The sequence below is a fragment of the Roseibium sp. FZY0029 genome (assembly GCF_036350355.1).
Lineage (GTDB): Bacteria > Pseudomonadota > Alphaproteobacteria > Rhizobiales > Stappiaceae > Roseibium.
In genome coordinates, this window is sequence record NZ_JAZDVZ010000007.1 from 173014 (window position 1) to 229450 (window position 56437).

The following is a 56437-nucleotide window of genomic DNA, read 5'->3' on the forward strand; positions in this document are numbered from 1 at the left end:
CGGTACCCGTCCGGGACGTTCAGCACCTTGCGAGTCAGCTCAATAGCCTCGGCAAGCTTGGCCTTGCCGGGCTTGGCGCGATGGGAACGGCCGAGCGGCGCATCGCCCAAAGCTTCAAGCGACCAGCCGGGACGCTTGGCACAGGGACCAGAAGAAAAGTTGGGATTGGCCGGACGCACGTCCGGCTTGGCGGTGAGGTCTGTCATATCTGTCTACCCTCGCAGATAGTTGCCTCTCGTTGGGGAGAGGTGGCCCACCTATGGGGATAGGACCATCCCGGCCTCCGGTCAATTCAAATTGCGGGTGACCGAATAATTTCTCTCAGGCGCCTCCTTTTCAAATCGGCGCTCTCAGCACCGCCTTACGGGCCTTGAGCGGTGATCAAACTCAGCTTGCTCAAGTAAGCGCGCAAGAAATTACAGAAGCAAAACAGGAAAAGGCCGGTCAACTGACCGGCCTTTCAAAATCGCTGATCGGATGATCAGAAGTTGCTGGTGATCGGACCCTGCGGCTCGTAGTAGACCGGGCCGGCTGGGGCTGCCATCGTGTTGAAAGTGTAGCGAGCACCAAGGCGGAATTCGTGCGCCTGGAGATCTTCGTATTCGATGCGGGTGTTCTGACCAGCCGTCGAGAACTTGGCGGAATGAGCATCACCAATGTTCAGGTAGCGGTAGCCTGCATCCAGAGCCAGGTTCGGCGTGATGTCATAGGCAGCACCTGCCATCAGCGCCCAGGCGAAGTTCCACTTGCTGTCACCTTCGTAGGTCCCTGCCACGCCGTTCGGGTTAACAAAGTTGATGTTGCTGGTGGTCACATAGGACGCACCGACACCTGCACCGACATAGGGTGTGATCCGGTTCCAGGTCCCAATGTCGACGTAACCGTTCAGCATGAACGTCCAGACATCGATATCCGCTTTTTCAACGGAATATCCAGGAGATCCGCAGAGGTTACAGGGACCTTTGGACTTCGCTTCAGCCGGGAACTCATAGTCAATCGTGAAGTCAGTACGGAAATGATCACTGAACTTGTAACCAACACCGGCACCCATCATGAAGGTGCCTTCCATCTCTTCGTCATAGAAATCCAAGGTGCCGTATTTGATATCCGGCGCCTGATAGATTTTGTAGCCGATATCACCACGCAGGTACCAACCGCCAACGGCAGGAACTTCCGGAATGTGTTCGATAACCGGGGTTGGCAAATCCGCGGCATAGGCTGCAGTGGAAAGCGCAACAGCAAATCCGGTCAAAGACAAACGCTTAAAGAAATTGTCCATGTCCTCGTCCTTTTCCAGTGAGCGTCCGCTTTAACCAATGCCGGACACATCAAACTTGGAAGCATACTGACGGGAATTCATTAATTGTGACTTAACTCTGTTCTTTAACCGTGTTTTTTTACCTTAAGGAAACCTTAACAACCCAAAAGACATCGACAGAACGGACATTCACTCCGGAAAGAACGGGAATGACAGGAGACATTACTGACAGCTCTAAAAAGGGGGCTGCCAAATGAAACACAGCGGCGAAGCGGATGCAAAGTGCTGCTGACCGCCGTAGCTTCCTCAGAACAGAGACTGCCGGGCAATGCACTCCTGAACTCGGCGCGGGCTTCGTAGCGCCATATTGGCAGCAGCGAAACAGAGATGTGTCGCCCAACAAAAAGCCGCCTCGAATGGGCGGCTTTTCTCGTCGTCTGTTGTCTTGCCGATCAAGCAGCGGTCGTTGCCACCACACCGGCGATATCGTTGACGACCTGCTTGACCAGGTCCGCATCGTCGCCTTCCGCCATCACCCGGATCAAAGGTTCGGTGCCGGATGCTCGAATCACGAGACGGCCGGAATTGCCGAGGCGGGCTTCGCCATCCTCGATGGCGGACTTGACCAGATCCTGCTCGAGCGGCTTGCCGCCCTTGTAGCGCACGTTCTTGAGGATTTGCGGTACCGGCTCGAACCGGCGGCAGACTTCCGAAACGGGCTTGTCCTGATCCTTGACGCAGGCAAGAACCTGCAGGCCTGCAATGAGGCCGTCACCGGTCGTGGCAAAGTCGGACAGAACGATGTGGCCGGACTGCTCGCCGCCGACATTGTAGCCGTTGGCACGCATGTGCTCGACCACATAGCGGTCACCGACCTTGGTGCGAGCAAGGCCGAGCCCGAGGCTCTGAAGATACCGTTCCAGCCCGAGATTGGACATTACCGTCGCGACGATGCCGGGAGCGGACAGGCGGTTGCTGGCTTGCCAGGACTGCGCCACCACGGCCATCAACTGATCGCCGTCAACAACGGAGCCGTTTTCATCGACGATAATGACCCGGTCGGCATCGCCGTCGAGGGCAATACCGATATCGGCGCGCACTTCATGCACCTTACGCGACAGGGCGTCGGTCGACGTGGAGCCGCATTCCTTGTTGATGTTGAAGCCATCGGGCGTGACGCCCATGGTGATGACATCTGCACCAAGCTCCCACAGTGCCTCGGGGGCAACCTTGTAGGCGGCACCATTGGCGCAATCGATGACAACGCGCAGGCCTTCCAGGCTCATTTCCCGTGGCAGGGTACGCTTGGCCGTTTCGATGTAGCGCTGCTGCGCACCGTCAATCCGCTTGGCCCGGCCAAGCTCACTTGCGCTCGGCAGGCGGGAGGTCAGGTCGCTTTCCATCAGCTCTTCGATGGTCTTTTCGATCTGGTCGCTGAGCTTGAACCCGTCAGGCCCGAAGAACTTGATACCGTTGTCCTGAAAAGGATTGTGGGACGCAGAGATCATCACGCCGAGATCGCTTCGCAGCGAGCGCGTCAGCATGGCGACCGCGGGTGTCGGCATCGGCCCCAGCAGGAACACATCCATGCCGACAGAGGTAAAGCCCGCGACGAGGGCGTTTTCCAGCATATATCCGGAAAGCCTTGTATCCTTGCCGATCACCACCCGGTGGCGGTGTCCGCCGTTCTTGAAAGCCAACCCCGCGGCCATGCCGACCTTCAGTGCCATTTCGGCAGTCATGGGATAGCTGTTCGCCTGACCGCGGATGCCGTCGGTGCCGAAAAACTTGCGCATCTAATATGCCTTGTCGATCTAACTGTCTTGGTTGCGCCCTTTGTAACGCAATCAGGCGCACGCACGATTCAAAATATGTGAGCAATTGTTACCATTAACCGGCGTCTGTGGAACCCGGTAAATGCTCGAAACGAAGATGCCCGGCACGTAGCCGGGCATCTGAACATGTCATTGGATCGGGATCGATCAGGACTGTGGCTGCGGCTCCATGCCGCCGCTGGCCTCGTCGCCGCCACGCTTGGCACCGGCAGTCGGGACCGCGGACGACCGGCCCACCGGCTGATCGTCATCCGTGTCGCGCACCGGCGGCTTGCCGTCGAGCAGACCCTTGATCTCGTCACCGGACAGGGTTTCGTATTCCAGAAGGCCCTTGGCGATCGTGTGAAGCTGGTCTTCGTGGTCGCCCAGGATCTTCTTCGCGGTTTCATAGCCCTGATTGACGAAGGACTTGATTTCCGCATCGACGATCTTCTGGGTTTCGTCGGAGACATGCTGGTTCTTTGCGACGGAATGCCCCAGGAACACTTCTTCCTGGTTTTCGCCGTAAAGCAGCGGACCGAGCTTGTCGGACATGCCGAACTGAGTCGCCATCGCACGGGCCAGCTTGGTGGCCATCTGAATGTCGCCAGACGCACCGGACGTCACCTTCTCGTAGCCGAAGATCATTTCCTCGGCGACGCGGCCACCCATGGCCACGGCAAGGTCTGCCTTGCACTTGGCACGGGTGAGAGACACCTGATCCTTTTCCGGCAGACGCATGACCATGCCGAGCGCACGTCCGCGCGGAATGATGGTCGCCTTGTGGATCGGATCGGAAGCTTCCTGATGCAGAGCCACCAGCGCGTGACCGGCCTCGTGATAGGCGGTCAGCTTCTTTTCTTCCTCGGTCATCACCAGCGTGCGGCGTTCCGCACCCATCATGACCTTGTCCTTGGCGTCCTCGAACTCGGCCATGGTCACCAGTCGCTTGGAACGGCGGGCAGCCAGAAGCGCGGCTTCGTTGACGAGGTTCATCAGATCCGCACCGGAGAAGCCCGGTGTGCCGCGTGCCAGCGTCTTGACGTCGACATCCGGAGCCAGAGGAACCTTGCGCATGTGCACTTTCAGGATCTTCTCGCGGCCGGTGATATCCGGGTTCGGAACCACGATCTGCCGGTCGAAGCGGCCCGGACGCAGCAGCGCCGGGTCGAGAACGTCCGGCCGGTTGGTCGCGGCGATGATGATGATGCCTTCGTTCGGTTCGAAACCGTCCATCTCGACCAGCAACTGGTTGAGCGTCTGTTCGCGCTCGTCGTTACCGCCGCCGAGACCGGCGCCACGATGACGGCCGACCGCGTCGATTTCATCGATGAAGATGATGCACGGTGCATTCTTCTTGGCCTGCTCGAACATGTCGCGGACACGGGATGCACCCACACCGACGAACATTTCCACGAAATCCGAACCGGAAATGGTGAAGAACGGCACGTTCGCTTCACCGGCAACCGCACGCGCGGTCAGCGTCTTACCGGTACCTGGAGGGCCGACCAGCAGGACACCACGCGGGATACGGCCGCCAAGACGCTGGAACTTCTGCGGGTCGCGCAGGAATTCAACGATTTCCTGAAGGTCTTCCTTGGCTTCATCAATGCCGGCAACGTCTTCAAAGGTTACCCGGCCATGTGCCTCGGTCAGCAGCTTTGCCTTGGACTTGCCGAAGCCCATGGCCTTGCCGCCGGACCCCTGCATCTGGCGCATGACGAATATCCAGATGCCGAGAATGATCAGCATCGGCAGCCAGGAGAACAATGCGCTGAGCAGCGGAGAGCTTTCCGCCGGCGGACGGGCATTGATCAGCACGCCCTTGCGGCGCAGCTCATCGACATATTGCGCACCGTCGGGAGCGTAGGTCTGGAAGGCGCTACCGCTGCTATAGGTACCGGTAATCTTCTGTTCCTGAATGACGACCGATCGGATCTCGCCATTGTCGACCTGCTTCATGAAGTCCGAATAAGCAATGTCATTCGTTGCGCCATGCTGCGCGGGACTTTGAAAAAGCTGGAACAATGCGATCAATAGCAGGGCAATGATCACCCACAGAGCGAAGTTGCGAAAATGTGCGTTCATTTCGTTTCCTTAACCGCCCAACGCGACTAACTGCACGCGGTTACGTTTCTTTAGAGCGAAGATAGGTCGCCCAAAGCCCGCTGCCAAGGCGGTGCGCCATAGTTGCGCAGATGCGCTGACTATTTTCTTAAGCACGGACCTCTAACAGAAGTTCCAGATGGGGAAAACCTCAGATTTCCTCGTCCGCGTCCCCATTGTCCATAAAGTTATCCGGCAATTTACCTTGGATCGGCATTCGCTCCAATTCCAAATCTTCATGCCTGCAGGAATTGCCAATGGTCAAAGTGGCCGTTGCGGAAGCCGGCATCAGGATCTCCCCTGCCCGCCACAGAACTGGTGCGCAGTCGAAGGCGGCCTTCGGCCAGTCCTCCGGCCAGTCGATTTCCTGGCGGGATACAGGCGCGCTCATCAGAGGCCCCAGGCAAAGTGGCGCATCGTCCTGCCCGGTCACACGCTCGGGTGCCCGGTAAAGATAGCGGCCGTCCCATGTTCCGGTCCCTGCCAGGCCTGTAAGGACATTCGGAGGCCTCCGCCCGGCCTCTTTCCACACCCTGATTGTGTCTGCATCCGCATCATAGACCGTTCCTTGAAGCGTCTGACGGTTTTGACCGCCGGAGATCAGCACCCGGTCCAGGGCCTCAAGCTTGGCAAGTCTCGGACGGGAGACCTTTCCCGACACGCGCGCCATCAGATAGACGAGCAACCGCAGCCGAAATTCTTCGGCAAGCGTCCTGTAGGCCTGCCTGTCCAGACGCACCGGCCCGGCCGCGTGTTCGGTGATCAGGCGCGCTGCCAGATCCTCCACGGTCAGTTCCAGGGCTTCCCGCGCCCGCCGGATGTTGGCAGCGGTCTGCGCCAGCCGCTCGGCACTCAAGCCTTCCTCGGCCAACAGCGACAAGATGGCGCGGAGCCGGCTGCGCTTGTATTTCGGGTTCCGGTTCGAGGGATCAGTGCACCAGGTGTGACCTCGTCGTTCAAGCGCGGCTTCGAGATCGGATTTCGAAACGCTGAGAAGCGGCCGCAGCAGGCGCAGGCCCTCCGGCCCATTGCCTTCGTCGGCCGCCATGCCGCTGAGACCTGAAACGCCGCTGCCCCGGGTCAACCGGTCGAGAAAGGTTTCCGCCTGATCGTCAAGATGATGGCCGAGGACAAGCGCCTCAGCCCCGGTATCCCGCATGCGGCCAGCCATCAGCCGGTAGCGGGCAAGGCGTGCTTCTTCCTGAAGATTGGCGGGCGGCTTGTCGCCCGACCAGCGCAGCACCGTGCAGTCAAGGCCGCATGCGCGCGCATTTATCGCAACGAATTCCGCTTCCTGGCCGCTTTCGGGCCGAAGCTGATGATCGACACACAGCACTTCGGCGGCACCCTGCCAGCCGGTGCGTTTGCGCCACTCATCGAAAAGAACGAGAAGACAAAGGGAATCCGAGCCCCCGGACACGGCCAGGGCCAGATTGGAAAAAGAGCTTAGCGGTGAAAAAAGAGTATCGACGCGATTGGCCGGGAGCCTGTCTGGCTCAACCGGCCGGTCAGGAACACTGGGCACGGCGGCGTTCATCCCGCGCCTGGGACAAGACAGCAGGAGCTGCGTTCGGATATTTGCTCAAGAGTTCGGAAAAGGTTGCACAAGCCGCATCGGCTTCACCGAGCCCCCGCAGCGAAACACCCAGCTTGAGCAGGCTGTCCGGACTTTTGGCGTTGCCGGGATGGTCCGTGTAGGTTTTCAGGAAGGCATCGGCAGCCTCCCGGTAGTTCTGCTGCGCCAGCAAGCTTTCACCCAGCCAGTATTGGGCATTCGCGGCATGCGCATCATCCGGGTAGGTTTCCAGAAAGTTGCGAAACCCGCGTTCGGCGGCGGCATAATCGCCATTGACCGCAAAGGAATAGGCCTGATTATAGTCGGAGCTCGGATCTCCGCTGCCGATGACATTCGCAATCTGATCGTCGTCGGTGGCAAGGCCGGGATCGGGTGCGATCTCCTGACCGGTGCCCGGCAGGTTTTCAAGACCATTGGCAAGCCGCGACAGATCGATCGGGCCGTCGCTCGGCAGGCCGCTGTCATAGCCGCCTGACTGGTCCCAGTTGCCGTCTCCAGAGCCGTCAGCAGGCAGCGTCGCAAAACCGCCGCCCGGTGCAATCAGGCTGCCGGACTGCGGAGTACCGTCCGGGCCTAGGCCCGGAGCGGTCGATCCTGGAGCGGCGTCCGAGCGTTTGCCCGGCGTGCCGCCTTCCAGCTGCTGGAAGCGGTATTCATTGTCTTCCTGCATGCGGCGCATCTGATCCTGCAGTTCCCGCATCTGGTAGGACAACTGTTCGATCTGGCCGGTCAAAACCCGGATCCGTTCTTCAAGCTGACCGATCCGCACGCTGGAATCATCGTTCTTGCGTCCGAACAGCTGCGCTTGCGACGGTGTGGCAGCGGCGAAGGTGATGACCAACGCCATGACGAGACCTGCCAGTCCCTTTAGTTTCAGCATTCGCTCCTCCGGTTGGATGTGCTGTACCAGTGTCTGGCCGTGGTCCGACAAACGCCAATACTCAAGCAGATCCACGCGCATGATGTCTTACCATGCCCGGCTTCTTACTCAAGTGCACAGAGCGCTCCGACTTCGGCCAAATTTTGACGTTTCGGGCTGACAATGAAGTGATTTCGCCATTTCACCCGCACCAACAAAAAAAGGCCGGGCAAGCTGCCCGGCCTTTTTGTTCGGCTTTAGCCCGATCAGTTGGTCGCGTTGTTCAGCACCGTCACGGCACGGCGGTTCTGCGACCAGCAGCTGTTGTCGTTACACACAGCCACCGGCCGTTCCTTGCCGTAGGAAATCGTGCGGACGCGCGAGGCGTTCACGCCCTGCGCCACCAGATAGTCCCGCGCGGCCTGGGCGCGGCGGGCCCCCAGCGCGATGTTGTACTGGCGCGTGCCGCGTTCATCCGCATGACCTTCCACGGTGATCGTGTACTTGGAATAGCGGTTCAGCCACTTGGCCTGATTGGCAAGGGTTGCCTGGCCCTGCGCGTTCAGGACAGACTGATCTTCTTCGAAGAACACGCGGTCACCCACGTTGACGACGAAGTCCTGGCCGGTGCCTGGCTTCACGTTGCTGGACAGCCCGTCCGGCTTGTTCTGGGCACATGCTGCTACGAACAGAACCGCGAAGCAGACCGCAATCCAGCGCGCGCTCCGTCCTGCGTTAAAACTCTTGAACATTCCTGTCTCCTACACCCCAGCCCGCCAACCTGACATTCCATGCGTCCGGTTCTTGGTAAACGCTTTCTAGCCAAAACCGGTAAAAAACGTCTTTTCAAACATGGTTAGCGAAAGTTTAACACGGCCTGCCCTCACAGGCCGCTCATCTTCATCAGTCGATCAGCGGCGACCAGGAGGGGTCCGACGCGAAGGCCGGGGTCTCCACCCGCTGCTCGTTGTAACCGGTCAGGTCCACGGTCCAGACCTGAGGTCCGCCGTTGGCACCCGGCGTGTCGCGGAAGAACACCAGCACACGGCCGTTCGGCGACCAGGCCGGACCTTCGTTGTGATAGCCTTCGGTCAGGATACGCTCGCCCTTGCCGTCCGGCCGCATGACGCCGATCATGAAGCGGCCCTGATGCTGCTTGGTAAAGGCGATCAGATCTCCGCGCGGCGACCACACCGGCGTGGAATACCTGCCCAGCCCGAAGGAGATACGCTGCGCCCCACCGCCACCGGCACTCATCACATAAAGTTGCTGCGTGCCGCCGCGGTCGGATTCGAACACAATCTGGCGACCGTCCGGCGAGAACGACGGGCTGGTGTCGATTGCCGCGTCATTGGTCAGCCGGGTCGTCTGACGCGAACGCAGGTCCATCTTGAAGATGTTGGCGTTGCCGCCCTGCTGCAGGCTCATCACCACGCTCTGGCCGTCGGGCGAGAAGCGCGGAGCAAAGGTCATGCCCGGGAAGTTGCCGACGATTTCGCGCTGTCCCGTCTCGATGTTCAAGAGGTAGACGCTCGGGTCCGCTCCGCCATAGGACATGTAGGTGATTTCCTGGCTTGTCGGCGAGAACCGTGGTGTCAGCACCAGATCGTCACCCCGTGTCAGGTAGCGCACGTTCGCGCCGTCCTGGTCCATGATCGCCAGACGTTTGACGCGCTTGTCCTTCGGGCCCGTCTCGTCGACAAAGACGATGCGGGTATCGAAATAGCCCTTTTCGCCGGTCAGGCGCTCATAGATCGCATCGGCGATGATATGCGCCAGCCGGCGCCAGTTGTCCGGCGTGGTGTAGAACTGCTGGCCAAGCATCTGCTCGGAGGCGAACACGTCCCACAGGCGGAACTCCGCTCTCAGGCGCCCGTCTGGCTGCTTGGTCACGGTTCCGGTGACAAGCGCCTGGGCGCTGATCTGGCGCCAGTCGCCAAAACGCGGCGTGGAATTCACGCTCATGTTCTTCTGAATGAAGCTCGCAGGATCGAGTGGCCGAAACAGGCCGGACCGCTTCAGGTCGGCCGCAATGACGTTGGTCATGTCGGCTGCCAGCTTTCCGTCTCCCCCCTCGGCGGAAAACGATGGCAGCGCAATCGGCAACGGTTCGATGTTGCCCTGCGTAATATCGATTTCGACAAGCGCTGCGGCCGGCAGCGGTGCAATCACGACAAAAGAAGCGAGAACAAATGCGAGCCCTCTGGCTTTCCGGCTTGTGAAAACAGAAAGTTTTTTCAGTATTCCGCGCATGAGCACAACAGCTCCCTTATGGACGTTTGAACTGGCCGGGCCAGCCTACCCCCCGAGCATCTCTCTGGGGTCGAAATTGATGATGACTTCCTGCCAAGCTTCATACTTGGAAATTGGCAGATTGTATGGCTGGCAGCGCATGATCGCACGAACGGCACTGCTGGAAGCTGCGCCGAAGGCCGGGTTGCCGCTGGAATTCATGACTTCCGGCTGGCCCGAAACCTGACCATTCTGGGAAAGGTTGAAACGGACACGAACCTTCAGGTCTTCCGCGCCGACGGCTCCCACCGGCGGGTTCCAGCATTGCGCCACCATTCCGCGCAGCGCATCCAGTTCGGACTGGCTCATGCGCACGTCCTGCTGACCTCTCCTGGAGCCCAGGGACGCTTCGTTCTGGCTGGTTTCACCCGTCTGTTTGGCGGGTTCGACCTTGTTCAGAAGCGCGGCGATATCCGTGCTGTTGAAATTTTCCTTCGGCGGTTCGGGCGCGTTCCTCGGCGGCGTCGGCTTGGAACGCGGCGAGACCTTGGTCACGATTGGCTGGGGCGCTGGCGCGGCTTCCTGTTGCTGCGGCACAGGTTCCTGCGCAGGAGCGGGGTCCGGCGCAGGCGCAGGCGCAGGTTCGGCCACCTGGGCTGGTTCGGGCGCAGGGGCCGGTGCCGGTTCCGGATCCGCGACAGGCTGCGGCTCAGGCGCAGGTGACGGCGCCGGCGGTGCGGGTGTCGGTGGTGTCGGGGTCGGCGGCGTCGGTTGTTCCACCCTGCTTTCGCCCGGCTTTTCCGCCGGTTTCGGTGGCTCCTCCGCCGGGGTCTCGCTCGGGTTCACCGCGGCCACATCGCGAACCTCGGCCGTTTTCTCGCCGATCCGAAGCCTGGTGATATCCTCGATGGGTACCAGTTCGACAGGCAGCGAATCCACCTGAGGAACCGCAAAGCTCTCAGCGTCCGGAAAGGCAATCAAGCCCCAGAGCAGTAAAGCCGAGTGACCGGCCAGAGACGCGATGAGACCTGCGCGCATGACGCGTTACGAGTCCCGTTCTTCCAGAGTGACCAGACCGAGGCGTTTAAACCCGGCCGCGCTGATGCGGCCCATCAGCTTCATCATGGTGCCGTAGTCGGCATCCTGATCTCCGCGCACGTAGATACGTTCCTCGTAGCCGTTGGCGGCAATGGCCTCGAGTTTCGGTACGATCTCGTCGATGGTGATCGGGGTGTCCTGAATGAAGATTTCACCAGCCGCGTTCACAGAGATGGTTATCGGCTCCGTGTCGCCTTCCAGGGCCTTGGCGCTGGTCTCCGGCAGGTCGATCGGCACACCGACCGTCAGAAGCGGAGCCGCCACCATGAAAATGATCAGGAGCACCAGCATCACGTCGACCATCGGGGTGACGTTGATTTCGCTCATGGGCGCATGGCGGCGCCTGCGCCGTCCGCGCCGACTGCCCCCTGCCTGACCTGAACCGACCTGCATGGCCATGAATCAGCCCCTCTCGTCGATCTGACGGGATAGGATGGCGGAGAATTCGTCCGCAAAGCCTTCCATCCGTGAAACCGCCTTGCCGACGTCCGCGGAGAACTTGTTGTAGGCGATAACCGCCGGGATGGCCGCCAGCAGGCCAAGCGCCGTTGCGAACAGCGCCTCGGCGATACCGGGCGCCACCACGGCCAGGTTGGTGCTTTCGGATGCCGCGATGGCCTGGAAGGCCGTCATGATGCCCCACACCGTTCCGAACAGACCGATGAATGGTGCGGCCGAACCCACGGTCGCCAGGATCAGCAGCCGGCTTTCCAGACGCTCGGCTTCACGCTGGATGGTGACATCCATCACCCTGTCGATACGCTGCTGCAGGCTGCCGATGGCAGGCCGAGCGCCCTCGTGGCTGCGCTTCCATTCGCGCATGGCCGCCACGAACAGCGCCGCCATGGAATGATTCACACGATTGTGAAGCGTATTATAGAGCTCTTCGAGAGACTGGCCGGACCAGAACACCGTTTCGAACCGGCTCATCTGGCGCCGTGTCCGGCCGACCAGCATGATCTTGTCGACGATGATCGCCCAGCACCACACCGAAGCGCCCAGCAGGCCGAGCATCACGAGCTTGACGACGATATGTGCCTGCCAGAACAGCGCAAAAAACGAGATGCCGCTCTCTGGCGCCAATGTCGATTGGACAAGTGTTTCCATAAATTCAATGACCTCTTGGCCGTCTGACGCTGTGTTGCATTCAAGGTTTCGAAAACGACAGCGAGGAACCGGAATCAGCCGGCCGGCTCTTGTAACCTGCCGCCTCTCTGACGTTTGATTTTGTCAAAACTGGGACTTTTCCTATCAAAGGCAGTCCCTCTCTAAAGGAATCAATTAAGGTTACTGCAAGATTAACGCAGTAATATGTTTTGAAAGTATTTTGCTGTCGGGAAGCTGCCGGGCCGCCCGGAAGGCAACCTGGCAGCGTCCGAACAGCGCCCAGAAGGCGCCAAGACGTTCAACCGCCAGCGTTTTCTGCAGGCACAAATCGGCGAAGCCGTTCCGCCAAGGCCGGAGGCAGCCGCGCCGGACGGCCCTGCGACGAGATGATCGCAACGGTCACGGCGGCCGAAACCAGCAACTGGTCTTCCCGGTAAATGAGCTGATCGAGCCGGATCCGGGCGCCCTTGTACTCCGCAATGCTGGTGTGCACCTGCAGAACGTCGTCGATCCGGGCCGGCTTCTGGAAGTCCAGCGTCATTGTCTTGACCGCAAAGGCCTGGGAGGCCCCATGCGTGCCCTCTGCCATCTCGTTATGATGGATGCCGATAAGACGCAGAAAGTCCGACCGGGCGCGCTCGAAAAAGCGCACATAGGCGCCGTGATAGACCACGCCCGAGAAATCCGTGTCCTCGTAATAGACCCGAATGGGAAGCACATGACCGCCGTCTTCCAGGCGGCCGGCGAGATCCGGCCAATCCGACACGCTTTATCCTCACAAGCTGAATGAAAAAGCCTCCCGGCAGGCCGGGAGGCTCCTGTGTCGACTGAAGGTAAGCCCTGTCTTATGCAGCGGCAACCTCGGAGAGGAATTTCTCGACGGACCGGCGCAGCTGTTCCGCCTGCTGTTTCATCTCGATGGTCGCGTTCAGCATGTCGCCCACCGCTTCGGAGTTTTCCGCAACCCCTTCGTTGAGTGAGGCCACCGTGTCCGCCACGCTGCGCGTGCCTTCCGCGGCTTCCGCGACGTTCCTGGATATTTCGCTGGTGGCAGCCCCCTGCTGCTGCACGGCGTCCGAAATCGTGGTCGTGTAGGAATTGACCTCCTCGACGGATTCCGACACCCGGGCGATCTCTTCCACCGCTTCGGTAGTCGATGCCTGGATCGCCGCGATCTGCGCCGAGATTTCTTCCGTTGCCTTAGCGGTCTGGCCCGCAAGCGACTTCACTTCCGACGCAACGACGGCAAAACCCTTTCCGGCGTCACCTGCACGCGCGGCCTCGATGGTCGCATTGAGCGCGAGCAGGTTGGTCTGCTCGGCGATCTCGGAAATCAGCGACACGACATCGCCAATCTTGTTGGCCGCTTCCGCAAGCCCGGAGATCTTGGTATTGGAGCTTTGCGCGGCCGTTGTTGTCTGGGCCACGATGTCTGCCGTGGTTTCGACCTGACGCGAGATTTCCGAAATCGACGCGTTGAGTTCCTCGGTCGCGGAGGCAACCGCCTGCACGTTGGAGGAGGCGTTTTCCGAAGTCGACACGGCGGCCTGGCCCTGACCCGATGCGGCAGCGGAGCGCTCGCTGAGCGCGGAGGACACTTCCTCCACCCGGGCGATGTTCGTTTCCACCAGCTCGAGAACAGCCTGGGATTCCGCCCGGAAGGCGGCAATCAGCGAGTCGATCGTCTTTTCTCGCTTTTCGCGGGCGATATGGCCAACCTTGCGCTCCGACGCCAGGCGCTCGCGTTCCAGAGAGTTGTCCTTGAAGACCTCGATGCAGCGTGCCATGCGGCCGATTTCGTCCTGACGCTCGGTGGCTTCGATAGCCACTTCCAGATCACCGTCGGCAATCTGGCGTGCAGCCGCAGAGAGACGCTCCAACGGAGCGAACATACGTCGTGTGACCCACCAGATCAGACCGACAATCGGCACCAGACACAGGAACCCGGAAATGATCGCCCCATAGGTGATGCGGTCGGCCGCCGCTGACAGTTCCGTCTGCTTGACGGCATCAACAACGCCAAAGGGGGAACCGACAAAGGTGTTGCTGGCTTCCGCAAAGCGATAGTCGCCATCGTCCAGGCGGATCAGCCGGTCATCCACCTTGATATCGGAAAGCTTGTGAACGGCGCTGGCATGGCCACGCTCGTCGAGTTGAACCAGCTTGCCGTCCGAATCGGCCAGAAAAATCCGCTCGCTGTCGCCAAGACCCGTCTTCTCGTTCAGCAGCTCGGCCAGATGCTCCATGTTGGCCGTGAACGCAATCGCGCCGAAAAACCGGTCGAGGTAGAACACCGGCACGGCAAGAACTTCCGAAACGGTACCGTCATCCGCCGTGACGAAGCCCGAAGAATAGATTTGCCCGGCAGCAAGCGTTTCGTTTTTCGACGCCTCGAACAGCTTGCTCATAGCGATCTGCACCGGATGCCCTTGGATTTCGGCATCCTCCACGTGGAAAGCGAATTCCGGTCCCTTGCGATAGGAATAGGTGATGAACCCTTCCGGATTGGCCAGCGCAGCATCGGAGAACAGGCCTTGATCAACAAGTTCCTGGTAGATCGGATGAACGACCTTGTGGTTGTTGACGTAGTAGTTGGACTCTTCCGGTTCCACCAGGAGGTGCCGCTCACCTTCAGGGTGCGGATTGTCGGTGACAAAGATCCTCCGGAGAAGCTCCTTCGGCCCCTCCTTCTGGCTCTCTTCGGCGTTTTTCTGCCCATCCTTCAGGTTCTTCCACCCGACCATGGTCTTCATCAGGCTGTCTTTGGCACCTTCCAGCGTGGAGAAGAACGCCGCGCTGTCCCGCACCTGCCCAAGAGACAGCTCGATTACCTTCTGCTTGGCGCGGGTCGCGCTTTGCAGACCGGCATCCGCCTGGCCGTTTGCGACGTCCCGTGAAATGGTCGACGTGACCGTGACAATTGCAACGCACATGGTCAGTGCGCCTGCCAGGAACATTAGAGCCAGTTTAGATGAAAGCCGTTTCCGCATGGATTCCCCCACATAGTTAACGGGAAGGTACGGCAGCATTCGCGAATAAATGCTTAATCGGTATGCAGATACAGATGAAAAAGACGGCGTTTTTCTTATAAATACTACGTAACCTACTCAGGTTCCGAGAAAAGCCCGAGCTGCGGCGCATCCGGCCTGGAGGGTGCGGCAAGACCCAGGTGTTCGAACGCCATCGGCGTCAGGATTCGGCCTCGCGGCGTCCGCTGCAAAAACCCGTTCTGGATGAGATAGGGTTCCACGATTTCCTCGATCGCATCACGAGGCTCGGAAAGCGCTGCTGCGATGGTCTCGATGCCGACAGGCCCGCCACCGAAGTTGACGGCGATCTGGCTGAGATACCGCCGGTCGAGACTGTCGAGCCCGGCGCCGTCGACTTCGAGCTGAAGCAGGGCCCTGTCGGCCAGCTCCCTGTCCACCCGCTCGACACCGGCCACGATGGCAAAATCGCGCACACGGCGCAGCAGTCGTCCGGCAATGCGCGGCGTTCCGCGGGAGCGCTTGGCAATCTCGCGTGCCCCCTCTTCAACCATGCCGATGCCGAGGATGGACGCGCCGCGCTTGACGATATGCTCCAGCTCAGGAACCGTATAGAACTGCAGCCGCACCGGGATACCGAAGCGGTCGCGCAGCGGGGTCGTCAGCAGGCCAAGACGCGTGGTTGCCGCAACGAGCGTGAACTTCGCCAGATCGATCTTGACCGAACGTGCCGCCGGACCCTCGCCGATGATCAGGTCGAGCTGGAAATCCTCCATCGCCGGATAAAGCACTTCCTCGACCGCCGGATTGAGACGGTGGATCTCGTCGATGAAGAGCACGTCGCGTTCCTCAAGATTGGTCAGAAGGGCCGCGAGATCACCCGCCTTGGCAATGACCGGTCCGGAGGTCGCCCGGAAATTGACGCCGAGCTCGCGTGCCATGATCTGGGCAAGTGTCGTTTTACCGAGGCCGGGAGGCCCGACGAACAACACATGGTCCAACGCTTCTCCACGGGCCTTCGCCGCACCGATGAACACCTTCAGATTGGCGCGCGCCTGGGCCTGGCCGACAAAATCGTCCAGCACCTGCGGGCGCATGGTTGAATCGATTTCGTCTCCCCGGATTTCCGGCGTCACGATGCGAGTGTCATCCGACATGGCTTACGACCACAAACAGCAGCACCAGAAGAGCCAGGGAATAGCCCACCCGGAGCGCATAGAATTTCTTGAACTGGCGCAGGACAAACGGATCGTCCGACTCCACACGGCGTCCGTTGACGGTAAACGGACGGTCTCCCACCGAAGCACTGAAACGGTGATCGAGATACATGTTACCGCCGATCCCCAGAACCACGAACACAACGGCAATGATGCCATAGGTCACGGCGATCATCCGGCCAATTCCTTCAGACCCAGACGGATCAGCGTTTCGGTTGTTGCGCCCTCGCCGGCGGACTGCAGGGCCTTGGCGACCGCCCCGCTTGCCTGCGCCTGCGCATAGCCCAGATTGGTCAGCGCCGACACCGCCTCTGCCACCGGCCGCGCGGCCACGTTGTCGGCAACGGTCTGCGACACCGCAATGGTGCCCTGGTCCACAGTGGCAAGGCCCGGCGCCTTCTCCTTGAGTTCGGAGATGATGCGTTCGGCAACGCGCTTGCCGACGCCCGGCGCCCGCGAGATCACCGCCTTGTCACCAAGCGCAATCGCGTTGGCGACTTCACTTGCCTTCAGGATACCCAGAATGCCGAGCGCCACCTTGGCCCCGACCCCCTGAACCGTCATCAGGATGCGGAACCATTCGCGCTCCGCCTCGATCCCGAAACCGTAAAGACGGATCATGTCTTCGCGGACGATCGTCTCGATAAACAGAACAGCCGCCTCCCCCGCCCGCGGCAGGCCCTGCAGAATGCGAGACGGACAGTGAACCTGATAGCCCACGCCATGCACATCCAGGATCACGTGATCCTCGCCATAGCTGTCGATGGTGCCCTTCAGCTTACCGATCATATTGCCCCCATGGCGGCAAGCCGCGCTGTGCTGTTGGAGCGATGCTGTGCGTGACAGATGGCAATGGCCAGCGCATCGGCAGCGTCGTCCGAATTGAAGGTCGCCCGCGGCATCAGGATCTTGACCATGGCCCGGATCTGTTCCTTTTCCGCGTGCCCGGTGCCAACTACGGTCTTCTTGACGAGGTTCGGCGCATATTCGGCGACTGGAAGCCCGGCGAGCGAAGGCACCAGCAGCGCGATCCCGCGTGCCTGCCCCAGTTTCAGCGTCGCACCCGCATCCTTGTTGACGAACGTATGCTCGACCGCGGCTTCCGCCGGATCGTGCCGGCGCACAACGTCACTAAGGCCGTCATGCAACTCCACCAGGCGCTCTGCCAGGCTCTTCTTGTTGTCGGAGGTCACCGTGCCGGAAGCGATGAAGGACAGGCGATTTCCCGTCGCCTCGATCATGCCCCAGCCGGTACGCCGCAGCCCCGGGTCGATGCCCAGCAAACGAATCGCGTGTGTCATGGAACAAATCGGTAACAAAACTTCCCCGTTGACGCCAGACAAAGCGCGGCTTACCACCGGAATGCCTGTCAAAAACACCTCTAAACGCGTGTCAGCAGGCCTAGCCGCCACCGGCAGGCCCCTCCCGCACAGGCCCGCCTGGTCCGGGCCTGACCGTTTCCGATCCCGTCCGTCCAGCGAGTACCCATGGCCGACATCTTCAATTCCTTTCCGCCTGGCCTACTGGTGTTTCTCGCTGCCGTCCTGTTCGTGGCCGGTTGCGTGCGCGGGTTTGCCGGGTTTGGCGCAGGAATGATCTTCATGCCGGTCGCGGCCAGCGTCATGCTGCCGTCGACCGCGGCCGCCACCTTTCTGTTCATCGACGGCATCGTCGCGCTGCCGCTGGTGGTCAGGGCACTAAGGCTGTGCAACTGGGCAACGGTGCTTCCAGCCGTCGTGGGCGCGGTGCTCTTCGTCCATGTTGGTGCCTGGCTGCTGGCCAATGCGGACGTGCTGGTTCTGCGCTGGACGATCTTCGCAATCGTCACCGGACTTCTTCTGCTGCTGGTCTCCGGCTGGCGCTATGAGCGCAAACCCTCCAGACCGGTCTCGCTCGGTGTCGGCGCGGTTGCCGGTGTGCTCGGCGGCATCTCGCAGGTCTCCGGCCCACCGGTGGTGGCCTTCTGGCTGTCGAGCGCCAGGGAACCCGCTGTCGTGCGCGCCAACCTGATTGTCTTTTTCGCGCTGGCGAGCATCGGCACCTTCATTGCCTACATCTTCAATGGCTTCTTCACGCTGGAAGTGTTCCAACTCCTGATAATGGCAATCCCCGTCTATGCCCTTGCCATCTACCTCGGTTCCAACGGCTTCAAGCGTGCCGACCCCGCCCTCTACCGCAAGCTCGCCTACGGCCTGATCGCCCTCGCCGCCCTTTCAAGCATGCCGCTGCTCGACCCGTTGTTCCGCTAGACCGCCCCGCCGTTGAAACGTTTCCGCGCCCCAGACAGCCTCATCCTGAGGAAGCGCGAAGCGCTGTCTCAGGAAGAGGTCTAAAATGACTAAACCCGTCCTGTTTCAGGTCATGAAGTTGGTAAAACAGTCGGCGAATCTCAGCGCAAGCCCTATTAACCCGCGGACTTTTCCTGAAGCTTCTCCTGCCACTTGCCGCATTTTGCCGCCATCAGCCGGTTGAGTTCTGCCTCGAACTGTTCCTTGCCTGAAGACGCCTGCGCAAGGACGCTGAGAGCCACAATGGCAGCATCGGCGGCTTCTTCGCGCACGTCTGCAAGTGTCTGCTTCTTGTATTCACTGCCTGGCGCGTTGGTGGCCGAAAGCACTGCCTGCGCCAGTTCCCCGGCCTCTTCCGCCAGCTTCAGCGCCCGTTCCTGCAAGGTTTTCGGGTCTTGCTGTGTCAGCTCGAAGATATTGAACATGCGATCGATTTCCTTTTTGAACGGCCCCTGCACCCCCGCCCTTGTCGAGAGGGCGGGGGTATGCTCGGCACGGACCAGACCATCACATTCCCGTTCTCAAAAACAAAAAACCCCGGCAAGACCGGGGTTTTCAAATTGCTGTCCTGAAGACCTCAGGATGCCAGCGAGGCCATGGTTTCTTCGTCGACATCGAAGTTGGAGTAGACGTTCTGAACGTCGTCGTCATCTTCCAGCATGTCGATCAGTTTCATCATGGTCTGAGCCTTGTCCGCATTGACCGGTGTCAGGTTCTGCGGCTTCCAGATGATCTTGGTCGAATCCGCTTCACCCAGCGCCTTCTCCAGAGCGGCGGAAACGTCGTTCAGATCCTCGAAGGCGGTGTAGATGGTGTGGCCGCTCTCGTCGGACTGGACGTCTTCCGCACCAGCTTCGATCGCAGCTTCCAGAACCGCGTCGGCTTCCCCGACTTCCGGCTTGTAGATGATCTCGCCAACCCGGTCGAACATGAAGGACACCGACCCCGTTTCCCCAAGCGAGCCGCCGCATTTGGTGAAATAGGAGCGGATGTTGGACGCGGAGCGGTTGCGGTTGTCGGTCAGGGCCTCGACGACCACGGCAACGCCCGCCGGGCCATAGCCTTCGTAACGGACTTCTTCGTAGTTGTCGTCGTCACCGGACTGGGACTTGTTGATCGCCCGCTGGATGTTTTCCTTCGGCATGGACTGGGCCTTGGCGTTCTGGACGGCAAGGCGAAGGCGCGGGTTGGAATCCGGATCCGGGTCGCCCATCTTCGCGGCAACGGTGATTTCCTTGGACAGCTTGGAGAACATCTTGGAGCGGGCCGCGTCCTGGCGTCCCTTGCGGTGCATGATGTTCTTGAATTTTGAATGGCCTGCCATGGCTCTTCTCGGTTCTTTACAGGTGATGTCAGTGAAAACTGCGCCGCTTATAGGCAACTTGCCCCGGAAAATCCAGCGCAGAGAAATTCTCGCTGCTGCTCAGCCCCCATTCGGCCAGAAGGACGGGATCACCGGTTCCAGTCGGCCGCCGATCCTGAGCGGTGCGATTTGCTCGGCAAGTCCGGTGCGATCGTCGGTCTCGATGGCAACGCCGCAAATCGTGGCATCGCCGGTTGCCGGCGTGAACCGGGAGCTTGGAATCTTGCGCTGGAACCTGTTGACCGGCTCTTCCTTGTCCATGCCCAGCACGCTGTCATATGCCCCGCACATGCCGGCGTCCGACATATAGGCCGTTCCGTTTTCCAGGATCTGATGATCGGCTGTCGGCACATGGGTGTGGGTGCCGACGACGAGGCTGACCCGCCCATCCAGAAAATGGCCCATGGCCTGTTTCTCGCTGGTGGCCTCGGCATGCATGTCAACGATGATCGCATCGGCCACATCGCCCAGCGGACACCCGTTGATGACATTGTCGATGGCGGCGAAGGGATCGTCCAGCGCGTCCATATAGACGCGCCCCATCACGTTGGCGACCATCACCCGCGCGCCGTTTCTGGCTGTGAACAGATGCGCGCCGCGCCCCGGCGTGCCGGAGGGATAATTCACCGGGCGAAGCAGCCTGTCCTGCCGTTCGATATAGACGAGCGTGTCGCGCTGGTCCCAGACGTGGTTGCCGGTTGTCACAACGTCGGCCCCGGCATCCAGAACATCCTGCAGGATCGTTTCTGTTATGCCGAACCCGGACGCGGCGTTCTCGCCGTTAACGATCACGAAATCGAGCCGGTTGCTTTCCACAAGCTCCGGCAATTGCTCAATGACGGCGGTCCGGCCCACGCGGCCAACGAGATCGCCCAGAAACAGAATACGCATATATCCTCACTGGGCGGCCTGCTTCCGGCTTACAAGTTCGCCGTCACCCGAACGCCCGGTACCCCTGCTCGGTCAGAATTCCATTCAACGGCTTGTCATGCGCTTCAGAAGGGACGTGGTCAACCTCCTGTACGGAAAACGCAAGCCCGATGCACAAAAGGGGGCCGGACTGTTGCAGCTTCGCAATTGTCGTGTCGTAAAAAGCCTTGCCGTAGCCGATGCGCGTGCCCCTGCCGTCAAAGCCGGCCAGCGGCATCAGAAGAACGTCCGGCCGCACCTCTTCGGACGAGGGACCCGGTTCCGACGTGCCGAACCCGGCAGAGACCAGCTCCGTATCCCGTTCCAGGCGTCGGAAGATAAGGCTCGGGCCGGTCATCACGGGCAGACACAAAGGATGCCCAAGCTGGCGTAGGCGATCCATCAGCGGGCGCGGATCAATTTCATCCCGGATCGGCCAGAACCCGGCCACCACAGCCCCTGCAGGCAAAGGCAGGTCCTCGGCATGATCGGAGAGCTGGAGGCTGAGTTCGATCCGCTCGACCACCGGCATCGCCTTGCGGCGGGCCAGCACATCCTTGCGGAGCTTGTCTTTTTCGGCAGCGATAGTGGAAAGGTCGGTCATAGGGCCTCGAACTGAAATAAATCGGCCCGCGTCCGAAAAACGAACGCGCAGCCGCCCGACCGTTGGATTTGCAATCCCGGGAAACCTACTATGTAGGTGGGCGCCGTATGCAACGGACCACGGCCCAGCGCAGGGACAGCTCCCAAGGGAATGCGTAAGGCCCCGGGGATAATGTTCCTGACGTATCGGGCAGCCGCAAGTACCGCATATAGTCCGGTGCAGCCGCAATTACCAGTGCGGCATGAATTTCATCACAAACGAAGTTTCTGAAACGCTCCGCCGTCACCCCGGGCGAACGTAGTGAGACCCGGGGCCTGCTCGCCGCACAACTTGCTGACGCAGCCAATGTGTCCTCGAGACGTCCCGCGCAATGTCGACGCTCTGAAAACGGGTAGCTACGGGATTTGCGACGCGCTTGTCCGGAGGTGCTGTGGCTGTGAATGTTTCGAGTAGCGATGAGAAAAGACGGATTGCCCGCCAGGACAATGCCGCCAGATCGGCAAATCGCTTCAGGCGTTGTCCTGGTTTCGCAAACTCTTGGACAGGCCGTCCGCAAGGCTTTCGATGCGTGCGGCAGCGGTGTTGACCGCCCGAGACAGCTCTTCTTCGTTCTGGCTCATGTTGTCGAGCGCGGCCACTTGCTGTTTCCTGGCGTCGGCCAGTTGCTCTTCAAGCCGGGCGACCTTGCGCTCCAGCTCCGAAAGCTGGTCGGCGGCCATGATGCCGGCCATCACCGTCAGGCGCTGGTCGCCGATTTCGCCAAAGGCACCTCGCAGGTCGTTGATCCAGCCGTCGAAGCGCGCAGCGAGACCCATCAGACGTTCTTCCTCACCGTCGTCGCAGGCCATGCGGAAGGATTTGCCGTTGATGGTAACAGTGATTTGAGCCATTTGCGCCTAGCCTCCGTGCGCGTCGAGCACGCTGCGAATGGTTTCCATCGCCGAGACGAGCCGCCGGGACACATCCCGGTTGGCTTCTTCCAGCCGCGAAGCCCGGGCTTCGCTTTCATCGAGTGAGGCTGCCAATTGGGAGCGGTCTTCACCGAGCCGCTGCAGATCGTCCTGCAAGGCATTCAGCGACCTGTCTGCGTCAAGGCGCCGCTGGACAGCCGCTTCGAGACTACCGACGGCTTTGTCCAGACGCTTTACCGCATCGGCCAGGCTGGTCTTTTCCATGCAGTCGACATCCGCCATTAATTACGTCGTCCCAATCGTTCTTCTGTGGCGGTCCGCCCATTCCTTCAAAGGTCAGACTGGAGATTTGGCGCTTTCGACCCTGGACTTGCTGCTCAAATTACGGGCATTTCAGTCAATGCGCGGCAAAGCACGTTTCACGGCGAAAAAGCAAATCTTTGTTAGAGCGCCGAGCTTAGGCACCGCAACTTCTCTCAGTCAATGCCAGCATTGGCAGAATCCTCAACTCTATAACGCGCGGTCGAAAAAATTCTTCCGCTGCAATGCCCGCCAAAGACCCAAAGCAGCTTTATTGACTCGGGTGCGGTTCCTGATATTTGTCTGGCGCTTGTTCGAGATTGACGAAAGTTAAAACTTGACCAACGCACCTCAGAACAACCTTGCCGGGCTCCCTGCTGCGGCCAAGGGGGGCTCCAAAGCAAGCAACGGGACGACGATGACCGATCTTGATAAACACCAGCGCATGGCAAATGCGATCCGCTTTCTTGCCATCGATGCCGTGGAAAAGGCTAATTCCGGTCACCCAGGCCTGCCGATGGGCGCTGCGGATATCGCGACAGTTCTTTTCACCGAATTCCTGAAATTCGATCCGACTGCCCCGAACTGGGCCGACCGCGACCGCTTCGTTCTGTCCGCCGGTCACGGCTCCATGCTGCTTTACAGCCTGCTGTATTTGCTCGGCTACGAAGATTTCTCTCTCGACGAGCTGAAGAATTTCCGCCAGCTCGGTGCGCGCACCGCCGGCCACCCGGAATACGGCCACGGCGCCGGCATCGAGACCACCACCGGCCCGCTGGGCCAGGGTCTGGGCAATGCTGTCGGCATGGCAATTGCCGAGCGCCTGCAGTCCACCCGCTTCGGTGAAGATCTTGTCGATCACTACACCTATGTGCTGGCCGGCGACGGCTGCCTCATGGAAGGCATCAGCCAGGAAGCCCTGACGCTTGCAGGCCACCTGAAGCTCAACAAGCTGATCGTCATCTGGGACAACAATGGCATTTCCATCGACGGCAAGGTCGACATCACCGATTCCACCGATCAGCAGGCCCGCTTCGCCGCTTCGGGCTGGAACACGCTCAGTGTTGACGGTCACGATCCGATCGCCATTTCCGCGGCCATCCGCCAGGCCCAGGCCAGCGACCGCCCGACTCTGATCGCAGCCAAGACCACCATCGGCTTCGGGGCACCGAACAAGTCCGGCACTGCAAAGGTTCACGGCTCGCCGCTTGGTGCCGAGGAGATTTCCCTCACCCGCGCAGCGCTCAACTGGCCGCATGCAGCCTTTGAAGTTCCGAGCGACATTCTGGACGCCTGGCGCATTGCCGGCCTGCGTTCCGCCCAGGCTCACAAGGACTGGCAGAAGCGTTTTGCCGAGGCAGATGCCGAGACCCGCGCCGAATTCGAGCGCCGCAACCGCGGCGATCTGCCGGCCGGCTTCAGCAAGGCCGTTCAGGACTACAAGAAAAAGCTCGCCGACGAACAGCCGACCATGGCAACCCGCAAGGCGTCTGAAGCTGTCCTGACCGTCATCAACGAAGTTGTGCCGGAAACCATCGGCGGCTCTGCCGACCTGACCGGTTCCAACAACACCAAGACCTCGCAGACCGTTCCGGTTACCCCGGACGATTTCTCCGGCCGTTACATTCACTACGGCATTCGCGAGCACGGTATGGCAGCGGCCATGAACGGTATGGCTCTGCATGGCGGCCTGATCCCCTATTCCGGCGGCTTCCTGATCTTCTCCGATTACTGCCGTCCGTCGATCCGCCTCGCAGCGCTCATGGGCCAGCGGGTCATTCATGTCATGACCCATGATTCCATTGGTCTTGGCGAAGATGGTCCGACCCACCAGCCGGTGGAACATTTCGCCGCCCTGCGCGCGATCCCGAACCTGACGTTCTTCCGTCCGGCCGACATCACCGAGACGCTCGAGTGCTGGCAGCTTTCGCTGGAAAATCGCGACGGACCGTCGGTCCTGGCCCTGACCCGTCAGAACCTGCCGTCGCTGCGCAAGAGCTATGAGGAAGACAACCTCTGCGCCAGGGGCGCCTATGTGCTCATCGACAGCGACGAGGACGCGGCCGTCACGATCTTTGCGACCGGCTCTGAAGTCGAGATCGCGGTTGATGCGCACAAGGACATGAGCGCGGCCGGGATCGCCGTGCGCGTGGTTTCCGTGCCGTCGTTCGAACTGTTCGAAGCTCAGTCCGACGACTACAAGGCCGCCGTCATCGGCAACAGCCCGGTCAAGATTGCGGTCGAAGCCGGCATCCGCATGGGCTGGGACCACTTTATCGGGTCCGATGGCATCTTTGTCGGCATGACCGGTTTCGGCGCCAGCGCTCCCTACAAGGAGCTCTATGAACATTTCGGTATCACGGCGGATGCCGTCGTCGCAGCTGCCAAGGCAAAGCTCGGCGCTTAATCGAAATCAATTCCCGGCACCAAGACTTCCTCCTATGGTGCCGGGACTTCGAGCACAACGTGCTCATCAAGCGACCACACTATGTGGTTTTTAAATCGGTTTAGCCCCTTGAGAGGCGCACCGAAGATTGCGGGAGTGGATTATGGTAACCAAGGTAGCAATCAATGGATTTGGGCGTATCGGCCGCAACGTGCTGCGCGCCATTGTCGAATCCGGCCGCACCGACATCGAAGTCGTTGCGATCAACGATCTCGGCCCGGTCGAGACCAATGCGCATCTGCTGCGCTACGACAGCGTGCACGGCAGATTCCCGGCAGAGGTCAAGGTCGACGGCGACACCATTTCCGTCGGTGGTGGCAAGCCGATCAAGGTAACCGCGATCCGCGACCCGAAAGAACTGCCCTGGGGCGAACTCGGCGTTGAAATCGCCATGGAATGCACCGGCATCTTTACCGCCAAGGAAAAGGCGTCCATGCATCTGGAAGCCGGCGCCAAGCGCGTTCTGGTTTCCGCTCCGGCCGACGGTGCCGACAAGACAATCGTCTACGGCGTCAACCACGATGCCCTGACCGCAGACGACCTGGTCGTTTCCAACGCGTCCTGCACCACCAACTGCCTGTCCCCGGTCGCCTATGTGCTGAACGAAGCCATCGGCATCGAGAAGGGCTTCATGACGACGATCCATTCGTACACCGGTGACCAGCCGACCCTGGACACCATGCACAAGGATCTCTACCGCGCTCGCGCTGCGGCCATGTCCATGATCCCGACCTCGACCGGCGCCGCAAAGGCCGTTGGCTTGGTGCTTCCGGACCTGGCCGGCAAGATGGATGGTGTCGCGATCCGCGTTCCGACCCCGAATGTTTCCGTGGTCGACCTGAACTTCATTGCAAAGCGCGACACCACCGTTGAGGAAATCAACGAAGCCATCAAGGCAGCCGCCAACGGCAAGCTGAAGGGCGTGCTCGGCTACACCGAAGACAAGCTGGTTTCCATGGACTTCAACCACGACAGCCACTCCTCGGTCTTCCATTGCGACCAGACCAAGGTCATGGACGGCACCTTCGTGCGTATCCTGTCCTGGTACGACAACGAGTGGGGCTTCTCCAACCGCATGGCCGACACGGCCGTGGCGATGGCAAAGCTCATCTGATTGTTCCCCGTAAAAGACGCCGGTTCATCCGGCGTCTTTTTTGTCGGCACGGGTGCCAGGTCCGGCAAGACCGCGACACGCTTTTCATTTCAGGCATAGCTCCAGGGCAAAGGTCATGTAGACTGGAACTGCAGACACGTGCAGTTCAATCCTGGAGGCGCCGTCATGACCGCCTTACTGGTCATTCTTGGGTCGTTGTTCGCGGTGGGTTGTCTGGTGGGTTTCGGCTTCTATTGGGTCGACATGAAGAAGGACAATGAAAGGTTCCCTTCAGATCGGGACTCGGAGCCCGGCCTTGGCACCACCGGCAACGACATCTTGCGAAAGCCGGATTTTCCGGCCAGAAATTCCTGACATCATTTCTGATACCAATTGAAGGATCTGAACCATGACCACTCTGGCCTTCTTGTTCGGATTTGTAGTGCTGATCGGCGTCGGCTTCTATTTCGTCGAACGGTCGAAAGAACGCTCGGCAAGAAACACCAAAGGGAGCTGGCAGCCGGAAGTGGATGGCAAAAAGTCCCAAACGATGGCCAACCTGCAAACACCGCCCGATCGATAGCTCTCCCGAGACTCCTCTTTTCCTTTCCGGAGTTCCCAGCTTGCTCGAACTGCTCACTGTCATTTCGCTGACCGTCGTGGTCGCAATCGTTCCCGGTCCCGACTTTGCCGTCGTCCTTCGCAACGCCCTCATTGGCGGACGTCTCGCCGGCATCATGACTGCGCTCGGCATTGCGCTGGCGCTCGGCGTCCATGTCACCTACGCACTGGCGGGCATCGGCCTGATCGTTTCCCAGTCGATCCTGCTCTTCAACGCGCTGAAGCTGATCGGCGCGGCCTACCTCGTTTTCCTGGGTGTTACCATGTACCGCACGGCCTCGAAGGAGATGCCGGCCGATGGCGCCCTGTCCGGAATGTCCCCCTTCCGCGCGCTCCGCTGGGGGTTTTTCACCAATGTGACCAATCCGAAGGCAACCATGTTCGCCCTGTCGGTTTTCCTTCAGGTGACATCGCCCGCAACGCCGCTCTGGACCCAGATCGGCTACGGCGTGATCATGGCCGGCGGCGTATTCCTGTGGTTCGTACTGGTAACCTTCTTCTTCACGCTGCCTGCCGTGCGCCTCAAGTTCATGCGCGCCAAGCTCTGGATGGAGCGCTCTTTCGGCATTCTGCTGACCTTGTTCGGCATCGGCATCGCCGTTTCCACAAACTCCACCCGTCCCTGACGACAGGCACTTCCCAACAGGTGAACCAATGGCTTTCAAAACTCTCGACGATCTGACCGACATTGCCGGCAAGCGCGTCCTGGTCCGTGTCGACCTCAACGTGCCGATGGACGGCGGCAAGGTGACGGATACCACCCGTATCGAACGCGTTCTTCCGACCATCCGCGAACTGTCCGACAAGAAGGCAAAGGTTATCCTGCTCGCCCATTTTGGCCGTCCGAAGGGCGAACGGGTTGCCAGCATGTCGCTCGGCCCGGTCGCGCCGGCTGTTGCCAGCCTGCTCGGCAGGCCTGTGGTCTTCGCGGATGATTGCATCGGCCAGGCGGCAAAGGATGCGGTCGACGTGATGGTCGACGGCGACGTGCTGCTTCTGGAAAACACCCGCTACCACGCGGGTGAGGAAAAGAACGACCCGGACTTCGCCAAGGCCCTCGCCGCCAATGGCGATGTCTACGTCAACGACGCCTTTTCAGCAGCCCACCGTGCCCACGGCTCCACCGAAGGTATTGCCCGGCTGCTGCCTGCCTACGCAGGACGCACCATGCAGGCGGAACTTGAAGCCCTCGGCTCCGCGCTCGGCAATCCGGTCCGTCCGGTTCTTGCCGTCGTTGGCGGTGCAAAGGTTTCATCCAAGATCGATCTCTTGGAAAACCTCGTTGAAAAGGTCGACATGCTGGTGATCGGTGGTGGCATGGCGAACACCTTTCTGGCTGCCAAGGGCACCGATGTCGGCAAGTCCCTGTGCGAACATGATCTGGCCGAAACCGCGAAACGCATCATGATCGCAGCCGAAAAGGCCGGTTGCGAAATCGTTCTTCCGGCCGATGCCGTTGTCGCGAAGGAATTCAAGGCCGGTGCGGAGAACGAAACCGTAGCGCTCGATGCCATCCCGTCGGACGGCATGATCCTTGATGTCGGCGCAGCGTCCATCGAAACGGTGAAGACCAAGATCGATGCAGCCAAGACCCTCGTCTGGAACGGGCCGCTGGGTGCGTTCGAGATCGCGCCCTTCGACACCGCAACCGTTGCGGCCGCCAAGCATGCCGCTGCCAATACCAAGGCAGGCAAGCTGAACTCCGTGGCCGGTGGCGGCGACACCGTCGCAGCGCTCAACCACGCGGACGCGGCAGACGATTTTTCCTACGTCTCCACCGCCGGCGGCGCTTTTCTGGAATGGCTGGAAGGCAAGGAACTGCCGGGCGTAAAGGCACTCGAAGCCTGAAGGGCGAAAAGGCTGGAACCGCGCTGCAACGCGGTTTCAGCACGCTCCTGACCCGGAAGCTCACCGGACGGTCGCCCTTTTCTCGGGAGCTTTCTGAACAGGAGCGCAAAGCGGGTCCGGCTGATTCGTCTGCTCGAGCGATCTGGACAACCCGGCTGCAGAACGCGGCATGAATGCTGTCGCAGTCCCTCAGGAAACAGACTTTGGCCAGATACGGGCGAGTGTCAGGGATCCGGCGGAAACGTTTGCCAATATCGGTTTGCCGGTTTAAAATTTCGCTGGTCGGTCATTGCGACCGCCTCAAATTAATTCGATCTACGAATTAAATCTGCCGGAACGATTTCCGGCAGGTCATTGTATTTTAATTGATTTAAGCGGCCCCGGCCCTCTTTCCATGGCCGGAAATCTTGCTAGAACCACCGGGACTTGACGCACCGCAAAACAGGTGTCGTGATTTTTCGCTAGCCTTGTTGGCTCATCGGAACCGCACCCTCGGGAGATTTTTGATGGCACGTATCACCCTCCGCCAGCTTCTTGATCATGCTGCTGAACACGACTACGGCGTTCCGGCATTCAATATCAACAACATGGAGCAGGCGCTGGCAATCATGGCAGCGGCGGACCAGACCGACGCGCCGGTCATCATCCAGGCTTCCCGTGGCGCAAGGTCCTACGCCCACGACGTGATGCTGAAGCACATGATGGACGCTGTCGTGGAAATCTATCCGCACATACCGGTCTGCGTGCATCTGGACCACGGCAATGCACCGCAGACCTGCATGACCGCCATCCAGGCGGGCTTCACCTCGGTGATGATGGACGGCTCCCTGGAAGTGGACGGCAAGACCCCGGCAAACTGGGACTACAACGTCGGTGTCACCAAGACCGTGACCGACATGTCCCATCTGGGCGGCATCTCCGTCGAAGGTGAACTCGGCGTTCTGGGCTCGCTGGAAACCGGCATGGGCGACAAGGAAGACGGCCACGGCGCGGAAGGCAAGCTCAGCCACGACCAGTTGCTGACCGACCCGGAAGAAGCCGTCAAATTCGTGCGCGAGACCAAGGTCGACGCACTTGCCATCGCCATGGGCACCAGCCACGGCGCCTACAAGTTCACCCGCAAGCCGGACGGCGAAATCCTTGCCATGCATGTGATCGAGGAAATTCACCGCCGTCTGCCGGAAACCCATCTTGTCATGCACGGGTCGTCTTCCGTGCCGCAGGACCTGCAGGACATCATCAACCAGTATGGTGGCCAGATGCCGCAGACCTGGGGTGTGCCGGTGGAAGAAATCCAGCGCGGCATCAAGAACGGCGTGCGCAAGGTCAACATCGACACCGACAACCGCATGGCGATGACCGGCCAGATCCGCAAGATCCTGAGCGAGAACCCAGGCGAGTTCGATCCGCGCAAATATCTGAAGCCGGCCCGCGATGCCATGCAGAAACTGTGCGTCGAGCGCCTGGAAGCCTTCAACACCGCCGGCAAGGCGTCCAAGATCAAGAAGATCATAACGCTTGCCGATATGGCCAAACGCTACCAGACTGGCGAACTGGATCCGAAGATCGCCTGATTTTCGGCCGGACCGGCAGAGAAATTCTTTCACTTTCTTGAAAGAGGGGCCTTGCGTCCCTCTTTCGCCGTCTTTAGGGACAAAATCCCGATCAGACATTAACCAGGACCGCACAAGTGAACCGTCCCCGCCTTTTTCTCGTGACGCCGCCGGAATTTGACACCGCCGACATGGCGGCCAAGCTCAAACAGGCCTTCACCGGTGGTGACATCGCCTGCGTGATGATCTACCGGCCCAGTGCCAGCACCAAGGATCTGCAGGCCGTCGCAAGCGAGCTTGTGCCGATTATTCAGGACGGCGGCGCGGCGGCAATCGTCTACCGCGACACGCAGGCAGCCGGTCGCAGCGGGGCGGATGGCGTGCATGTCGATACATCCCTGGAAGACCTGAAACTGGCGGTGGAGAGCTTCAAGCCCGACCGTATCGTCGGCACCGGCGGCACCAAGCTGAAACATGATTCCATGGAATGGGCTGAAACCGGGGTCGATTACATCCTGTTCGGCAAGCTGGATCTGCCAGAGAAGGCGGAGGCCCATGACAGGACCCTGGCCAGTGCGTCATGGTGGGCGGAACTGTTCGAAACACCCTGTGTCGCCCTTGCCGGCAACACGCTCGAGACACTGGCAGACGTTGCCGCGACTGGAGCGGATTTCGTCGCTGTGAAGGATGCTGTCTGGCAATCCGGCAGCGACATTGCAACTGTTATCGCCGAAGCAAACCGTATTCTGGACGCCCATCCCTTTCCCGAAGCCGAATAGCCCGAGCTGGATGCATGCCGACACCTGAAACGAGCCTACGCCGGAAACTTCGCACCCTATTTCTGCTGGCAGCAGGGCTGCTGACAGCCGGAGTGCTTTCCGCCGCGCCGTTGTCTCCGGCCCAGGCCCAGGAGAAGGCCGACACCAGCGAAACGACCGAAGATGGTGCAACTGCCCCGGAGGCGGAAACGCCCAAGGGTGCGGACGGCAAGCCTTTACCGGTCCTGATCGACGTCACGACCCAGAACAAGACGCTTCTGAGCATAGTCGACGCAGGGCCCCCAAAACTGGAAGAAGGGGAAGTCGCGACCGCCGAGACCGCCTATGCCGCCTTCCAGCGTGGCTGGTTCCTGACCGCGCTCGGCCTGGCGACGCCGCTTGCCGAAAACGGCGACAGGGCGGCTCAGGCGCTGCTCGGTGTGCTGCACGAAGCCGGGCTCGGCATTCACCAGGACAAGGCCAAGGCGGCCGACTGGTACGGCCTGGCCGCCGCCAAGGGCGATGCCGGCTCCGCCATGCAGTTGGCCCAGCTCTATCTGCTGGGCACCGGCGTCGAGGTCGACAAGAAGAAGGCGGCTGATCTTTTCGAAGAAGCAGCCGATGCCGGAAACGCCTCCGCACTCTACAATCTGGCCCTGCTCTACCAGGAAGGTGAAGGCCGTCCCTTCGATGAGAAGAAATCGCGCGAGCTTCTGGAACAAGCGGCCAAGCTCAACGATCCCGAGGCCCAATATGCGCTCGGCCTCTCCTATCTGGAAGCTCAGACCGGCCTGAACGATCCCGGGCTTGGCGCCTTCTGGCTGGGCCGCGCGGCCCGCCGCGGACACACCTCCGCACAGGTCTATTACGGCATCCTGAGGTTCCAGGGCAAAGGCGTCGACCCGAACGAGGCGGAAGCCGCGGACTGGTTCGAGCGTGCCGCGACCGCAGGCAACCCGGTGGCGATGAACCGGCTGGCGCGGGTCTATGCCTATGGCCGTGGACGGGAACAGGATTTCGCTGCCGCGGCCGGCTGGCACCTGATTGCCCGTACGCTCGGCGTTTCGGATTTCTCGCTCGACCGGATCATCGAGAGCCTGGACGAAACCACGATGGACGAAGCGCGCAAGCTTGCCGAACAATATTCGGCCACATTGATGGCTCCGTCACAGGACCCTACCAAGGAATCTCCGTAAACCGCGCGTCGGCGCCCGGAATCGTAAGGATGTTTGCCTTTTTTCCTTGAACTCCACCAGCTTTTGTGGTGGACAGGCGCGAGCAAATTTCAGGCGCACCGGCGTCCCGCCGGTCACCGCCCTGCTACAGGTTCTGTTGAGTTTCGGAGTTTTGTTGCGGTTTGGGTGGAAACCCCATCGAACGCGGCAGATTTCCAATGGTCACCAGACCCTGAGATCCAAACAAATCAAACAGTCGGTCGTTCCATGAAAATCAACGGAAACGAAATAAAGCCCGGTAACGTGCTTCAGCACCAGGACACGCTTTGGGCGGTTGTCAAAGTCCAACACGTCAAGCCAGGCAAAGGCGGCGCCTTCGCACAGGTTGAAATGAAAAACCTGCTCGACGGCCGCAAGCTCAACGAGCGTTTCCGCTCCGAAGACAAGGTCGAGCGCGTCCGCCTGGAACAGAAAGACTTCCAGTATCTGTTCACTCAGGAAGACATGCTGATCTTCATGGATACGGAAACCTACGAGCAGCTCGAACTTCAGGCAGATTTCGTCGGCGACCGCGCCGCTTTCCTGCAGGACGGCATGATGGTGACGGTGGAACTGCACGAAGAACGCCCGATCGGCATCACCCTGCCGCAGTTCGTGACCCTTGAAATCCGGGAAGCCGACGCGGTGGTGAAGGGCCAGACCCAGTCTTCGTCCTACAAGCCCGCGCTGATGGAAAACGGTGTGCGCGTCATGGTTCCGCCGTTCATCACGGCTGGCGAAAAGATCATCGTCGACACCGGTTCTCTGGAATACGTCCGCCGCGCGGACTGATTTCCGACTGGCAAGACTTCAAACTGGCGCGCCCGGATTTCGCCGGGCAGCGCCCAACAACAAGTGACGAACAATGGCCCGCACAGCTCTCCTCAACGTGATGGTTCAAGCCGCAACGAAAGCCGGACGCTCTCTGGTTCGCGATTTCGGTGAAGTTGAAAACCTTCAGGTATCCCGCAAGGGACCCGGCGACTTCGTCTCGGCAGCAGACCGCCGCGCCGAGGACATCGTACGTGCCGAGCTGACCAAGGCCCGCCCGACCTTCGGGCTGGTAATGGAAGAAAGTGGCGAAGTCGAAGGGACGGACGGCCAGCACCGCTGGCATGTCGACCCGCTCGACGGCACCACCAACTTCCTGCACGGGATTCCGATCTTCGCCACCTCCATCGCACTGGAGCGGGCTGGCGAAATCGTTGCCGGTGTCATCTACAACCCGGTGATGGACGAACTCTACACTGCAGAGCGCGGCCGCGGAGCCTTCCTCAACGACCGTCGTCTGCGCGTTGCAGGCCGCTCGGAATTGCATGAAATGGTGTTCGGCACCGGCCTTCCCTTCATCGGGTCGGGTGACCATGGCCGCACCCTGCGCGAGCTGCGCTATATCATGCCGGAAGTGGCAGGCGTACGCCGCTGCGGTGCTGCCGCTCTTGATCTTGCCTGGACCGCGTCCGGCCGCCTTGATGGCTTCTGGGAACGCAATCTCAACACCTGGGACATCGCGGCAGGCCTCCTGATGGTGCGCGAAGCCGGTGGCTTCGTCAGCGATCTTCAGGGCAAGAACAAGATGCTGGAAAGCGGCGATGTCGTCGCCGGCAACGAAGACGCTCACAAATACCTGCTGCAGCTTCTGAAAAAGGCGGCAACCCCGGCTCAGGGCTGATTGCTTCCGGACTTTCCGCCAAGAGCGGCGGCCCGTCTTTCGAGACGGGCCCTATGGGTCACCTGAAAATGGCAGTGCCCTTTGGATAAGCCGTCCGATTTCTGGCTTTCCAGACTTTATTCGGGCCTCTTCCGCAATTCGAGGTTTCCAAGCCGTTAAAAATCACGCTATCAATCAGTTACGTCCAATTCAGGTGATTGATAACGCAATATGGCCCGTGAATTCGACCCCTACAGCCTGTCCAGTCCGCGGGCCTATCTGACCTTCATGATCATCTTCCTGGTGATCGTTGCCTTCATCGCCTTCATCCTGTTCCCGCAGATATCGACGGCTTTCATGAGCAACCCGGGTCTGAATGGCCTGATCGTGCTTGTTGGCGTGTTCGGTGTGCTGCTGCTGTTCGGCCGCGTGATCCGCCTGTTCCCGGAAATCTCCTGGGTCAACAGTTTCCGGATCGGCGACCCGGGCCTCGACACGCGTTCGCCGGTCCTGCTGGCGCCGATGGCGGCCCTGCTCGGCAACAAGTCCGGCGACATGGCCCTGACGCCAACCACCGCCCGCTCGATCCTCGATTCCATCGGCATGCGCCTTGAGGAAAGCCGCGAGATGTCGCGCTACCTCACCGGCCTTCTAGTGTTCCTCGGCCTGCTCGGCACGTTCTGGGGCCTGCTCCAAACTGTCAGCTCTGTCGGCGCGACCATCCAGTCGCTCGACGTCGGCTCGGGCGATGCCAACGTCATCTTCGAAGACCTGAAAGCAGGCCTGGAAGCGCCGCTCTCGGGCATGGGCACGGCCTTCTCGTCCTCGCTGTTCGGTCTGACGGGCTCGCTGGTGCTGGGCTTCCTGGATCTGCAGGCCGGCCAGGCGCAGAACCGGTTCTACAACGAACTGGAAGACTGGCTCTCCACGGTCACCGACATCGATCCGGAAGAAAGCCTGTTCAACGCACCCGATTCTCCGGGTGTCGAACAGATACAGGCCTCGATCTCCGCCTTGCAGAAAAGCGTTGAGGACGGTGGCAGCAAGAATGCCAATCAGGCCATGGCCAATCTGGCCGAAGGCATCCAGGGCCTCGTCAAACACGTGCGCTCCGAACAGCAGATGATGCGCGACTGGGCCGAAGCCCAGGGCGAACAGCAAAAGCGCATCGAAGGGCTCCTGTCCTCCATCGCCGCGGCGTTCGACCGCGCGAAGGAGTAGACGATGGCCGGACTGGCAGGATTGCGTGCCCGCCGCAGGGCCCAGTCGACGGACTACTGGCCCGGCTTCGTCGACGCCATGGCGACGCTGCTGCTCGTCATCATCTTTCTGCTGTCCATTTTCATGATCGCCCAGTTCTTCCTGTCGCAGCAGCTTTCGGGGCGCGACACGGTGCTGAACCGGCTGAATGCCCAGATCAGCGAACTGACGGAGCTTCTTGCTCTGGAGCGCGCCAATTCCGGGGAACTGGAAGACACCATCCTCGGCCTGCAGGCCAGCCTCTCCGACGCACAGGCCGAACAGACACGCCTGCTCGGCCTTCTGGAAAACAGTTCCGGTGCGGCCGATGCCGCCGGCGGACGCGCCTCGCAGCTTGAAAACCTGCTCGATGACGAGCGCCAGATCAGCCAGGAGGCCCTTGCTCAGGTCGAGCTGCTCAATCAGCAGATCGCGGCACTCCGCCGCCAGATTGCGGCCGCCAACGCAGCCCTTGAAGCCTCGGAAGCAAAGGAAGCCGACAGCCAGGCCAAGATTGCAAGCCTCGGCAAAAGGCTGAACGCCGCGCTGGTACAACGCGTGCAGGAACTGTCGCGCTACCGCTCGGACTTCTTCGGCCGCCTGCGCGAGATCCTGTCCCAACGGTCCGACATCTCCGTCGTGGGTGACCGGTTCGTGTTCCAGTCCGAAGTGCTGTTCGACAGCGGCCAGGAAGACATCAATCCGGAAGGCCGACAGGAACTCGACAAGCTCGCAGACGCCATTCAGGAACTCAGCGCCCAGATCCCCGACGAGATCAACTGGGTCCTGCGCGTCGACGGCCATACCGATGCACGCCCGCTGTCGGGCTCCGGACGCCTGCGCAACAACTGGGAGCTTTCCGCCGCCCGTGCCATTTCCGTGGTCCGCTACCTGATCGAACGTGGCGTCGACCCCAAGCGGCTTGTCGCTGCCGGTTTCGGCGAATTCCAGCCGCTGGAAGAAGGCGAAACCCCGGATGCACTTGCGAAGAACCGCCGGATCGAGCTGAAGTTGACGGAACGCTGAGCCTCTCCTCTGTTCAGCGATACCCGGCCGGGACCAACGACGTCCCCGGCTCACGTGCCATGCTGCTTGACTTTTTCGCCCTCAGACGGACTTTTCAAACGCATGAAGATCCTCAAAGGTCATTGGCAACTCATTCTGATCACGGCGGTCATGTTCCTCTTCTGGAACACGATCTTTGTTGTGCCGCTGAAAATCCTGATCGTCTATCTGCATGAACTGTCCCATGCCCTGGCCGCGCTGCTGACCGGCGGTTCAGTAGAAGAGATCTCGCTCTCGCCCTGGCAAGGCGGTCATGCGATCACGCGTGGCGGCAGCCGTTTCCTGACACTGACCGCGGGCTATCTCGGCTCCCTTGCCATCGGCATGGCGCTGCTGATGATTGCGCTGAAGACTGATGCGGACCGCATTGTGCTCGGGCTGCTCGGCGCTTTTACCTTGCTGGTTGCCCTGCTTTATATCCGAGATCTCTTCGCCCTCGCTTTCTGCATTGGCACGGGCGTCGCCATGCTGGTGGCAGCACGGTATCTCAGTGTTACGGTCAACGACCTGATCCTGCGCGTCATCGGACTGACCAGCATCCTCTATGTGCCCTTCGACATCTTCGACGACACTATCCGCCGTTCGGGCACACGTTCAGACGCCTACATGCTGGCGGAAGAGTTCGGCGGCTCCACGATTTTCTGGGGTGGGCTGTGGCTGCTGGCAAGCCTTGCCATCATCTACCTGTGTCTGAGGCATGGCCTTGGCAAAAGCAGCAACGTGGATTTCGGAAAGCGCGCGCCAAAAAGCTAGGAGGCGATTGCCACTTGACCTAACGGGCAGCAAGGGCTGACCTATGGCAGACCATCCTTTCGGGAGACCGCCATGCTGGACCTGCGCCCCAACTGTGAATGCTGCAACAAGGATCTTCCGCCGCAATCGGAAGATGCCTTCATCTGTACATTCGAATGCACGTTTTGTGCGGACTGCGCCCGAAACGTACTGCAGGGCACCTGCCCCAACTGCGGCGGTAATTTTCAGCAACGCCCGATCCGGCCAGCCTCAGCCCTTTTACGCCATCCTGCGTCCAAAGAGCGGATCTTCAAACCGGAAGGCTGTGGTCAGAACGCCTAGAGCCTCGCTCTAGAGCAAGTTGCCCCCGACGAAGATCACCAGAAGGCCCGCGCCGCCAGCGGCCAGTTTCTGCAGAGGCTTCGTGAAGCCGATGACCCCGAAGGATACAAGGCCCAGGCCAAGGCCGATCTTGACTGCGGCTACCAGCGCCGGCAGCGGACGGGCGGCAAGATCCAGCACTGCCGGGTTGGCCACCATGGCCAGCGGAATGATGTAAAGACCGATGCCCAGCGCCATGGCGGACAGCGCGACCTTCAGCCAGTTTTCGCCGATCATGCCGGCGGCAATGAAGACCGCGCCGCAGACCGGCGGCGTGATGGTCGACAGCAGCGCGAACCAGAAGACAAACAGATGCGCCTGCAAGGGCTCCAGCCCCTGCTGCATCAAGGCTGGTCCGGCAACCGAAACGCAGATCACATAGGCAGCGGTCGTCGGCACTTCCATGCCCAGGATCAGACAGGCCAGCGCGGTCAGGAACAGAGACGGCCACAGATAGCCGCCGGATCCGGACAGGATCAGCGACGTGATCTTGACGCCGAGACCCGTGATCGCCAGCACGCCGACGATGATCGAGGCGCATACGATGATCGAGGCGATGACCGACACCTGGCGGGCGGAGTTCAGAACCGCGCTCTCCAGCCGGAGCAGAATTTCCTTGACCGAAAAGGTGCCACGGGCGTTGAAGAACAGCAGCGCGAACCCGGTCAGAATGGCAATGCAGGCGGCATATTGCGGTGTGTAGCGCGCAACGAACATGCCCCACAGAAGCACGGTAAACGGCACCAGGAAGAAGGCGGAGGTGATGATCACCTGACGCGCCTTCGGCTGGTCTTCCCGGTCGATTCCGGCTAGGTCGTAGCGCTTAGCATAGGCATTGATACCCACCCAGACCGCGAAGAAATAAAGCACTGCGGGCAGCAGCGCCGCGGCCATGATCTGGGTGTAGGGCACCCGTGTCAGCTCCACCATGACGAAGGCCCCCGCCCCCATCAAAGGCGGCATGATCTGGCCGCCGGAAGAGGCGACCGCCTCCACGGCTGCCGCAAGTTTCTTCGGGTAGCCGAGCCGCGTCATGGCCGGCAGGGTGATGGCCCCCGTAGAGGCCACATTGGCGGAAGCCGAGCCGGAAATGGAGCCGAACAGTGCTGAGGAGAGAACCGACACCTTGGCCGCCCCGCCCTTCAACCGTCCGGCTGCTGCTGCGGCGACATTCATGAACCCCTGTCCGGCTTCCCCTGCGTTCAGAACCGCGCCGAAAATCACGAAAATGGCGACCACGCCCACCGAGACACCGGTCAGGCTGCCCCAGACACCGCCTTCGGCAATCGTCAGCGTGCCGAGAAAGCTGGCAAGCGGTGTGCCGGAATGGCCGAATTCGCCCGGAATGTGCTGACCGAACATGCCGTAGGCCAGTGTCAGCGCGGCGACCACCGGCAGCGGCCAGCCGATTGCACGGCGCGCGCCTTCAAGCACGACCAGCAGCAGGATGCCGGCCAACCAGAACTGAAAGTCACCTTCAAGAAACCCGTATTGATCGGAGAGTGCGGACTGGTTTGCCGCGATCCACAGGCACACGGCCACGCCTGCAAGGCACAGAATTGCCCCGCTGGCACGCGTGACGAAGCCGCCTTTGGCAAAGATGAAGATCCACGGCAGAGCCAGCGCAAGATGAAGCGGGCGGCTGACGAGGTTGGGCACCAATCCTGAAAAGACCAGCCCGAGATGAAATACGACAAGCGCCGTTGCAAGAAGAAGCATGGCCATTCGCTGGAAAGGCGATGTCGCGGTTTCACCACTGATCATGGGCAGGTATTCTATCTGTTTCTGCAGCCGCTCGGCAGATGCATGGCGAGCCGCTTGCGCGGTTTCAAACTGTCAGAGGGGCACCTGCCCCGGGCCGGACTTTTGCAACGCGAACAACAAGGGGCGCCACTTTCCGGCAGATCCTGCCATGGCGCCCCACGTTCACTCTCGAAACTTATTTCTGGGCGTCGGTCAACTCGATGCCGGCTTCCTCATAGTAGCGCGCAGCGCCGGGATGGATCTTGCCGGTGATATTGGCCATCAGCGCCTGATCGACACCGTTCCACCACGGGGCTTCTTCCCCCATCTTGGCTTTTTCTTCCCAGAAGGTCTTGGTCAGCGCATAGGCGGTATCGTCGTCCATTGCGGTGGTCGAATAGGCGACAACCGGCAGAGACGTGGTGACGATGTCCTCGGCCTGGCCGGCATAGGTCCCTGCCGGAATAACGAGCTTGGAGCGCTTGGTTTCGGCAATCTGATCGTCGCTGAGCGAAATCACCGTCACGTCCGTGGAGGCAGCGGCCTCGATGACATTCGGCGCAGGCCAGGAACCGGCCGTCACGAACCCGTCGATCTGGCCGTTCTTCAGCGCGGCGACGGCGTTGGAAAGTTCGGCGTCAGCGATGTTCACCTTGCCTTCAAGACCGAACATCTTCAGATATTTTTCGCCTTCCGTCGCACCGAAAGACCCCTTGCCGAGCAGGATGGTCTTGCCTTCCATCCCGGCAAAGTCGGTCACACCGCTGTCAGCCGACATTACGAAATGCATGGTCAGCGAAGGGATCGGGAACAGAGCGCGAATTTCGTCGAATTTCGGATCGCCCTTGCCCTCGAACATGGCCTTGCCGCCCTGGGCGAGGGAAACGAGCGCTGGCGGCGTCGTGAACACATAGTCACCACCGCGGGCCTTGGCTTCCATCACGTTCTGTACGGAGCCCTGGCTTTCTTCCACGGTGACGATCATGTCGCCGTTGCTGCCGGCCTTGATGGCTTCCGCGATCTGAACGCCCATCTGGTAGTAGGAGGAACCGGTTTTGGCGGATTTATAAGTGATCCGCGTGTCGGCGTGGGCCTGGAACGTGCCAAGCGCAAGGGTCAGACCAAAGGCAAGTTTCAAAAATGTGTTTGTCATGAGCGTCTCCCGAATTTTTCAGGAAGACTATTGTGTGAACCTCAGCGTGGCAACGCGTTTTCATATGATCTGGGTACGCCTCACAACGAAAATTTGGCCCCGCCACACGCTGAACGGGCAAGCGCGAAACCTGCATGCCGATGGTCAAACAAAAACCGCCGACTGAGCCCAGCCGGCGGTTTGAAAGTCTGCTGAAAGCGAGAGGCGATCAGCGGTTTTCGTCGTCTTCCTCGTCTTCGTCCTGAGCTTCGCTCTTTAGCGAGTTCAGTTTGGCGAACACGGCGTCGGCGTCGATTTCCTCTTCTTCCTCACGCTGGATCGGCTTGGACGGATCGAGCGAGAAAGCAGCCGCGATGGCGTCTTCGCTGGTGCTGTCTTCGACAGACATCAGCGTCTCGTTCACTTCGCCTGCCGTCGGCAACGGAGCGTTCTTCGCCGCCTTTTCGACTTCCATGTCCAGCTCAAGCTGGCTGCACAGACCCAGGGTGACCGGATCGGAAGGCGTCAGGTTGGCAGAGTTCCAGTGAGTCCGGTCGCGGATGGCGGCAATCGTCGGCTTGGTGGTGCCGACAAGGCGCATGATCTGTGCGTCCTTCAATTCCGGATGGTTGCGCACCAGCCACAGGATCGCATTCGGACGGTCCTGACGGCGGGACACAGGCGTGTAACGCGGTCCCTTGCGCTTGGACTCAGGCACGACCACCTTCGAGCCCTGCAGCTTCAGCTGATAGTTCGGGTCGCGCTGAGCCTTCTCGACTTCTTCGCGGGAAAGCTGGCCGGTCAGGATCGGGTCAAGGCCCTTGATCCCCTGCGCGGCTTCGCCATCGGCAATGGCCTTCACTTCAAGCGGATGCAGTTTGCAGAAGGAGGCGATCTGAGTGAAACTCAGCGCGGTATTGTCCACGAGCCAGACGGCGGTTGCCTTCGGCATAAGCGGCGTGTTCGCCATCAGATAAATTCCTCTCGTCTGCTCCCTCGCCTGGCAGGGCGAAAAAGCGGTGTTCCTTGATCAGTTTCCTGGAAAGTGGCCGGAATATATGTCGAAACACTTTGAAACGCAAATACTCGCGTAACAATCGTGCGGACAAGGATATCCCTGCGGCATCAGACATCTACCGTCAGGACGATTTTACCAATATGACCAGAGCCTTCCATGCGCCGATGAGCCTCCGCAGCCTCGGCCAAAGGAAAGGTGGAATCCATTACCGGGGCGACCTTTCCCGATTCGAGAAGAGGCAGAACCTTCTCCTTGAGGCTTTCCGCAATAGCCGTCTTGAAGGCATCGCTGCGCGGACGCAGCGTCGATCCGGTGTGGGTCAGGCGTTTGACCATCAGGCGGGAGAAATTGACGTTCTCCGCAACGCCGTTCAGCGTCGCGATCTGGCAGATACGCCCTTCAACGGCCGCCGCCTTCCAGTTCCGCTCGACATAGTCTCCGCCGACCATGTCCAGGATGACGTTGACGCCTTCGCCGCCGGTGATCTCCAGGATCACCTTTTCAAACTCTTCCTCACGATAGTTGATGGCATGGTCCGCACCGAGCTTTCGCACCGCTTCAACCTTCTCAGCCGACCCGACGGTGGTGAAAACTTCCGCACCGAAAGCCTTGGCAAGCTGGATCGCCGTCGTGCCGATACCTGACGTCCCGCCATGCACCAGGAAACGCTCGCCGCTCTTCAGGCCGCAGCGGTCAAAGACATTCGTCCAGACGGTGAAGAAGGTTTCGGGAACGGCTGCGGCCTCGACCATGGAGAGCCCCTTGGGAACCGGCAGGGCATGGCCTTCGGGAGCCTTGCAGTAGGTGGCATAACCACCACCGGGCGTCAGCGCCATCACCTTGTCGCCGATCGTGTGACGCGTCGCGCCCTCGCCAAGAGCGACAACCTCACCCGAGACTTCGAGCCCCGGCAGGTCGGATGCCCCCTTGGGCGGCGGATAAGCGCCCTTGCGCTGCAGGACATCCGGCCGGTTGACGCCGGCGGCGGCCACCTTGATCAGGATCTCGCCCTGTCCCAATTCGGGAATGGAGCGCTCCTCAGCGCGCAGAACGTCCGGTTCCCCCGGCTCTGAAATGGCAACCGCGGTCATACGATCCGGCAGATTCTGCATGGGGACGTTTCCTTTTTGGTTCATATTGGGACTGGCTAGGCCAACTGTGCCTTACATATGGTAAACTGAGTGTCAGTCTATTTGCAGGAAAACCGCCCGGAGAGGCAACCCGCCCGGCCATGCTCGAAAACACGGCCGACTACGCAGACAGCCTCTTGCCTGGCACAGCAGTGGAGGAAACCGATGGGCCTGTTTGATGAAGATGTCCCCAAAAAATCAGCCCCCGGCACTGTTGCCGTGGGGGAAGATCTGTCGCGTCTTTCCGAGGCAGAGCTGGAAGAACGGATCGAAGCTCTGAGGGCCGAAATTAACCGTACCCAGAAGGAGCTTGAGCAACGCGGCACTATTCGCGATGCCGCCAACTCAATTTTCCAGAAGTGATCCTGTAAATTATCGCAATTATTGAGTTTTTGCACCTTTCCGGCGTGCAGTTACAGTAAAGCCGATAGGTAAAAATTTACTCGTTTACCTGTTATTAATCTTTCCAAATTATAAACAGAGGTATCCAGTCATCTGGATGTGAGTGGCTCCTGTCCACTCTGTTTGACGCCTCCCTGTTAAAGACTCAGAGCCGCAACCAAGCGGCTCTTTTTTTTGCCGCTGCCTCATAGTATCTTGTCGATGTTCTGGTTAATGGCCGTTTACTTGTCTGATTGGCACGCGCTTTGCTGGATATAGGCCATGAAGACCTGCATCGTTTCAAAAAGGAACATCTGAAACGGGATGTCATATCCCGGGACAGACCAGAAGAGATGCCAGGATAACCGGAAGAGTAATTGAGGCTTAGCAATCCTATGACGGACGACATCAAAAAAGCCGGTGAAACAGGCAGTGCAGTTCACATCGCGCATCATCTTGCCAGCTCCGACAGTTTCCAGAACCTGTTTCAGGAAGGCATGTCGCTGGTCGAGGAAACCGCGATGTATCTGGATGGCAACGGCCGTGAAGAAGCCAAGCAGCTTCCACGCCCCGCCTCCCTGGCCTATGCGACTGAATCCATGCGCCTGACCACCCGGCTCATGCAGCTCGCGTCCTGGCTGCTGTTGCAGCGCGCCGTCAACGAGGGCGAAATGTCCCGCGAGCAGGCCGGCAGCGAGAAGAACAAGGTTCGCCTCGACAAGCTGTCCACCGCCGCAGGCGGCCCGACCTGGAATGATCTGCCGGAGACACTGCGCGAACTGGTCGAGCGCTCTTCCCGCTTGCAGGAACGCGTCGTCCACCTCGACAAGATGCTGTACCGCAAGGACGCCGAGCAGGTCGAGGAAGCCACCAACGACAACCCGGTCGCATCCCAGATCGACAAGCTGCACGCAGCATTCGGCAAGTTCGGCTAAGACCGCTCAGCCGCTTTCGAATTCGAAAAGCCGCCGCAAGGCGGCTTTTTTGTTGCGGCCAGTTATGTTTGGCCCGAGCCTGCCCGGATGCCAATCCGGCTGCGCGATATCCCCACGGCGTCAACCCGGACCAGCGAAGCGCAGATCCCGGCCTACTCGCCGCTGCAGGGCTCCGGCCGGCGCTCTGGAAAAGGGGAGGCCCCGAATCTCGTATGGTCTCGCGATGCTCGCAAGAGGAGACGCAGTGCCTGCTGCGCGTCCTGTGACCGACCGTCACCAAAACACAAAAAACCCGGCCAGAGGCCGGGTTTTTCGTTTGAAGCTGTCGTGGCGGAGGCTTAGGAGCCCAGGAAGCCAGCGAACTTGTTCTTGAAGCGGGACACGCGGCCGCCACGGTCCATCAACTGACGGTCGCCACCGGTCCATGCCGGGTGGGACGTCGGATCGATGTCGAGCGTCAGGGTGTCGCCTTCCGCACCATAGGTGGAGCGGGTGGTGTATTCGGTGCCATCGGTCATGACGACCTTGATGGTGTGGTAGTCGGGATGAATATCCGCTTTCATGGCCGGTCCTTTCAAGCGCCCTGTGACAACCTTCCGGGAAAGCCGCCAAGCAAACGCAAAACGAAATGAGGGGCCGCCGATCCGGTTGCGGACGCCGCCCTCAGAAACATGAGGCGGGGATATACCTCATGGTGGAGGCCAAGACAAGGGGCAAAATCCCGCAATTTCCCGCTATGTCCAGCAAAGGTTTTCCACCCCTGGAGATCTTACCCTGCTTTCGCTCGGCAAAGCTCTTTCAAAGCTCTCGAACGGCTTTGTCCAAAGTCATTGTCCACCGTGCGGAACATGCTAAGACGGGGTGAAACAACAAGGAGACCCCAGTGGCCGACGCCCCTGCCAACGAAACCCAGTCCCCATCCGGAAAGTCCCGCAGATCGCTTCGCCCGCTCACCCGGCTGCTGCCCTATCTCTTCCGGCACAAGGGCATGGTCGCGGCAGCGGTTGCCGCTCTGTTTTCCGCAGCCGTCATCACGCTGATTCTGCCTGCGGCCGTCCGCCGGATGATCGACTTCGGTTTCGGCGCGGATGATCCCGCCCTGGTCAATTCCTATTTCGCCGTGCTGATCGGCGTGGTCTGCGCGCTCGCAACGGCCAGTTCCGTCCGCTATTTTCTGGTGATGTGGATTGGCGAACGCGTGGTTGCCGATGTGCGGTCCGACGTCTTTGCCCATATGACCCGGCTTAGCCCGGTGTTTTACGACAGCGCCAAGTCAGGTGAGATCCTCTCCCGGCTGACGGCCGACACCACCCAGATCAAGGCGGCCTTCGGCTCAAGCGCATCGCTCGCCATGCGCAACCTGATCATGTTCCTGGGCGCAGCCGTGATGATGGTGGTCACCAGTCCGCGACTGTCCGTCATCGTGCTGGCGGCAATCCCGGTCATTCTCATTCCAATCCTGGGCTTCGGCCGGCAGGTGCGCAAACGTTCCCGTTTCGCGCAGGATACGCTGGCCGAAGCCTCGGCCTATGCCAGCGAGATGCTGGGATCGGTCCGCACGCTTCAGGCCTTCACGCATGAAAGCCTCAGCGCAGGCCGCTACTCCGACGCCGTCAACGAAGCCTTCCAGGCTGCCCGGCAGGCAATCGTCGCCCGCGCGGCGCTCACCGGCTTTGCCATAATGGTGATCGGGGCCAGCATTGTCGCCGTTCTGTGGATCGGGGCCAGCGATGTCTTTGCCGGCAGGATTACCGGCGGTGAACTCAGCCAGTTCCTGCTCTATTCCATTCTGGCCGCCGGCTCCCTGGCCGCCCTCTCCGAGGTCTGGGGCGAACTTTCACAGGCAGCCGGGGCAGCCGAACGCCTGTCGGAGCTTCTGGAAATCCAGCCGGAAATTGCCGCGCCCGCAAACCCCGTCCGCCTGCCCGCAGCGCCCCGCGGCGAGATCGTCTTTGAGGACGTATCCTTTGCCTATCGCAATGCGGAAAAGATGCCCGTCGTGCGTGACCTCAGCCTCACCGTCTCACCGGGCGAGACCGTCGCAGTTGTCGGGCCGTCCGGCGCAGGCAAGTCGACCCTGTTCAGCCTGTTGATGCGGTTCTACGACCCGGTCTCGGGTGTCATCCGTCTCAACGGCGCCGCCTTGCCCGACCTCGACCCGGAAGACCTGCGCCGCCATATCGCACTGGTGCCTCAGGACACGGCGATCTTCGGGGCCAGCATTGCCGAAAACATCGCTTACGGCCGGCCGGAGGCCAGCCGCGACGAAGTGATCGCGGCAGCGGAAGCCGCCCTCGCAGCCCCCTTCATCGAAAAGATGTCGGATGGATATGACACGATCGTCGGCGAGCGCGGCATTACCCTGTCAGGTGGCCAGCGCCAGCGCATTGCCATCGCCCGCGCCGTCTTGAAACACGCTCCTGTGCTGCTGCTTGATGAGGCCACCAGCGCTTTGGACGCGGAAAGCGAAAACCTCGTCCAGCAAGCCCTCGACCGGCTGATGGAGAACCGGACCACGCTTGTGATTGCTCACCGGCTGGCAACCGTGCTCAAGGCCGACAGGATCGTGGTGATGGAAAACGGCCGGATCGTCGAAACGGGAACGCATGGCGAACTGACAGCCGCCGGTGGCCTTTATGCCAAACTCGCCCGGTTGCAGTTTGGTGCCGAGCAAGAAGCCGAAACGGCATAGAGCCTTAAACGCAAAAGGGCGGCACGATCGCCGCCCTTTCTTAGCAAGAAAAGCCTGTAACGATTATGCGTCGTCGGGAACGGCGACGGTGTAGTTAAGCGGCATCCGGCCGCCATCGGCAAAGATCGTCTGGCCGGTGACGTAGCTGGCATCGCTGGAGGCCAGGAAGGCCGCGACGCTGGCGATTTCGGATGGCTCACCGACACGCAGCATCGGCGTCCGCGACAGGATGCGGTTCTTCGCTGCCGGATCGCTGTTCACCGACGCCAGCATCTCGGTCATGATCGAGCCCGGCCCGATGGCGTTGACGCGGATGCCGTACTGGGCGAGCGCCAGGGCCGTCGTCTTGGTCAACTGCGACATGCCCCCCTTGGATACGCAGTAGGGGATCTGGTTCGGGATCGCGAGCACCGAGTTGACCGACGACATGTTGACGATACAGCCCGGCTCGCCGCCGTTCTGCACCTTTTCCACCATGTGGCGGGCAACGGCCTGCGAGCAGAGGAAAGCACCTTTCAGGTTGATCGAAAGAACGCGCTCGAAATCTTCTTCTTCCAGGTCGAGGAAATCCGCGCCGACCACGATGCCGGCGTTGTTGACCAGCACATCGATGTCGCCATAGGCATTCAGCGTTTCGGCAACCAGATTGCGGACATCCAGCCGTTCGGCGACGTTGCAATGGATATACATTGCCTCGCCCTGAGATTTAAGATCTTCTGCCGCAGCTTCACCGGCTTCGTCATCTACATCGGCAATCACGACCTTCGCACCATCGGCGACAAAACGCTTGGCGACTGCAAATCCGATCCCCCGGGCTGCCCCGGTGATGATGGCGACCTTATTTTCCAAAGACACGGAAACCTCACGGCTGCTTGAGTTTAAATCTGACACGCAAAAAAGCGGGCTGCTTCGCGGCGGCCCGACCTTAAGTGCCAAAAACGGCTATGTCGATGGCTGTTATTGCCCTCCAGCAACGTCACCTGGCCAATTCAGACGGAAATTCCATGCGTTTTGAGCGCTTCGGTGATCTCGTCCAGAATGGCCGGGTCATCGATCGTCGCCGGCATTTTCCAGGTTTCGCCATCGGCAATCTGGCGCATCGTGCCGCGCAGGATCTTGCCGGAGCGTGTCTTCGGCAGCCGGTCGACGGTGATTGCTATCTTGAAGGCCGCCACCGGGCCGATCTTGTCGCGCACCAGTTTGATGAGTTCCTTCTCTATCTCCTCGTGAGACCGGTCGACACCGGCCTTGAGCACCACGAAACCGCAGGGAAGCTGGCCTTTCAGCTTGTCGGCAATACCGATGACGGCGCATTCGGCAACATCGGGATGAGTTGCCAGCACCTCTTCCATCCCGCCTGTCGACAGGCGGTGGCCGGCAACGTTGATGATGTCATCCGTCCGCGCCATGATCGACAGATAGCCGTCATCATCGATAACGCCCGCGTCCGCGGTCTTGTAGTAACCGGGAAACTCGGCGAGGTAGGCGTCGAAGAACCGCTTGTCCGCGTTCCAGAGTGTCGGGAACGAGCCGGGAGGCAACGGCAATTGCACCACGATGTTGCCGAGCGTGTTCGCCCCCAGCGGATGGCCGGCATCGTCAAGCACCTGGACATCGTAACCGGGCATCGGCACGGTCGGCGACCCTGGCTTGACCGGCAACAGACCGAGACCCACCGGATTGCCGACGATGCACCAGCCTGTTTCCGTCTGCCACCAGTGGTCGATCACCGGCACCTGCAACTGATCGATGGCCCAGTTGACGGTTTCCGGGTCCGCCCGCTCACCCGCAAGAAACAGAGAGCGGAACTGCGACAGATCATATTGCTGAATGAAGGCGCCGGCCGGATCTTCCTTGCGAATCGCCCTGAAAGCGGTTGGTGCTGTAAACAGCGACACGACGTTGTGGTCGGAAATGACGCGCCAGAACGTGCCAGCGTCCGGCGTCCCCACCGGCTTGCCTTCAAATACGACGGTGGTGCAGCCGTGCAGCAGCGGCGCATAACAGATGTAGGAATGGCCAACGACCCAGCCCACGTCAGAGGCCGCCCAGAACACTTCGCCCGGCTGGATGTCGTAAAGGTACTTCATCGACCACTTCAGAGCCACCATATGGCCGCCGTTGTCACGAACGACACCCTTGGGCTGGCCGGTCGTGCCGGAGGTGTAGAGGATATAGAGCGGGTCGGTTGCCTTGACCGGCACCGGCGCAATCCTGCGCCCGGCAACGACAGCCTCGGCCTGAAGGGCGCCAAGATCGTGGTCCCTGCCCGGCTTCAGATCGGCTGCCAGTTCCTCACGCTGAAAAACGAGGCAGCTGTCCGGCTTGTGTCTGGCTATATCGATGGCCTGGTCGATCAGCGGTTTGTAAGCAATGACCCGGCCCGGCTCGAGGCCGCAGGAGGCCGCGATGATCGATTTCGGGGTCGCATCGTCGATTCGCGTTGCAAGCTCGTTGGCGGCAAATCCGCCGAAGACGACGGAATGGATGACACCAAGACGCGCGCAAGCCAGCATCGCCATCACCGCCTGCGGGATCATCGGCATATAGATGATGGCCCGGTCGCCCTTGACGAGCCCATGGTCGGCCAGCACGCAGGCCATGGCCTCCACTTCCTCAAGCAGCTCCGAATAGGTGTAGCTCGCCGTCCGACCGGTAATCGGGCTGTCATAGATGAGCGCCGGCTGGCCGGGACGACCGTGTTCTACATGACGGTCCAGGCAGTTGTAGCAGGTGTTGCACTCCCAGTCCGGATACCAGCGGCCGTATTGCCCCTGATCCGGATCGAACACCTTTTCCCCCGTCGAAACCCAGTCTATTTCCTCAGCGGCTGTCTTCCAGAACCCGAGCGGGTCGTGTTTCCAGCTCTGATAGACCTCGTGATACCGGCTTGCCATGACAATGTCCTCCCAAACAAAGGCCCGGAAACGCAGCTCCGGCTTTTGCGGCCTAGAGTGCTGTAAGGGAACCTGGAATTGCAAGCCTCCGCTTATAGGCAATTCGGCCTTCGGGACTTTACGTAAGCACTCTGGCATGATTGTCTGCCGGTCCAGTCCGTTCTATTCCTCGCGTTTCTCAGCACATGATTCCAATTTCAGATCCCTGGTTCTATGCGGCCGCCATTCCTTCGGTCTTTCTGGTCGGCCTGTCCAAGGGCGGCTTCGGCGGCACGTTTGCCATGCTCGGCGTGCCGATCATGGCGCTGGTCATTTCGCCGCTGCAGGCAGCCGGCATCATGTTGCCGATCCTGATCGTGATGGACATCGTCGCGCTGATCGCCTATCGCGGCCGTGCGGACTGGAAAAGCCTCAGCATTCTAATCCCCGCCGCCGTGATCGGCATCGGCATCGGCTGGGCCACTGCCGCTTATGTGAACGACGCTTTCGTGATCTTCCTGATCGGGATCATGTCGCTGGCCTTTGTCGCCGACTACCTCTTCAAGCAGCGCAAGGTCACCACCGCCAGCGGCCACAACCGGGCGAAGGGCACTTTCTGGGGGGCGATTGCCGGTTTCACCAGCTTCATCAGCCACACCGGCGGCCCGCCTTTTCAGATGTACATGCTGCCCCTGCGCATGGCGCCGCTGATGTTCGCCGGAACGGCGGTTATCTTTTTCGCCACCGTGAACGCGATCAAGCTGGTGCCCTATTTCCTGCTGGGACAATTCGACGCCACCAACCTGTCGACCTCCGTCATGCTGTTTCCCGTGGCGCTCGTGGCGACCCTTGTCGGGGTCTGGCTGGTGCGCGTCGTCAAGGCGGAAATGTTCTACGCCATCATCTATACCTTCATGGGCGTGATTGGCGCCAAGCTGACGTACGACGGATTGATGGGCCTGCTTGCCTGACCCAGGCGGTCGCGGCGGATCGTCAAAGGGGATACTCCCGCCAATGATCAATTGCACGGCAAACCGTTTCCGGTTTTGATACGGCCAAATTCAACCGGTCACCGACCCTCGCCCACACGGCAAAGGAGCGGCTGACCGGTCGCAGGACATTTTCGGCATCCCGCGCTCCATGTGCCGGCAGGATGCTTCAGGGAGGATGGTCATGGATGCCAGCGTCAACCCCTTCACCCAGGGTCTCGACAAGAACACCGCGAATTATGCGCCGCTCAGCCCGCTGAGTTTTCTGGCGCGGGCGGCAGATGTCTTTCCCGACACGATTGCGATCGTGCATGGCCGTCAGCGAACCGATTACCGGACGTTTTATCGGCGAGCGCGTCAGCTCGGCTCCGCGCTGACGCGGCTTGGCATCGGCAAGAACGACACGGTCAGCGTCATGCTGTCCAACGTACCGCCAATGCTGGAAGCTCATTACGGGGTGCCGATGGCAGGCGCCGTGCTGCATTCCATGAACACCCGTCTTGACGCTGCGATCATCGCCTTCCAGCTCGATCATGCCGATTGCAAGGTGCTGATCACCGACCGCGAATATGCGCCGGTCGTCAAGGAAGCCCTGTCGATGGCGACGGTGACCCCCACCGTGATCGACTTTTCCGACACGCAGTTCCCGCAGGACGGCGAACGGCTCGGCAGTCTTGATTACGAGGCGTTTCTGCAGTCAGGCGATCCGGAGTTCGCCTGGTCGCTTCCGGATGACGAGTGGGATGCGATCGCGCTCAACTACACCTCCGGCACAACGGGCAATCCCAAGGGCGTGGTCTACCATCACCGCGGCGCCTATCTGCTGGCCCAGGCGAATGTGATTACCGCCTCCATGGCCAAGCATCCGGTCTATCTGTGGACCTTGCCGATGTTCCACTGCAACGGCTGGTGCTTTCCCTGGTCGCTGTCGCTTGTCGCTGGCACCCATGTGTGCCTGCGCTGGGTCCGGCCACAAACCATGTGGGAACTGATAGCCGAGGAAGGCGTCACCCATCTGTGTGGCGCGCCGATCATCATGTCGACGCTCCTCAACGCCGCGCCCGAGCACAAGCGCGATCTGGACCGCGAAGTGGAATTCTTCACGGCCGCCGCCCCGCCACCGGAAAGCGTGCTGGCCGCCATGAAGACCGCCGGCTTCAACGTCACCCATCTTTATGGCCTCACCGAAGTCTACGGCCCGGCGGTCGTCAATGACTGGAAGCTTGAATGGAACGCTCTGCCGCTGGACGAGCAGGCGCAGAAGAAGGCGCGGCAAGGCGTGCGCTATGTCGCGCTGGAGGGCCTGACGGTGCTTGACCCGGAAACACTGGAGCCGGTGCCCGCCGATGGCGAGAGCCTTGGCGAAGTCATGTTCCGCGGCAATGTCGTCATGAAGGGTTACCTGAAAAACCCGGAAGCCACCGAAAAGGCCTTCAAGGGTGGCTGGTTCCATTCCGGAGACCTCGGCGTGCTGCACCCCGACGGCTACATCCAGCTGAAGGATCGCTCGAAGGACATCATCATTTCCGGCGGCGAAAACATCTCGTCCATTGAAGTGGAAGAAGTGCTCTACAAGCACGCCGACGTGCAGGCGGCAGCTGTGGTGGCCAAACCGGATGAAAAATGGGGCGAAACCCCTTGCGCCTTCGTTGAACTCAAGGACGGCTCAACGGTAAGCGAAGCCGATCTGATCGCCTTCTGCAGGCAGCACCTTGCCGGCTTCAAGGCACCAAAAACTCTCGTCTTCTGTGAACTGCCCAAGACTTCCACCGGCAAGATCCAGAAATTCGCGCTGCGGGAACAGGCAAAGGCGCTTTAAGAGGCACAAAACAAAAACGCCGCGCGGTGCGCGGCGTTTGAACTAAAGGTGACGCCCCCTAATGGAGCGTCTCATTTTCCCGTATTCGCGTAATCTCATCCTTGATCTTGAGCTTTTGACGCTTCATGTCAGCCAGTTGCAGGGAGTCTGTACTCGGATGTAACTGAGCGTCTTCAATCTTGCGTTCCATTTCCGCGTGACGGCGCTCAAGTTCTGCGAGATGCGACTGCATTGACATGGATATCCTCCTGTCTGTTGGCTCAACATTTTCATCGTGCCACAGGAATTCCGGCGTTGTCGATTGCTGATTCCGCATACCTTCAACGTTTCGCCGTCAAATTATGCATTCTCGCAGATATCCTTACGAAACCCTGAAGATCCGCACCCAAGTAAGCCCCCGAAAACTCACGAAAATTACCCTTGAAAAATTTGCCAGTTCACAAGTTTTCAACATACGAAATCGTGACGGGCTTAAGATGATAGCTTGCCCGTGATCGGCAAAATGGATTAGGACTTATCTCCTGTTTAGGGGACATAGATGGCGCAGATGGATAGTGATGCGTTGCGTATGCAACTGGCGCAGCTTCGCCAGGAACACAGAGATCTTGACGCGGCCGTCGAGGCACTTGCCTCAACTTCGAACCAAGATGCCTTGCAACTGCAGCGGCTGAAAAAAAAGAAACTGATGATCAAGGACCGGATCACGGCGCTTGAAGATCAACTCTTTCCGGACATCATCGCCTGAGCCTTTTCCGCCGCGAAAGCTCCCGTATCCGCGGCACGTCCCCTGAAAGTGATTTTCCGGCACGTTACCGGCGGATTCGCGCTTGCGATGCGCGGCTCGCTGCCTATACTCCGCGGCTCTTCTGAGCCTGCCGGAAACTGGAGCACTTTATGGCAAAAGCGGATGTCGCCATCATCATGGGCAGTCAGTCGGACTGGCCGACTATGAAACACGCCGCCGACACGCTGGACCAACTGGGCGTCAGCTACGAGGCACGCATCGTCTCCGCCCACCGCACGCCGGACAGGATGTACGACTTCGCCAAGGGTGCGAAGGCCGAAGGTTTCAAGATCATCATCGCAGGCGCAGGCGGGGCCGCCCATCTTCCCGGCATGACCGCCGCCCTCACACCGCTTCCCGTCTTCGGCGTTCCGGTCGAAAGCAAGGCGCTCTCGGGCGAGGACAGCCTTCTGTCCATCGTGCAGATGCCGGCAGGCGTTCCGGTGGGCACGCTGGCCATCGGCAAGGCCGGTGCGACCAACGCCGCGCTTCTGGCGGCCGCCGTCCTGGCCCTGCATGATCCGGCAATCGATGCCGCGCTCACCGCCTACCGCACCGAGCGCACGGCCGCCGTTGCCGATACGCCATCCAACGACTGACATAGCCCTTCTGACATAGCCCTTCTGGCAGGACCCTTATCATGAGCGCCAAAACCCGTTTGAGCCCAGGCGACACCATCGGCATCCTTGGTGGAGGCCAGCTCGGCCGGATGCTGGCGCAGTCGGCAGCCAGCCTCGGCCTCAAGACACATATCTTCTGCCCGGATCCGAACAGTCCCGCTTTCGACGTCAGCGCGGCCTATACGGTCGCCTCCTATGAGGATATCGACGCGTTAGACCTCTTCGCCTCGTCCGTTGCTGCAGTCACCTATGAATTCGAAAACGTGCCCGGCCCGACCGCGGCGCATCTGGACGCCAAGGTTCCGGTCCGCCCCGGTGTGCGCGCGCTGGAAGTTTCCCAGGACCGGCTGTTCGAAAAGCAGTTTCTGTCCGGCGCAGGTGTCGCCATTGCCGACTTTGCCGACATAACCTCGCAGCAGGATCTTGATGCGGCCGTTGCCCGTTTTGGTGGCCAGGGTGTTCTGAAGACGCGCCGGTTCGGCTATGACGGCAAGGGCCAGCAGATGATCCGCAGGCCCGAAGATGCCGAAGGTGCCTTCGAGAAGCTCGGCTCGGTGCCCATGGTGCTGGAAGCGCTGATCCCGTTCGAATGTGAAGTCTCGGTGATTGTCGCCCGCGACCTGGACGGCACAATTGCCTGCTATGACGTTGCCCGGAACCACCACGGGAACCACATCCTGAAAACCTCGACCGTTCCTGCCGGCATCTCACAGGAAACGATGGACACGGCCCGTGCCATGGCCGGGCAGATCGTCGCCGGCCTCGATTATGTCGGTGTCATGGGCGTTGAAATGTTCCTGGTCCGCGACGGTGCGAACGAAAGGCTGCTGGTCAACGAGATCGCGCCGCGCGTCCACAATTCCGGCCACTGGACGCAGGACGCCTGCCTGACCTCGCAGTTCGACCAGCACATCCGCGCCGTTGCCGGCTGGCCCCTGGGCTCCGCCGAGCGGCATTCGGATGCGGTCATGGAAAATCTGATCGGTTTTGACGCCGACGGCTGGCAGGAAGTTCTGAAAGAACCGGCCGCCCGACTGCATCTCTACGGCAAGGCGGAAACCCGGGAAGGCCGCAAGATGGGCCACGTCAACCGGATTTCCGGAAAGTCCTGACCCGGATCAGCCGTTAATTATTGCAAAAGCCCCGGTCTCAAGATCGGGGCTTTTGTGATGACGCCGAGCCGTCGCCAAAACGGAACGACTCAACCCGGCACGAGGCCCAGCTTCTCCCGCCGCGCAAAGCGGAGGTTCGCCAGTACGGCAACGGACGCAAGACCGCCTGCCAGACCGCACCAGACGCCGACCCCGCCCCACCCTGCGACGAAGCCAAGTCCCAGAGACAGGCTGATGCCGACAACCCAGTAGCCGAACAGGGCATAGAACAGCGGGATCGTGGTATCGCCCAGGCCGCGCAAATTGTTGACACCGATAATCTGGCCACCGTCCGCGAGCTGGAACAGCGCCGCCACCATCAGGAACGAAACGCCATAGGTCATCACTTCCCTGGCTTCCGGGTCGCTGAGGTCAAGATAGATGCCGACGAGCTGCTCCGGGATCGACCAGAACAAGATGGCGAAGAAGCCCATGAACAGCATGGTCACGACCAGCGCTGTCCAGCCGGCGCGGCCAACCCCCTTGTGATCGTCCCGTCCCGAAGCAAGGCTGACACGGGTCATGGCGGCCACGGACAGCCCGACAGGCACCATGAACGTGATCGACGCGATCTGCAGCGCAATGCCGTGTCCGGCCAGCGGCAAGGTGCCCAGCCAGCCGATCATCACCGATGAGGCGGTGAAAAGAGACCCTTCGGCAATGATGGTCAGCGCAATCGGCGTGCCCAGCCGGACGATCTGGAAAAAGACCGGCCAGTCCGACCGCCATATCCGGCCCAGAATGTTGTAGCGGCGCAGCTTGGGATGCAGCATGGCATAAGCCAGCAGGAACAGGAATGTCGTGGTCGCGCTCAGAACGGACGCGATCCCCGCGCCTACCAGCTCCAGGCGCGGAAAGCCGAACTCGCCGAAGATCAGCACGTAATCCAGGAACGCGTTTGCAATGGCACCGGCAATCGTCGCCCAGAGCACCACCTGCGTGCGCTCCATCACCGTCAGGAAGGCGCGAACGGCCATGATCAGCAGCGCCGGCAGCATCGTCCATTGCAGATACACCATATAGACGCCTGCAAGCCTGGCCAGTTCCGGCTCCTGCCCCAAAAGCAGAAGGATCGGCTCGATGAAGATCAGGATTCCCCAGACAGGGATGCAGAACAGGACCGAAATCCAGAAGCCCATGCGCACGGCACGGCGCAAATCACGGGGCTTTTTCTGGCCGCGGGCACGGGCGGCCAGCGGGATCACCGCCTGCAGCAGGCCCATGCCGAAAAACCACACCAGCATATAGAAATTGAAAGCCAGCACCGAGGCAGCGAGTTCCTGCGCGCCAAGACGCCCGATCATCAGAACGTCGGTGGTGTTGATGGCCATCTGCGCCAACTGGGCGCCTGCCAGCGGCAAGCCCAGAGAGAGAGTAGGCTGAATGTCGCTCCGCCAAAGGGACTGGCTCTTGTCCGAATCGGGAGCCCTTGACGCGTGCTGCGCCATTGTTTCCTCCAACAATGAGGGCATGGTCATGCCTTCTTGTACGAGGCTCGATTGACCGGGGTGAGACATCCACCTCTAGTCGTGATACACTGCCGTGTCCACACCTGTTCTGCGGGTTGGGGACACCCTCCGGCCTTGGCGCCGGAATCCGATTTTGGCGGGTTTCTTTGCGAATGCCTGTGGACACACGGGGTTTGCTCTGGTATTAAGCCCGCCAAAGTGAGCGACGCGTCAGCGGCGATAAGGTCTCTGTACACAAGTGGATGCTTGATTGATCGGTACGCCGATGGGCACACGCATGTGTTTTTGAAACCACCGTAAGGTTCGTTGGCGAAGCCTCGCTTCCATCATGGTTCTTCTGGCTGCAGATCCTCTGCAGCGCATCGAAAACGGGAAAAAACGCGTGCAGGTTCTGGTTCGCGACAACAATGTCGATCAAGCGCTGAAGGCGCTCAAGAAAAAGATGCAGCGCGAAGGCATCTTCCGTGA

Annotated in this window: 57 protein-coding genes and 1 other RNA gene (2 of these 58 running past the window's edge); 25 read left to right on the plus strand and 33 right to left on the minus strand. The window is 60.4% G+C overall.

Features of this window, described 5'->3' with window-relative positions:
• From V1T76_RS20375 to ruvC, 17 genes are all read right to left on the minus strand, one after another.
• Positions 1-206: the start of a phosphoserine transaminase gene (locus V1T76_RS20375; RefSeq protein WP_330562508.1), read on the minus strand. It extends 973 nt beyond the left edge of the window; 206 of the gene's 1179 nt are visible here — the first part of the coding sequence; its start codon is at positions 204-206; its stop codon lies beyond the left edge, outside the window.
• A gap of 275 nt (positions 207-481) precedes the next feature.
• Positions 482-1279: an outer membrane protein gene (locus V1T76_RS20380; protein ID WP_330562509.1), complete on the minus strand. Its 798-nt coding sequence runs from the start codon at positions 1277-1279 to the stop codon at positions 482-484.
• A 431-nt stretch (positions 1280-1710) separates the two neighbouring features.
• Complete coding sequence (glmM, locus tag V1T76_RS20385; RefSeq protein ID WP_330562510.1) at positions 1711-3054, minus strand: phosphoglucosamine mutase; 1344 nt, start codon at positions 3052-3054, stop codon at positions 1711-1713.
• Between the two features lie 186 nt (positions 3055-3240).
• Positions 3241-5160, minus strand: a complete 1920-nt coding sequence (ftsH, locus tag V1T76_RS20390) for an ATP-dependent zinc metalloprotease FtsH (protein WP_006932090.1) — start codon at positions 5158-5160, stop codon at positions 3241-3243.
• A 169-nt stretch (positions 5161-5329) separates the two neighbouring features.
• On the minus strand, positions 5330-6703 hold the full coding sequence (gene tilS, locus V1T76_RS20395) for a tRNA lysidine(34) synthetase TilS (protein WP_330562511.1): 1374 nt from the start codon (positions 6701-6703) through the stop codon (positions 5330-5332).
• Positions 6687-7634, minus strand: a complete 948-nt coding sequence (ybgF, locus tag V1T76_RS20400) for a tol-pal system protein YbgF (protein WP_330562512.1) — start codon at positions 7632-7634, stop codon at positions 6687-6689. Before ybgF ends, tilS begins: the two co-directional genes overlap by 17 nt.
• A gap of 245 nt (positions 7635-7879) precedes the next feature.
• Positions 7880-8365 carry a peptidoglycan-associated lipoprotein Pal gene (pal, locus tag V1T76_RS20405; protein WP_330562513.1) on the minus strand — a complete coding sequence of 162 codons (486 nt, stop codon included), beginning with the start codon at positions 8363-8365 and terminating at the stop codon, positions 7880-7882.
• 151 nt (positions 8366-8516) lie between these two features.
• A complete protein-coding gene (gene tolB, locus V1T76_RS20410) occupies positions 8517-9866 on the minus strand; it encodes a Tol-Pal system beta propeller repeat protein TolB (RefSeq protein WP_330562515.1) in 1350 nt (449 codons plus the stop codon).
• 45 nt (positions 9867-9911) lie between these two features.
• Entirely contained in the window at positions 9912-10883 is a 972-nt protein-coding gene (locus tag V1T76_RS20415; protein ID WP_330562516.1) for a cell envelope integrity protein TolA, read from the minus strand.
• A gap of 6 nt (positions 10884-10889) precedes the next feature.
• Positions 10890-11342 (minus strand): protein TolR, encoded by a 453-nt coding sequence (gene tolR / locus V1T76_RS20420; protein ID WP_330562517.1) that lies wholly within the window; start codon positions 11340-11342, stop codon positions 10890-10892.
• A gap of 3 nt (positions 11343-11345) precedes the next feature.
• Positions 11346-12050 (minus strand): protein TolQ, encoded by a 705-nt coding sequence (gene tolQ, locus V1T76_RS20425; RefSeq protein ID WP_330562518.1) that lies wholly within the window; start codon positions 12048-12050, stop codon positions 11346-11348.
• A gap of 298 nt (positions 12051-12348) precedes the next feature.
• Complete coding sequence (ybgC, locus tag V1T76_RS20430) at positions 12349-12816, minus strand: tol-pal system-associated acyl-CoA thioesterase (protein WP_330562519.1); 468 nt, start codon at positions 12814-12816, stop codon at positions 12349-12351.
• Positions 12817-12895: 79 nt separating this feature from the next.
• Positions 12896-14983 (minus strand): methyl-accepting chemotaxis protein, encoded by a 2088-nt coding sequence (locus V1T76_RS20435; RefSeq protein ID WP_330562520.1) that lies wholly within the window; start codon positions 14981-14983, stop codon positions 12896-12898.
• A gap of 170 nt (positions 14984-15153) precedes the next feature.
• Positions 15154-16194: a Holliday junction branch migration DNA helicase RuvB gene (gene ruvB, locus V1T76_RS20440; RefSeq protein ID WP_330562521.1), complete on the minus strand. Its 1041-nt coding sequence runs from the start codon at positions 16192-16194 to the stop codon at positions 15154-15156.
• Entirely contained in the window at positions 16184-16429 is a 246-nt protein-coding gene (locus V1T76_RS20445) for an endonuclease (RefSeq protein ID WP_330562522.1), read from the minus strand. Before V1T76_RS20445 ends, ruvB begins: the two co-directional genes overlap by 11 nt.
• On the minus strand, positions 16426-17043 hold the full coding sequence (ruvA, locus tag V1T76_RS20450; protein ID WP_330562523.1) for a Holliday junction branch migration protein RuvA: 618 nt from the start codon (positions 17041-17043) through the stop codon (positions 16426-16428). Before ruvA ends, V1T76_RS20445 begins: the two co-directional genes overlap by 4 nt.
• Positions 17040-17555 carry a crossover junction endodeoxyribonuclease RuvC gene (gene ruvC, locus V1T76_RS20455; protein WP_330562524.1) on the minus strand — a complete coding sequence of 172 codons (516 nt, stop codon included), beginning with the start codon at positions 17553-17555 and terminating at the stop codon, positions 17040-17042. The genes ruvA and ruvC overlap by 4 nt, the downstream gene beginning before the upstream one ends.
• Positions 17556-17741: 186 nt before the next feature.
• Between ruvC and V1T76_RS20460 the strand changes: the two genes are divergently transcribed.
• Entirely contained in the window at positions 17742-18503 is a 762-nt protein-coding gene (locus V1T76_RS20460; RefSeq protein ID WP_330562525.1) for a sulfite exporter TauE/SafE family protein, read from the plus strand.
• A 155-nt stretch (positions 18504-18658) separates the two neighbouring features.
• On the opposite strand, the gene V1T76_RS20465 is transcribed toward V1T76_RS20460, so the two are convergent.
• From V1T76_RS20465 to V1T76_RS20495, 7 genes are all read right to left on the minus strand, one after another.
• Positions 18659-18967, minus strand: a complete 309-nt coding sequence (locus V1T76_RS20465; RefSeq protein WP_330562526.1) for a MazG-like family protein — start codon at positions 18965-18967, stop codon at positions 18659-18661.
• 152 nt (positions 18968-19119) lie between these two features.
• Positions 19120-19866 (minus strand): YebC/PmpR family DNA-binding transcriptional regulator, encoded by a 747-nt coding sequence (locus V1T76_RS20470; protein WP_330562527.1) that lies wholly within the window; start codon positions 19864-19866, stop codon positions 19120-19122.
• 99 nt (positions 19867-19965) lie between these two features.
• Entirely contained in the window at positions 19966-20796 is an 831-nt protein-coding gene (locus V1T76_RS20475; protein ID WP_006932108.1) for a TIGR00282 family metallophosphoesterase, read from the minus strand.
• A gap of 43 nt (positions 20797-20839) precedes the next feature.
• Positions 20840-21418 carry a 5-formyltetrahydrofolate cyclo-ligase gene (locus tag V1T76_RS20480; protein ID WP_330562529.1) on the minus strand — a complete coding sequence of 193 codons (579 nt, stop codon included), beginning with the start codon at positions 21416-21418 and terminating at the stop codon, positions 20840-20842.
• 44 nt (positions 21419-21462) lie between these two features.
• A non-coding RNA gene (ssrS, locus tag V1T76_RS20485) (6S RNA) lies at positions 21463-21617 on the minus strand.
• Positions 21618-21927: 310 nt separating this feature from the next.
• Entirely contained in the window at positions 21928-22308 is a 381-nt protein-coding gene (locus V1T76_RS20490; RefSeq protein WP_330562530.1) for a cell division protein ZapA, read from the minus strand.
• A gap of 6 nt (positions 22309-22314) precedes the next feature.
• On the minus strand, positions 22315-22593 hold the full coding sequence (locus tag V1T76_RS20495; RefSeq protein WP_162854994.1) for a DUF4164 domain-containing protein: 279 nt from the start codon (positions 22591-22593) through the stop codon (positions 22315-22317).
• A 454-nt stretch (positions 22594-23047) separates the two neighbouring features.
• Between V1T76_RS20495 and tkt the strand changes: the two genes are divergently transcribed.
• The 15 genes from tkt (at position 23048) to V1T76_RS20570 (ending at position 37191) form a co-directional block, all read left to right on the plus strand.
• A complete protein-coding gene (gene tkt, locus V1T76_RS20500; RefSeq protein ID WP_330562532.1) occupies positions 23048-25036 on the plus strand; it encodes a transketolase in 1989 nt (662 codons plus the stop codon).
• Positions 25037-25178: 142 nt separating this feature from the next.
• Complete coding sequence (gene gap / locus V1T76_RS20505; RefSeq protein WP_330562533.1) at positions 25179-26189, plus strand: type I glyceraldehyde-3-phosphate dehydrogenase; 1011 nt, start codon at positions 25179-25181, stop codon at positions 26187-26189.
• 165 nt (positions 26190-26354) lie between these two features.
• Positions 26355-26543, plus strand: a complete 189-nt coding sequence (locus V1T76_RS20510) for a hypothetical protein (RefSeq protein ID WP_330562534.1) — start codon at positions 26355-26357, stop codon at positions 26541-26543.
• Positions 26544-26577: 34 nt separating this feature from the next.
• Positions 26578-26751: a hypothetical protein gene (locus tag V1T76_RS20515; RefSeq protein ID WP_330562535.1), complete on the plus strand. Its 174-nt coding sequence runs from the start codon at positions 26578-26580 to the stop codon at positions 26749-26751.
• Between the two features lie 40 nt (positions 26752-26791).
• On the plus strand, positions 26792-27415 hold the full coding sequence (locus V1T76_RS20520; protein WP_330562536.1) for a LysE family transporter: 624 nt from the start codon (positions 26792-26794) through the stop codon (positions 27413-27415).
• 28 nt (positions 27416-27443) lie between these two features.
• Complete coding sequence (locus V1T76_RS20525; protein WP_330562538.1) at positions 27444-28637, plus strand: phosphoglycerate kinase; 1194 nt, start codon at positions 27444-27446, stop codon at positions 28635-28637.
• Positions 28638-29143: 506 nt separating this feature from the next.
• Positions 29144-30211, plus strand: coding sequence for a class II fructose-bisphosphate aldolase (gene fba, locus V1T76_RS20530; RefSeq protein ID WP_330562540.1), 1068 nt, complete (start codon positions 29144-29146; stop codon positions 30209-30211).
• Positions 30212-30327: 116 nt separating this feature from the next.
• Positions 30328-30969, plus strand: coding sequence for a thiamine phosphate synthase (locus V1T76_RS20535; RefSeq protein ID WP_330562541.1), 642 nt, complete (start codon positions 30328-30330; stop codon positions 30967-30969).
• 14 nt (positions 30970-30983) lie between these two features.
• A complete protein-coding gene (locus V1T76_RS20540) occupies positions 30984-32144 on the plus strand; it encodes a tetratricopeptide repeat protein (RefSeq protein ID WP_330562543.1) in 1161 nt (386 codons plus the stop codon).
• Positions 32145-32390: 246 nt separating this feature from the next.
• The gene (gene efp / locus V1T76_RS20545; protein WP_006932138.1) at positions 32391-32954 is read left to right on the plus strand and encodes an elongation factor P; all 564 of its coding nucleotides are present in this window, start codon (positions 32391-32393) and stop codon (positions 32952-32954) included.
• A gap of 73 nt (positions 32955-33027) precedes the next feature.
• On the plus strand, positions 33028-33834 hold the full coding sequence (locus V1T76_RS20550) for an inositol monophosphatase family protein (RefSeq protein ID WP_330562544.1): 807 nt from the start codon (positions 33028-33030) through the stop codon (positions 33832-33834).
• Positions 33835-34044: 210 nt separating this feature from the next.
• A complete protein-coding gene (locus V1T76_RS20555; protein WP_330562546.1) occupies positions 34045-35034 on the plus strand; it encodes a flagellar motor protein MotA in 990 nt (329 codons plus the stop codon).
• Between the two features lie 3 nt (positions 35035-35037).
• A complete protein-coding gene (locus V1T76_RS20560; RefSeq protein WP_330562547.1) occupies positions 35038-36078 on the plus strand; it encodes a peptidoglycan -binding protein in 1041 nt (346 codons plus the stop codon).
• Between the two features lie 102 nt (positions 36079-36180).
• A complete protein-coding gene (locus V1T76_RS20565) occupies positions 36181-36870 on the plus strand; it encodes a M50 family metallopeptidase (protein ID WP_330562549.1) in 690 nt (229 codons plus the stop codon).
• 72 nt (positions 36871-36942) lie between these two features.
• Positions 36943-37191, plus strand: coding sequence for a DUF1272 domain-containing protein (locus V1T76_RS20570; protein ID WP_330562550.1), 249 nt, complete (start codon positions 36943-36945; stop codon positions 37189-37191).
• 9 nt (positions 37192-37200) lie between these two features.
• On the opposite strand, the gene V1T76_RS20575 is transcribed toward V1T76_RS20570, so the two are convergent.
• The 4 genes from V1T76_RS20575 to V1T76_RS20590 form a co-directional block, all read right to left on the minus strand.
• Positions 37201-38994 (minus strand): TRAP transporter permease, encoded by a 1794-nt coding sequence (locus tag V1T76_RS20575; protein ID WP_330562551.1) that lies wholly within the window; start codon positions 38992-38994, stop codon positions 37201-37203.
• 175 nt (positions 38995-39169) lie between these two features.
• Entirely contained in the window at positions 39170-40126 is a 957-nt protein-coding gene (locus tag V1T76_RS20580) for a TAXI family TRAP transporter solute-binding subunit (RefSeq protein WP_330562553.1), read from the minus strand.
• A gap of 208 nt (positions 40127-40334) precedes the next feature.
• Positions 40335-41075, minus strand: coding sequence for a DUF1013 domain-containing protein (locus V1T76_RS20585; protein WP_330562555.1), 741 nt, complete (start codon positions 41073-41075; stop codon positions 40335-40337).
• A gap of 155 nt (positions 41076-41230) precedes the next feature.
• Positions 41231-42235, minus strand: coding sequence for an NAD(P)H-quinone oxidoreductase (locus V1T76_RS20590; protein WP_330562557.1), 1005 nt, complete (start codon positions 42233-42235; stop codon positions 41231-41233).
• A gap of 183 nt (positions 42236-42418) precedes the next feature.
• On the opposite strand from V1T76_RS20590, the gene V1T76_RS20595 reads away from it, so the two are divergent.
• Both V1T76_RS20595 and rcdA read left to right on the plus strand, forming a co-directional pair.
• Positions 42419-42616 carry a DUF1192 domain-containing protein gene (locus V1T76_RS20595; protein WP_330562559.1) on the plus strand — a complete coding sequence of 66 codons (198 nt, stop codon included), beginning with the start codon at positions 42419-42421 and terminating at the stop codon, positions 42614-42616.
• Positions 42617-43029: 413 nt separating this feature from the next.
• A complete protein-coding gene (gene rcdA / locus V1T76_RS20600; RefSeq protein ID WP_006932155.1) occupies positions 43030-43569 on the plus strand; it encodes a protease adaptor protein RcdA in 540 nt (179 codons plus the stop codon).
• Positions 43570-43907: 338 nt separating this feature from the next.
• On the opposite strand, the gene rpmE is transcribed toward rcdA, so the two are convergent.
• The gene (gene rpmE, locus V1T76_RS20605) at positions 43908-44132 is read right to left on the minus strand and encodes a 50S ribosomal protein L31 (protein WP_006932159.1); all 225 of its coding nucleotides are present in this window, start codon (positions 44130-44132) and stop codon (positions 43908-43910) included.
• A gap of 320 nt (positions 44133-44452) precedes the next feature.
• Between rpmE and V1T76_RS20610 the strand changes: the two genes are divergently transcribed.
• A complete protein-coding gene (locus tag V1T76_RS20610; protein ID WP_330562560.1) occupies positions 44453-46261 on the plus strand; it encodes an ABC transporter transmembrane domain-containing protein in 1809 nt (602 codons plus the stop codon).
• A 63-nt stretch (positions 46262-46324) separates the two neighbouring features.
• Here the strand turns inward: V1T76_RS20610 and V1T76_RS20615 are convergent, their stop codons facing one another.
• Both V1T76_RS20615 and V1T76_RS20620 read right to left on the minus strand, forming a co-directional pair.
• On the minus strand, positions 46325-47116 hold the full coding sequence (locus tag V1T76_RS20615; RefSeq protein ID WP_330562561.1) for an SDR family NAD(P)-dependent oxidoreductase: 792 nt from the start codon (positions 47114-47116) through the stop codon (positions 46325-46327).
• Between the two features lie 134 nt (positions 47117-47250).
• Positions 47251-49158 (minus strand): propionyl-CoA synthetase, encoded by a 1908-nt coding sequence (locus V1T76_RS20620; protein ID WP_330562562.1) that lies wholly within the window; start codon positions 49156-49158, stop codon positions 47251-47253.
• Between the two features lie 185 nt (positions 49159-49343).
• On the opposite strand from V1T76_RS20620, the gene V1T76_RS20625 reads away from it, so the two are divergent.
• A complete protein-coding gene (locus V1T76_RS20625; RefSeq protein WP_330562564.1) occupies positions 49344-50108 on the plus strand; it encodes a sulfite exporter TauE/SafE family protein in 765 nt (254 codons plus the stop codon).
• A gap of 196 nt (positions 50109-50304) precedes the next feature.
• Entirely contained in the window at positions 50305-51945 is a 1641-nt protein-coding gene (locus tag V1T76_RS20630; protein WP_442970153.1) for an acyl-CoA synthetase, read from the plus strand.
• Positions 51946-52003: 58 nt separating this feature from the next.
• Here the strand turns inward: V1T76_RS20630 and V1T76_RS20635 are convergent, their stop codons facing one another.
• A complete protein-coding gene (locus V1T76_RS20635) occupies positions 52004-52183 on the minus strand; it encodes a YdcH family protein (RefSeq protein ID WP_040439055.1) in 180 nt (59 codons plus the stop codon).
• 300 nt (positions 52184-52483) lie between these two features.
• Here V1T76_RS20635 and V1T76_RS20640 point away from each other — a divergent pair, with 300 nt between their 5' ends.
• The 3 genes from V1T76_RS20640 to V1T76_RS20650 all read left to right on the plus strand — a co-directional run bounded on the left by V1T76_RS20640 (position 52484) and on the right by V1T76_RS20650 (position 54461).
• Positions 52484-52690, plus strand: a complete 207-nt coding sequence (locus tag V1T76_RS20640) for a YdcH family protein (RefSeq protein ID WP_040439058.1) — start codon at positions 52484-52486, stop codon at positions 52688-52690.
• Positions 52691-52839: 149 nt separating this feature from the next.
• The gene (purE, locus tag V1T76_RS20645; RefSeq protein ID WP_330562568.1) at positions 52840-53328 is read left to right on the plus strand and encodes a 5-(carboxyamino)imidazole ribonucleotide mutase; all 489 of its coding nucleotides are present in this window, start codon (positions 52840-52842) and stop codon (positions 53326-53328) included.
• A 41-nt stretch (positions 53329-53369) separates the two neighbouring features.
• Positions 53370-54461, plus strand: coding sequence for a 5-(carboxyamino)imidazole ribonucleotide synthase (locus V1T76_RS20650; RefSeq protein ID WP_330562569.1), 1092 nt, complete (start codon positions 53370-53372; stop codon positions 54459-54461).
• A gap of 89 nt (positions 54462-54550) precedes the next feature.
• Here V1T76_RS20650 and V1T76_RS20655 read toward each other — a convergent pair whose 3' ends face one another.
• Positions 54551-55948: an MATE family efflux transporter gene (locus V1T76_RS20655; RefSeq protein WP_330562570.1), complete on the minus strand. Its 1398-nt coding sequence runs from the start codon at positions 55946-55948 to the stop codon at positions 54551-54553.
• Between the two features lie 403 nt (positions 55949-56351).
• Between V1T76_RS20655 and rpsU the strand changes: the two genes are divergently transcribed.
• Positions 56352-56437, plus strand: partial view of a 30S ribosomal protein S21 gene (gene rpsU / locus V1T76_RS20660; protein ID WP_008188883.1) — the 5' portion only. The gene runs 142 nt beyond the window's last position; the window shows 86 of its 228 coding nt (coding positions 1-86); the start codon lies at positions 56352-56354; the stop codon falls past the right edge of the window.

Excerpts from the sequence above, each read along its gene's own strand:
- V1T76_RS20380 (WP_330562509.1), bottom strand. The coding sequence starts at position 1,279 with ATGGACAATTTCTTTAAGCGTTTGTCTTTGACCGGATTTGCTGTTGCG.
- glmM (WP_330562510.1), bottom strand. The coding sequence starts at position 3,054 with ATGCGCAAGTTTTTCGGCACCGACGGCATCCGCGGTCAGGCGAACAGC.
- ftsH (WP_006932090.1), bottom strand. The coding sequence starts at position 5,160 with ATGAACGCACATTTTCGCAACTTCGCTCTGTGGGTGATCATTGCCCTG.
- ybgF (WP_330562512.1), bottom strand. The coding sequence starts at position 7,634 with ATGCTGAAACTAAAGGGACTGGCAGGTCTCGTCATGGCGTTGGTCATC.
- pal (WP_330562513.1), bottom strand. The coding sequence starts at position 8,365 with ATGTTCAAGAGTTTTAACGCAGGACGGAGCGCGCGCTGGATTGCGGTC.
- tolB (WP_330562515.1), bottom strand. The coding sequence starts at position 9,866 with ATGCGCGGAATACTGAAAAAACTTTCTGTTTTCACAAGCCGGAAAGCC.
- V1T76_RS20415 (WP_330562516.1), bottom strand. The coding sequence starts at position 10,883 with ATGCGCGCAGGTCTCATCGCGTCTCTGGCCGGTCACTCGGCTTTACTG.
- tolR (WP_330562517.1), bottom strand. The coding sequence starts at position 11,342 with ATGGCCATGCAGGTCGGTTCAGGTCAGGCAGGGGGCAGTCGGCGCGGA.
- tolQ (WP_330562518.1), bottom strand. The coding sequence starts at position 12,050 with ATGGAAACACTTGTCCAATCGACATTGGCGCCAGAGAGCGGCATCTCG.
- V1T76_RS20435 (WP_330562520.1), bottom strand. The coding sequence starts at position 14,983 with ATGTGCGTTGCAATTGTCACGGTCACGTCGACCATTTCACGGGACGTC.
- ruvB (WP_330562521.1), bottom strand. The coding sequence starts at position 16,194 with ATGTCGGATGACACTCGCATCGTGACGCCGGAAATCCGGGGAGACGAA.
- V1T76_RS20445 (WP_330562522.1), bottom strand. The coding sequence starts at position 16,429 with ATGATCGCCGTGACCTATGGCATCATTGCCGTTGTGTTCGTGGTTCTG.
- ruvA (WP_330562523.1), bottom strand. The coding sequence starts at position 17,043 with ATGATCGGTAAGCTGAAGGGCACCATCGACAGCTATGGCGAGGATCAC.
- ruvC (WP_330562524.1), bottom strand. The coding sequence starts at position 17,555 with ATGACACACGCGATTCGTTTGCTGGGCATCGACCCGGGGCTGCGGCGT.
- V1T76_RS20460 (WP_330562525.1), top strand. The coding sequence starts at position 17,742 with ATGGCCGACATCTTCAATTCCTTTCCGCCTGGCCTACTGGTGTTTCTC.
- V1T76_RS20465 (WP_330562526.1), bottom strand. The coding sequence starts at position 18,967 with ATGTTCAATATCTTCGAGCTGACACAGCAAGACCCGAAAACCTTGCAG.
- V1T76_RS20470 (WP_330562527.1), bottom strand. The coding sequence starts at position 19,866 with ATGGCAGGCCATTCAAAATTCAAGAACATCATGCACCGCAAGGGACGC.
- V1T76_RS20475 (WP_006932108.1), bottom strand. The coding sequence starts at position 20,796 with ATGCGTATTCTGTTTCTGGGCGATCTCGTTGGCCGCGTGGGCCGGACC.
- V1T76_RS20480 (WP_330562529.1), bottom strand. The coding sequence starts at position 21,418 with ATGACCGACCTTTCCACTATCGCTGCCGAAAAAGACAAGCTCCGCAAG.
- V1T76_RS20490 (WP_330562530.1), bottom strand. The coding sequence starts at position 22,308 with ATGGCTCAAATCACTGTTACCATCAACGGCAAATCCTTCCGCATGGCC.
- V1T76_RS20495 (WP_162854994.1), bottom strand. The coding sequence starts at position 22,593 with ATGGAAAAGACCAGCCTGGCCGATGCGGTAAAGCGTCTGGACAAAGCC.
- tkt (WP_330562532.1), top strand. The coding sequence starts at position 23,048 with ATGACCGATCTTGATAAACACCAGCGCATGGCAAATGCGATCCGCTTT.
- gap (WP_330562533.1), top strand. The coding sequence starts at position 25,179 with ATGGTAACCAAGGTAGCAATCAATGGATTTGGGCGTATCGGCCGCAAC.
- V1T76_RS20510 (WP_330562534.1), top strand. The coding sequence starts at position 26,355 with ATGACCGCCTTACTGGTCATTCTTGGGTCGTTGTTCGCGGTGGGTTGT.
- V1T76_RS20515 (WP_330562535.1), top strand. The coding sequence starts at position 26,578 with ATGACCACTCTGGCCTTCTTGTTCGGATTTGTAGTGCTGATCGGCGTC.
- V1T76_RS20525 (WP_330562538.1), top strand. The coding sequence starts at position 27,444 with ATGGCTTTCAAAACTCTCGACGATCTGACCGACATTGCCGGCAAGCGC.
- fba (WP_330562540.1), top strand. The coding sequence starts at position 29,144 with ATGGCACGTATCACCCTCCGCCAGCTTCTTGATCATGCTGCTGAACAC.
- V1T76_RS20540 (WP_330562543.1), top strand. The coding sequence starts at position 30,984 with ATGCCGACACCTGAAACGAGCCTACGCCGGAAACTTCGCACCCTATTT.
- efp (WP_006932138.1), top strand. The coding sequence starts at position 32,391 with ATGAAAATCAACGGAAACGAAATAAAGCCCGGTAACGTGCTTCAGCAC.
- V1T76_RS20550 (WP_330562544.1), top strand. The coding sequence starts at position 33,028 with ATGGCCCGCACAGCTCTCCTCAACGTGATGGTTCAAGCCGCAACGAAA.
- V1T76_RS20555 (WP_330562546.1), top strand. The coding sequence starts at position 34,045 with ATGGCCCGTGAATTCGACCCCTACAGCCTGTCCAGTCCGCGGGCCTAT.
- V1T76_RS20560 (WP_330562547.1), top strand. The coding sequence starts at position 35,038 with ATGGCCGGACTGGCAGGATTGCGTGCCCGCCGCAGGGCCCAGTCGACG.
- V1T76_RS20565 (WP_330562549.1), top strand. The coding sequence starts at position 36,181 with ATGAAGATCCTCAAAGGTCATTGGCAACTCATTCTGATCACGGCGGTC.
- V1T76_RS20570 (WP_330562550.1), top strand. The coding sequence starts at position 36,943 with ATGCTGGACCTGCGCCCCAACTGTGAATGCTGCAACAAGGATCTTCCG.
- V1T76_RS20575 (WP_330562551.1), bottom strand. The coding sequence starts at position 38,994 with ATGATCAGTGGTGAAACCGCGACATCGCCTTTCCAGCGAATGGCCATG.
- V1T76_RS20580 (WP_330562553.1), bottom strand. The coding sequence starts at position 40,126 with ATGACAAACACATTTTTGAAACTTGCCTTTGGTCTGACCCTTGCGCTT.
- V1T76_RS20585 (WP_330562555.1), bottom strand. The coding sequence starts at position 41,075 with ATGGCGAACACGCCGCTTATGCCGAAGGCAACCGCCGTCTGGCTCGTG.
- V1T76_RS20590 (WP_330562557.1), bottom strand. The coding sequence starts at position 42,235 with ATGCAGAATCTGCCGGATCGTATGACCGCGGTTGCCATTTCAGAGCCG.
- V1T76_RS20595 (WP_330562559.1), top strand. The coding sequence starts at position 42,419 with ATGGGCCTGTTTGATGAAGATGTCCCCAAAAAATCAGCCCCCGGCACT.
- rcdA (WP_006932155.1), top strand. The coding sequence starts at position 43,030 with ATGACGGACGACATCAAAAAAGCCGGTGAAACAGGCAGTGCAGTTCAC.
- rpmE (WP_006932159.1), bottom strand. The coding sequence starts at position 44,132 with ATGAAAGCGGATATTCATCCCGACTACCACACCATCAAGGTCGTCATG.
- V1T76_RS20620 (WP_330562562.1), bottom strand. The coding sequence starts at position 49,158 with ATGGCAAGCCGGTATCACGAGGTCTATCAGAGCTGGAAACACGACCCG.
- V1T76_RS20625 (WP_330562564.1), top strand. The coding sequence starts at position 49,344 with ATGATTCCAATTTCAGATCCCTGGTTCTATGCGGCCGCCATTCCTTCG.
- V1T76_RS20630 (WP_442970153.1), top strand. The coding sequence starts at position 50,305 with ATGGTCATGGATGCCAGCGTCAACCCCTTCACCCAGGGTCTCGACAAG.
- V1T76_RS20635 (WP_040439055.1), bottom strand. The coding sequence starts at position 52,183 with ATGTCAATGCAGTCGCATCTCGCAGAACTTGAGCGCCGTCACGCGGAA.
- V1T76_RS20640 (WP_040439058.1), top strand. The coding sequence starts at position 52,484 with ATGGCGCAGATGGATAGTGATGCGTTGCGTATGCAACTGGCGCAGCTT.
- purE (WP_330562568.1), top strand. The coding sequence starts at position 52,840 with ATGGCAAAAGCGGATGTCGCCATCATCATGGGCAGTCAGTCGGACTGG.
- V1T76_RS20650 (WP_330562569.1), top strand. The coding sequence starts at position 53,370 with ATGAGCGCCAAAACCCGTTTGAGCCCAGGCGACACCATCGGCATCCTT.
- V1T76_RS20655 (WP_330562570.1), bottom strand. The coding sequence starts at position 55,948 with ATGGCGCAGCACGCGTCAAGGGCTCCCGATTCGGACAAGAGCCAGTCC.